We start from the raw sequence: 56,128 nt of genomic DNA, 5'->3' as shown, positions 1-56,128 counted from the left end.
GGTGGGCAATGCCATCAGGGAGAGAACAAAGACAAGGATCACGCGCACTGAGATGACAACCGTTCCAGAATGGCTTCGCCGATAGCAGTGCGGGCATCAATCTGCACCTCGCGCTGCTCGTTTGCATAACTCAGGGTGATCTCGAGATCCGGGGCTGGCAGCCAGCCCTCGCCCTTCTCTGGCCACTCCACCAGGCAAAGGGTATCGGCGGCGAAATAGTCGCGAATGCCCATGAACTCCAGCTCTTCCGGGTCGGCCAGTCGATAGAGATCGAAGTGATAGACCTGCCACTGGGCAAGCTCATAGGGCTCCACCAGGGTATAGGTCGGACTCTTGACCTTGCCCTCATGACCCAGTCCCTGCACCCAGCCTCGGGTCAGGGTGGTTTTGCCGGCCCCGAGGGCACCGTGCAGAAATACCGTGGTGGCCTGCTGGCACGCCTTTGCCAGACGGCCACCCAGCGCCACTGTTGCTGCCTCGTCCGGCAGTGTCATCATCAAGGTTTTTGCCATGTTCTTCTTGTTACTTGTTACTGTGTCGGATTGACCAGACGACGGATCCAGGGCAGCAGATCCGATGCCAGCATGCCCCTCTCACCCTCGGCGGCGGCCAGATCGGCGGCCTCTGCGTGGATCACGGCCCCGAGTCGGGTGGCCATGCCCGCGGACCAGCCCTGAGCCAGGAGGGCGGCGATTATACCAGACAAGAGGTCACCCATGCCGCCACTGGCCATGCCGGGGTTGCCCTCGTCGCACAGGGAAATACGCCTGCCGTCGCAGATGAGCGACCCCGCCCCCTTGAGCAGCACCACGCCACCGTAGCGCTGTTGCAGCCGCGAGACGGCCGCAAACCTGTCCCCCTCGACCTCGGCGATGGTGCAGCCCAGCAGGCGAGCCGCCTCCCCGGGGTGGGGTGTGAGCACCCAATTATCCTGATGACGGGGGGCCTGCGCCAGCCAATTCAATCCATCGGCGTCCAATACCAGTGGCACGGCGGCTCCGATGCCCTGTTCGAACCGGTCCCGGCCCCACTCATCCTGACCGAGCCCGGGGCCCAGTACCTGCACCGATGCCCACCCTTCATCCATGTCCGCCGGGCATCCCATCAGCTCGGGTTGAACCAGGCTGGCCGCAGGGCAATCCGGGTGCTGGCGCAGGCGTACCAATCCCGCCCCCGCCCGCAGACAGGCCTGACCCGCCAGCAGGATGGCCCCCTGCATCCCGAGGTTCCCCCCCGTCAGCAGTACCTTGCCGCTGTGTCCCTTGTGAGCCGAGCGCCTGCGCGGGGTCAGCAACCCCTTGAGGCTGGGATAATCGATCCGCTCGGCAGCGGGAACCCGTTCCTCCCCCGGCGTCACTCCCAGGGGATCCCGGTCGAGGTGGCCGACTCCGTCTACCCCGTCGGCGGTGAGCATGCCCTGCTTGATGCCGATGAAAGTGAGGGTGCGGGTGGCGCGCACCAGTGCGCCCATGGCGCGGCCGGTGTCGGCATTGAGACCGGAGGGGAGATCCACCGCCAGCACGGGCGCGTTCAAGCCATTGATTGTTGCGACGATCTTTGTCATTGACGAGGAGAGGGGAAGCTGGACACCGGTACCGAGCAGTGCGTCTATGACCAGATCCGGCGGCGGCAGCGTGGCGGGCAGCAGATCCTCGGCCATGGTCACGCTCCCCCCCGATGCGAGCCACTCTTCGGCAGCCCGCCTGGCATCTCCCCTCAGCAGGCCGGGAGCCCGGGCGGCAATCACCAAAGGCTCGAGGCCGATGCGCCGGGCAAGGCGGGCCAGCACGTAGCCATCCCCACCGTTGTTGCCAGGGCCGACGAAGATCCACCACTGGCGGCTGTCGGGCCAGTGGTGACAGGCATAGTTGCACAGCGCACTCCCAGCCCGCTCCATCAGCACATAGAGGGGCAACCCCTCGTGCTCGGCCCAGCGCCGTTCCATGCTGCGGATCTGCTCGGCCCGCCACAGGGGTTGTGCTAGACTCTCCCACTCATTTTTGCGGATAGCGTCCCCGAACACCTCTACCATGACGGCCCCCACGTTTCATCATCCCATGACCCGGCAACTGGCACGCCATATTGACGCCCTGCGCCTGCCATACTCCTGCAGGCAGAGGGGGGATGCTGCATGACGGCTGCCGAACTTGCGCAACTGGCCCACGATATCAAGCTCTGGGCAAGGGAGCTAGGATTTGACCAGGTCGGCATCACCGACACCGACCTCACCCTGGAAGAGCCAAGGTTGCAGGCCTGGCTGGATGCCGGTTATCACGGCACCATGGACTACATGGCGCGCCACGGCATGATGAGGGCCCGCCCCCACGAGCTGTTGCCGGGTACCTTGCGGGTCATCTCGGTGCGGATGAACTACCTCCCGTTCGAGGCGGGCTTTGCCGCCACCCTGCGCGATCCCACCCTCGGCTACATCAGCCGCTATGCCCTCGGCCGCGACTACCACAAGGTGCTGCGCAACCGGCTCAAACAGTTGGGGGAGCGCATCGAGCTGCGGTGCGACACCCTATTGCAGGCAGCGGGACAAACCCTGGGCGAGTGGCGCCCCTTTGTCGACTCGGCCCCTATTCTGGAAAGGCCGCTGGCGGCCAAGGCCGGCCTTGGCTGGGTGGGAAAGCACTCGCTGCTGATCAACGAGTCCGCCGGCTCCTTCTTCTTTCTGGGAGAATTGCTCATCGCCCTGCCGCTGCCCGTGGATACCCCGGTGGAGAAGGAGCTGTGTGGCAAGTGCGTGGCCTGCATCAATATCTGCCCCACCGGTGCCATCATCGCCCCCTATGTGGTAGACGGGCGGCGCTGCATCTCCTATCTCACCATCGAGAATGACGGCCCCATTCCCGAGGAGTTCAGGCCGCTCATGGGCAATCGCATCTATGGCTGTGACGACTGCCAGCTCATCTGCCCCTGGAACCGCTATGCCGATGCCAGCCCGGAGCCCGACTTCAGCCCGCGCCCCAATCTGCACCGCCCGCCCCTCTTGACCTTGTGGGGCTGGAGCGAGGCCGAATTTCTCAAGCACACGGAAGGCAGCCCCATCCGCCGCATCGGCTATCAGCGCTGGCGCCGCAACCTGGCGGTGGCCCTTGGCAACGGACCGGCCAGCAGCGAGGTCCTGGCCGCCCTGGAACAGGCGCTGCCTGAGGCGGCGCCCATGGTGGCCGAGCATATCGAGTGGGCGCTGGCGACCCTGGCCAGGCGTCAGCAGGAAGAGAATAAAAAGACGCGATTGCTGATCCGCTGCATCGAAAAAGGTCTGCCGGATCACGCATAAGTGATCTGGCACTTGCCGGATCGCAGCCATTTTTTCATGCTCTGCCGACCATTGAACATCGGCACAATAAAAGGAAGATTCTGATGCAGATGCTGGGAGTAGATATTGGGGGGTCCGGGATCAAGGGCTGCCTGGTCGACACCGAAACCGGGGAGCTGATTGGCGAACGCCACCGCATCGCCACACCGCAACCGGCAACCCCGGCCGCCGTGGCACACACCCTCAAGGCGCTGGTCGAACACTTCCAATGGAAGGGTCCCGTGGGGTGCGGTTTTCCCGCCACCATCCACAACGGCATCGCCAAGAATGCCTCCAACATCGACAAGAGCTGGATTGAGACCGATGCAGCCCACCTGTTTGCCGATGTGACCGGCCTGCCCTGCCATGTCCTGAACGACGCCGATGCGGCCGGTCTGGCGGAGATGCGCTTTGGCACCGGGCAGGATCGCCAGGGCGTTATCATTCTCATCACCGTCGGCACCGGCATCGGTACCGCCGTCTTCGTCAATGGCCAGTTGCTGCCCAATACCGAACTGGGTCACCTGATGCTGGAAGGCATGGTGGCCGAACACTATTGCTCCGATGCGGTGCGCAAGCGCGAGGATCTTTCCTGGGGCCGCTGGGGCAAACGTTTCAACAAATACCTGGCTCGCCTGGAGTTTCTGTTCTCCCCCGACCTCTTCATCCTGGGGGGCGGCAGCGCCGCCAAGCTCGACAAGTTCATCGACAAGATTGAGACCCGGGCTCCCCTGGTGGCGGCCGCGAACCTCAACCAGGCCGGCATCATAGGCGCCGCCCTCTATGGCGCGTCCCGGCAAGGGGGCTGACCGCCAGCAACATCAGAAGACCCGGCCCGTGCCGGGTCTCTCTCATCCGGGCTCAGAGATCGTCGAGGCGATGAGCACCGTGTACCAGACGGGTCAGGCGGGATTGGGCCATGGAGGCCAGGGCTTTCAGCAGCGCCGCCGTGTCGGGCGTGGGGCACTCCCGGGCCAGACGTTCCAGCTCGCCGATGAGCCTCTCCTCCTGGCGTGACACCAGGGCCACTATCTCCGCGGGCTGGGTTGTGGCGGGCAGCGCCAGACGATCCCCCTCGGCCAGCAGATCCTCGCCAAACCCCTGATCCAGCCAGGTCTCCTTCACCGCGCTGCCCATCTGCTCGCGATAATCGTGCAGATGGGCCGCCGCGGCATCCTCCCGCCCTTGCAGATAGGCCAGCAACATCCTGCTGCGCTCAGCATCCACCCGGGGGATCTGGCGCCCGTAAATGTGCCCTTGCCGATGATGAAGCTCCTCGAGATAGAGCATCAGGTCCTTGATCTGTTGGAATCGCATCTCGCCTCCCTCCTGGCATCTACCTGCAGCCAGTATAGGGAGCTGGCATGTCGACACGGCCACGAACTGGTCATTTATTGTTCTGCATCAAGGAGATGGAAAAGAAAACAGAAAAAGAGACGGCAGGAGGAAGGGGAAACCGGCAGCGATGCTGCCCGGACAACCGGGCACCTTGTCCGAAGGGGAGGCATCAAATCGACGACATAAAAGATATTTACCAGCTTATATTCGGATCAATGTCATCAAATCGGAATCTAATATTGATGCTGGTGGTGATACCTCCACACCATAGTCAAATGGCGGGAATCCTTATCCATTTTTTAGACGTCTAGACGTAAAAACATGCGTTGACACAGCCATCCGGACATCTTAGCATCATCCTCCATGATGACAGAGCTACCCAGTGAAACCTCTGCCCAATTTACCCGCCTGTAGCGCCCTGTGCTTTAAGGCTGTTAGCACGGAAGAATCCATGATTAAGTTGATCGGTCTCAACAAAGTCTACGGTAAAGGCAGTGATGCCGTGCACGCCCTGCGTGACGTGAGCCTGCATGTGCCCCAAGGCAAGATCTTCGGGGTGATCGGTGCCTCCGGTGCCGGCAAGAGTACCCTCATCCGCTGCGTCAACCTGCTGGAGCGCCCCACCGAGGGGCAGGTCATCGTCGATGGCCAGGACCTGGTCGCCCTCAGCGAGCGGGATCTGACTCAGGCTCGCCGCCAGATCGGCATGATCTTCCAGCACTTCAACCTGCTGGCCTCTCGCACCGTCTCCGCCAACATCGCCTTCCCGCTGGAACTGGCGGGCTGGAGCAAGGACAAGATCCAGAGCCGGGTCAGCGAACTGCTGGCCCTGGTCGGGCTGGAAGCCCGTGCCCACGCCTATCCGTCCGAGCTCTCCGGCGGGCAGAAGCAGCGCGTCGCCATCGCCCGTGCCCTGGCACCGGCTCCCAAGGTCCTGCTGTGCGACGAGGCCACCTCGGCCCTCGACCCCCAGACCACCCGCTCGATCCTGACCCTGCTCAAGGAGATCAACGTCAAGCTGGGGCTCACCATACTGCTCATCACCCACGAAATGGACGTGGTGAAGGGGATCTGCGACGAAGTGGCCATCATCAGCGACGGCCGTCTCATCGAGCAGGGGGAAGTGGCCTGGTTCTTCAGCAATGCCAAGACCCAGCTGGCCCGGGATTTCATCCACTCCACCATCCACCTGGAAGTGCCCCAGGAGTATCAGGATCGGATGAGTAGCGACCGGGTGCCCGGCAGCTATCCCCTGGTGAAGCTCGGCTTTACCGGGACCACGGTGGATTCGCCGCTGATTTCCGAGGCGAGCCGCCGTTTCAACATCGACATCAGCATCCTGAGCGCAGACATCGAATACGCCGGTGGCGTCAAGTTCGGCTTCCTGCTGGCGGAACTGTTCGGGGACGAGGCCCAGTGCGAGGCCACCCAGCAGTTCCTCATCGACAACCACATTCAGCTGGAGGTAATGGGTTATGTCCGAAGCAATGATTAATCTGCTGATTTCGGCTCTGGGCGACACCCTCATCATGGTGTTTGCCTCCGCCCTGTTCGGCTGCCTGCTCGGCCTGCCGCTCGGCGTGGCGCTGCACGTGACCAAGGCGGGGCAGATCCTGGCCAATCCGCTGCTCAACAAGGTCCTGGGCGTCATCGTCAACGTCGGTCGCTCGGTGCCCTTCATCATTCTGCTGGTCGCCATCATTCCGTTGACCCGCTTCATCGTCGGCACCAGCATCGGCACCATCGCCGCCATCGTGCCGCTGACCGTGGGCTGCATCCCCTTCATCGCCCGCCTGGTGGAAGGGGCCCTGATGGAGGTGCCTGACGGCCTGCTGGAAGCGGCCAAGGCCATGGGGGCCAAGCCCCTGCAAATCATCGCCAAGGTGCTGCTGCCCGAGGCCCTGCCGGGGATCCTCAACAGCGTCATCATCACCCTCGTCACCCTGGTGAACTACTCCGCCATGGCTGGTGCCATCGGAGGCGGTGGTCTCGGTGATGTGGGTATTCGCTACGGCTACCAGCGTTTCGATCCCACCGTCATGCTGGTCACCGTGGTCATTCTGGTGGTGCTGGTTCAACTCATCCAGAGCGCGGGTGAGCGCCTGGTCAAACAATGTGATCATCGTTAATCGTCGATTTCTGACAGGAGGTTTTTATGAAATTGGGCATCAAATCCGCAGCAGCTGCGCTGCTGGCAACCCTGGTACTGGTCGGTTGCGGCCAGAAGGAAGAGAACAAGACCCTGAAGGTGGGCGCCATCGCCGGTCCCGAGACCGAGCTGGTTGAGACCGCGGCCAAGGTTGCCAAGGAAAAATACGGCCTGACCGTCGAAGTGGTCACCTTCTCCGACTACGTCACCCCGAACGTGGCCCTGAACGACGGCAGCGTCGACGTCAACGCCTTCCAGCACAAGCCCTACCTGGATGCCCAGATCCGTGATCGCGGCTTCAAGCTGGTGCCGGTCGGCAACACCTTCGTCTACCCGATCGCCGGTTACTCCAAGAAGGTCAAGGCCCTGTCCGAGCTGAAAGACGGTGCCCAGATCGCGGTGCCGAACGATCCGACCAACCTGGGTCGTTCCCTGATCCTGCTGGAGAAGCAGGGCCTGCTGAAGCTGAAAGAGGGTGCCGGTCTGGAAGCGACCGTGCTGGACATCGCCAGCAACCCGCGCAACTTCAAGATCGTCGAGCTGGAAGCCGCACAACTGCCGCGCTCCCTGGAAGACGTGGATCTGGCCATCATCAACAACACCTTCGCCGGTCAGATTGGTCTGACCCCGACCGAGAACGGCCTTTTTGTCGAAGACAAGGAGTCCCCCTACGTCAACCTGATCGTTGCTCGCGAGAACAACAAGGACGACGAGAAGGTCAAGGAGTTCGTCCAGTCCTTCCAGACCGACGAGGTCTTCAAGAAGGGGACCGAACTGTTCAAGGGCGGTCTGGTGAAAGGTTGGTAATCACTCACTCTGGAAAAAAGGCCACGTCAAGCGTGGCCTTTTTTTTTACCCCCGTTATGATAGCCGCAAGCACGGCAACACGAAAAACAGAACAACAATGAAGAAATGGTATCTGGCCTACTGCAAACCCAAGGAAGAGGCCCGCGCCCGCGCCCATCTGGCAGCCCAGGGCGTTGAATCCTATTACCCCATGGTCGAGATTGAAAAACTGCGGCGAGGCAAGCGCGTACCCCAGCGCGAGCCCATGTTCCCCAACTATCTCTTCATCTACGTGGATCTGGAAGAGGTCACCCCGGTCACCCTGAAATCGACCCGGGGCATCAGTCGCATCATCCACTTCGGCAAGGAGTGGACCCCCGTCAGCAGCCAGCTGATCTACCGGCTCATGAGCCGGGACGACAGCGACGAGGCGCGCGCCAGCTATGCCCGTCTGCCGACCCAGGGAGACAAGGTACTTATCGAATCCGGCCCCCTCGCCGGGTTTGAAGCCATCTATCTGGAGCCGGATGGCGAAAAGCGGGCCATCCTGCTGGTCAACCTGCTCAACCAGGAGACCTGCAGCAGCTTCGAAAACCAGGCCTTCCGCCGCTTGGAGTGACCCGTCCTGTCGGCAGAAAGAGCCACAGGGCAGTACACAAGACACCATCCCCCTGCTTCCGAACGGTCAGGACCGCACCTGCGTCGTGCATCCTTCCACCACCAGGTTGTCGGGCCAAAAAAAACGGGGCAGACCCAGAGGTCTGCCCCGTTTTTCTCTCCCTTGCGTCAGGCATCCAGTTCGAAGCGGCTGATGGCCGATGTCAGTCTCCCGGTCTCCCGGGTCAGGCGGGCGGCGATCTGCTCCCCCTGCTGGCCATGCTCGCTGGACTGATGGCTGAGCCCGGCAATCTCCTCCACCGTGCCCGCCACCTCCTGCGCCGCCCTTGACTGCTGCTCGGTGGCGGTGGCGATGGCGGCAAGCTGGCCGCTGAGATCCTGCACCAGCGTCGCCATCGACTCCAGGGTCTCGGTCACCGAGGCCACGGCGCCGCGCCCCTGCTCCACCAGCAGGGTGCCGCTGCCCACGGTATCCGCGGTCTCCCGGGTCTGCTGCTGGATGCTGGCAATGGTCTGGTTGATCTCCATGGTCGATGCACTGGTGCGGCTGGCCAACTGCCTCACTTCATCGGCCACCACGGCAAATCCCCGTCCCTGCTCACCGGCCCGCGCCGCCTCGATGGCCGCATTGAGTGCCAGCAGATTGGTCTGCTCGGCGATGGTAGCGATCACTTCGGTGACCCTCCCCACTTGCTCGCTCTGGCTGCTGAGCTGCGTCATCGCCTGGTTTGCCTGGGCAATCATGGCACCAATCTGCGCCATGGTGGTCCCCATGCGGGCGAGGGCCTGCTCCCCCTCCCTTGCCTGTTGCTCGGTCTGGCGAGCCGCTCCCGCCGCGTCCGCAATGTTGCCCGCCACATCCCGGGTACTGACCGACATCTGCTCGATGGCGGCTGCCACCGCATCGAGCCGCTGATTCTGGCTCGCCAGATCATCCACGATGGCATTGGTGGTCTGGCCCACCTCGCGGCCAGCCCCTTCCACCTGACCGACCGCCCCCTGGATCTCCCCCACCAGCTCGCGCAACTGTGCCGACATTCGGTTGATGGAGCCCGTGAGCCCTCCCAGCTCATCCTGACGAAGCACGGGCAAGGGGGTGACGGGGAGGCGGCCATCGGCCACCAGGCCCGCCCGTTTCACCAGGCTGGCGATGTCCCGGGTCAGGCGCCGGCTGAACAGCAGGGCCACCAGGGTGCCCAGCAGGATGACGCTGGTGGTGGCCAGCAGCAGGGTGCGGTGAATGGTCTGACTGGCGGCCGCCATCTCCCCCGCCATCTTGTCCACCTCGGCACGGGTATGGGTCACCTGGGTCGCCAGCTGATCCGCCAGCCGGGTCAGGGCGGGCTCTATCTCGGTGGCCATCAGGTGGTTGGCCCTGTCCCAGTCCGGGGCCTGGCGCTTCTCGATCACCTGGCCGACCAGCTCGGCAAAGGGGGCTGACATCTCTTCAAAGAGCGTCCAGAGCCCCTTTTGTGCCTCGGTGAAGTTGGCCTCTTGCTGTTTCAGCTCGGCCACCCGCTGCTGGTGAAACTGGTAGTAGTCCCGGTACTTGTCCAGGTACTCCTTCTCCCCCGAGATGAGGAAATCCCGCAGGGCGGAGAGCGCATTGCCCAGGCTGTTGTAGGCATCCCCCACCTGCTTGAGCAGCAGGCGCCTGTCACCGGGCAACGTCGCCTGGGGCGTCGCCACCTCTTCATTGGCAAAAGACTGCAACTGATCGAGGGCCGACTCCGCCAGAGGGCCGGCCTCCAGCAGCATCAGGGTGTGGGCGGGCAGGTTCTCTTCGGTGTGAGCCAGGGCCCACACCTGTGACTGTGCCCCCTTGAAATCCTTGAGTGCCCGGGTCAGGTCGGGGGTGAAACGCTGGCGCTCGATGGCGTGCCAGGCCTCTTCCCACTCCTGCTTGATGCGATCACCCTGTGCCGGATCCTTGCCGAGGATGAGATAGGCCCGCAGGGATGAAACGGTGGCAATCAGGGCTTTCTGGCTCGCCTCGTCCCGCTGCAGGGCGGGCAGGGCCTGGGCCAGCAAGGCATCTTGCGAGCCTTCGATCCGGCCGAGCTGATGATAGACAAGGGCGGAGGAGAGAATGATGAGCAGGTTGATAAAACAGAAGCTCAACAACAACTTGCTTGATATTTTCATGGCCATCCTTGGAATTCGTCGGGCATCCTGCCCGGGATTAGCATCTGATGAGCGCGGGCAAACGAGCCTGCCAACCCTGATGCCATCCCAGCAGCTCCTCACGGGGCATGGGACGGGCGGAGAAGAAGCCCTGGCATTGATCGCACCCCAGCTTCGCCAGCAATTGCCAGGTCGCCTCATCTTCGACCCCCTCGGCCACCGATTTCAAGCCCAACTTGCGAGCCAGCTCGATGCTGGACTCGATGATGGCTAGGCGAGAGGGATCTTCATAGCAGCGATCCACGAAGGATCTGTCCAGTTTCAACTCGGTAAAGGGGAGCAGGGCGAGCTGCTGCATGGAGGAGTAGCCGGTCCCGAAATCATCGATGGAGAGACCAAAACCGTGCATCCGCAAGCGGGTCAGCACCTCCAGCGACTTGCCGAGATCCTTGACGAAGGCGCTCTCGGTCACTTCGAGGGTGATGAGCTCGGGGTTGATGCTCCAGCGCTGGCAGTGGCTGAGCAGGGTGTTGCACAGATCCCCCTCGATGAGGGAGGTGGTAGAAAGGTTCATCGACAGGTTCAGGGAGAGCCCGGTCTTCTCCCACAGGTGGCCGTCCCGCAGCGCCTTGCCGATGATCACCTCGGTGAGCGGGTCGATGAGCCCGTTGTGCTCCGCCAGCGGGATGAAACGGGCTGGCGAGATGAGGCCATATTCGGGGTGCTGCCAGCGGGCAAGCGCCTCCATGCCGAGCCACTCCCCGTTGTGAAATCCCACCTTGGGTTGATACCAGGGCAGCAACTGGTCCTGATCCAGCGCCCGGCGCAGCTCATCCAGGGTCAGGTGATAACCATCCTCTTCCTGGCTGCGCACCTGCTGGGGCCGCCAGGCACCGATGAGCTGCGCGATCTGCTGGGGAGACGCGGGTTTCTCGATGCGCCCCAGCACCTGCAGGCCATAGGCCCGGCTCATGCGCAGCACGGCATCGACCACGTCATCCTCCAGGGCGCTGCACAGCACGATGCCGCCGCGGAACCCGCCAAGGGAGAGGCGGCGCAGCAGCGCCATGCCATCCATGCCCGGCATACGCAGATCGCAGAACAGGATGTCGACCCTGTGGTGCTGGCACTGTGCCAGCGCCTCCTCCCCGTCCTGCGCCTCCAGCAGGTTGCCGTAGCCCAGTCCGCGGATCTGGTGCATCAGGGCCTTGCGCTGGAAGTTGTGATCCTCCACCACCATGATCGCCAACTCATGCCGTGCGCTATTCATCGAGCCATAACCCCGTTTCACCTCTGATAGAGTCCATCAATGCCTGTACCGCCCTGGCCAGGTCATCGAGCTTGTCCAGTTGTTTCAATCTGGCCGCCGCCTCCAGCCGGGCTGCCTCCTCTGCCAATGCCTGCTGTCCTACCATGCGCGCGGCCCCCTTGATGCGATGTGCCGTCTCCACCAGCGCCTGGGTATCCTGGCTGGCCAGCGCCAGCCTCATGTCCTCGCCATCCTGCTCGTTGGCTTCCAGGTATTCGCTGGCCATGCTGCGTGCCACCGCCTCATCCCCGAACAGGGTCAACCAGCTTATGCCTGGCAGTTGAACCCTGGCTTGCCGGGGCGCCTCCGAGGCGAGCTGTTCTTCCTGAGTCGGCAACCAGCGTCCCAGGGTCTGGCTCAGGGCATCCAGGCTGTAGGGCTTGAACAGCATGTCGTTCATGCCGGCATCACGCATCTGCTGGCTCGCCTCCTCAGAGGTATCGGCCGTCACCCCGATAATGGGAGCACTGTCCCCGGCATCCCGCAAGGCTCGCGTGAGGGCATAGCCATCCATCACCGGCATGTGGCAGTCGGTCAGCAGCAGGGCGAAGTCCTGCCCCTGCCAGGCGCGCAGCGCCTCCTCGCCATCTTCCACCACCTCGGACTCGAGCCCCAGGATAGCGAGCTGCCTCGTCAGCAATGCCCGGTTGACGGGGTGATCATCCGCCACCAGCACCCGCCCCCTGAGCTTCTCCCCCTCCATCCCCATCGACTGGCTCGCCTGCTGGTTGAACAGTGACTGGCAGGTTTCCAGCAACAGATCGGGGTAGAGGGGCGATTGTCCCAGTCGCCACCAGGCGTTGCCCCCCATGCGCCCCCGCAGGGCCTCATGGGGAGAGAGTACTATGCCCTTGAGGTTCGAACGCTGCAAACAGGCCAGCCAGTCACTGCCAAGGGCCTGCTCCAGGTGATTCTCCTGCGCCAGCAGATGCCCCTCGAGGGGCTGCTGCCAATGGTGTGCCTCCATGCGTACCAGTCTGGCGCCCAGCCTGGCCATCACCGATTCCAGCCCCTCATCCTCCCCAAACCACCACCATACCTGACCGGTCAGGGGGGGCGCTTCCCACTGGCACTCGGCCAGAGGCAGCGTGAAGGTCACGCAGGTGCCCATTCCGGGGGTACTTTCCAGGGTCAGGCTCCCCCCCATTTTCTGGGTGAGTTGATGACAGATGGCAAGCCCGAGCCCGGTGCCGCCAAACCGGCGATTGGTGTCGGACTCCACCTGCTTGAACGGGATGAAGAGGGTGCGCTGCTGCTCCAGGGCGATGCCGATCCCGGTATCCCGGACCCGGAAGGCCAGCCGGTCGTCTTCATAATCCACCTGAATGGCGATCGCCCCCGCCTCGGTGAACTTCACCGCGTTGTTCAACAGATTGGAGATCACCTGCCCCACCCTGATCCCGTCGATGCAGGCCAGATCCGGCACCGTCTTCCCCCACCGCAGCGTCACAATGAGTCCCTTGCCATAGGCCAGGGCCGCATGTCCCCGGATGACATCGCAAATCACCGAGGTCAGGCGGCAGTGATGGGGATGCAGTTGCAACTGCCCGGCTTCCATCTTGGAGAAGTCCAGGATGTCGTTCACCAGATAGAGCAGATGGCTGGTGGAGGTCGAGATATTGCGCAACATGTAGCGCTGATCGTCGTCCAGCGCACTCATTTGCAGCAGCTCCAGCATGCCGTGCATGCCGGAGATGGGAGTGCGAAGCTCATGACTCATGGTGGCGAGGAAGCGGCTGCGCGCCTGGGTCGCCTCCTCCGCCACCCGCCTGGCCTGGCGCAGCTCCAGCTCCTGGCGCTTGAGCTTGGTGATGTCCTGCACCACGCCGTTCAATATGACCCCTTCAAGCCCCTCCTGGTGAACGAAGTGACCACGGATCTGCAAATAGCCCGCCTCCCCCTGGCGCCGGATCTCCACCTCGAGATCCAGCGGCTGCATGCTCAGGGCATGACGATCCACCGTGGCCACGAAGTCCTCGTGCGCCTTGCCTGTCAGCCCCAGGATGGAGGCACCGGTGACCGCCATGCCGACCAGGTCCTCTTCGACCCCCACCATCTCCCTGACCCCTTGCGAGGTGTAGAGGAAGTGCCCCTTGCCCGGCCCAAGCCAGTGATACTGATAGACCAGACCCGGCATGCTGTCGGTGATCTGGGTCAGCCGGGTCTGCGCCTCCTGGGCCGCAAACCGCGCCTGCTCCAGCTCGGTCACGTCGGTCAGCACGGTCAGGATCCCGAGCCGCTTGTCATCGGGCCCCGCAAAGAGCCGCTTGGTGTAGATCATCTGGTGCAGGCGATCGTCATCAAACCGGATCTCGCCCCGGCCATGAAGCTCCTCTCCGCTCTCCCAGACGCTGGCATCCTCCTCCATTACCCTGGCACGGATCGACTCGGGCAATCGATCCTGGAGCAACCGCTCATAGGAGCCCGTCAGGTTCTCCCCGCCGAGGAACATCTGCCGGTACGCCCGGTTCGTCATTGCCACTTCATAGCGCTCGTTGGTCAGCACCACCTGGTTGGGCAGGGCATCCAGCATCATCTGGACAAACACCAGCTGCTCCTCGAGCCGCCGCTCGGCCTCCCGCCGCTGGCTGATCTGGCGGCGCAACGTCCGGTTCCAGCCCATGAACAGCAAGAGGCAGAGCAGGAAAATGCCGCCGCCGAGGGAGGACCAGAGCAGCACCGTCTTCGGATCCAGTCCCGTCTGTATGGTCAGGGAGAGCCACTTTTTCTCCAGGGCGGAGAGCTCGTCGGGGGGGATGGCGATCAGCACCTTGGTGAGGATCTGCTGCAGCATGGGGTCCTGCAACTGGGTCGCCATGGCGATGGGTACCCGCAGGTCGCTGCCGGAGAAGACCACCTGGTAGCGGTCGCTGAATCCCTTTTGCAGCGACTGCTCCAGGGTGGTGGTGCTCATCAGCACATAGTCGACCTTCTGCTGGTCCAGCAGGGGCAGCAATTCGGCATCGCTGGCCACCGGCACGGCGATGGCCCCCACCTCGCTCAGCAAGACCTGCTCCACCGAGCCCCCTACCATGCCCACCCTGTGCCCTTTCAGTGCCCTGGCGGCGGTGAGCTCGGCCATCCCCTGCCTCGCCACGACCACCCGGTTGATCGACGCGTAGTTGGGGGTAAACCGGGCAAACTGCTGACGCTCCGCGGTGGGAGTCATGGCCGGGATGAGATCCAGCTTGCGATCCTGGAAGAGCGCCATGCTCTGGGCCCAGCTCCGGGTCGGCACCAGGGTGAACTGGAGCCCGGCACGCTGGCTCATCAGTGTCAGCAGATCGGCAATGAGCCCCTTGAGCCGCCCCCTGTCGTCCACCTCGCTCATCCCGGGCCAATCCGGAGCAACCCCGTAGCGGATGACCGGATGTGCTTGCAACCACGCCTGCTCCTGCGGATTGAAGACGATCTCCCTGCTCCTTTTCACCAGGGCATAGTCGAGGATGTCCCCCGCCTCCAGAATGGCGCGACGCTCGAGGGGAGAGATATCCTCGAGGGCCCGCTCCAGCAATCCCTGCAAGACATCATTCCTGGGCGCCACGGCCATGGCGAGGGAGGTATCCCTCATCCAGTCGATCCTGGCCAGCGCCATGCCCGCCATGGCTTGCAGCCTGTTCAGCATGGGCAGCTCGGCCAGGTAGGCATCCGCCTTGCCCTCCTTGAGCATGAAGATCGCCTCGTCCCGGCTGTCGGCCGTGATCAGGTTCGAGATCCCCAGGCGCAGCAGCTCATCGCAGGCGCTGACACCGAAGACGCAGACCCAGCGCACCCCATAGGCCTCTTCCAGAGAGAGGCTCTCCCGCCCCCCCGTCAACAGCACGGCCCGGGGCAGTGCCATCAGCTCGGAGGTAAATTGCATCTGCAGGGTGCGGGTCGGGCTCGGTGCCACCCCGATCAACATGTCGACCTTGCCATCCAGCAAGGCCTGCTGGACCGCCGCATTGTTGGCATAGGCACGGTAGCGAAGGCTCACCCCCAGCCTGGCTGCAATCTGGGAGGCGAATTCATCCAGGGGGCCGGTGAAGTTGCCGCGCCCATCGGTATAGACATAGGGTGGCCAGGCCGCCGAAGGCATGCCGACGACCAGTTCATCATGGGTGGCAAGCCAGTGCAGTTCGTCCAGGGTGAAGTTGCTCTGGTCCAGTTGCGCCGGCGCAGCCGCAACCATCAGGCTCCAGAAAGCCAGACCACATAGCAGGATGAGACGACAGCAGCGGCGGAACATTATCAACTCCCATACGAAACGGAGGGGGGTCATAGAGTGTTTGGCGCAATGTGCGACAACTAAATTGAGACAATGCTCATCAGGAAAGAAAAATGGCAGGCCCAGGCCTGCCATCCACCAGGTCGGGGGCCAGGCCCCCTCCCATCAGGTTATTCGGTTCCCGAGCCGGAAACCGGTTTGAAACTCCCGCTCACGGATGTGGGCGATCTGCACATTTTGCCCTTCCAGACCGATGTCTTTGAGCAGGGCAGGTGAAAGATGCAGGTAACTGACGCGACGCTCCAGCCGGGTGATCCTTTTTTGAACCAGGGTCTCTACGTGGCGCAGCAGGGCGAGTTCGATAGACATAATATTCTCCAGTTGAACGTGCGGTTCCCCCGGAGAGAGGTGATCACCCTGCGGGACAACCGCGGGTGATGAGAAAAGCAGGTGTTACCTGTCCCCTCCACGCGGCAAATAAAGAGCACGAGTCTTCGCGCTGCCAGAGCAGCGATCGAACGCAACGTTGAACATGGAATGTTGCATGGTCGTCTCCTTACCGTGTGAAAGTTGAACAAGTTGCCGCAGTGTAAAAAAACACCGAATTTTACGCAATATCTCTCCCACCCATATGGGTGGAATGCGGCCAAGAAGAGGTTCATTCAAATCCCTGACAACAGCCGGAACTCCTCCAGCGCATAGGTATCCGTCATGCCGCTCACATAATCGAGCAGCAGCCGCACCCGGTAGTACCACTCCTGCTCGCTCTCCTTTTCGAAACGGGGATCCCGGCTCGCCACCGCCAGTCGGTACGCCTTGAGGTGGCGGGCAGAGAGGCGGTGGAACAGCCGCCGGGCGAAGAAGAGCTCGCTCCCGCCGTTGCCTGCGAGCAGCCGCTCGAACTGGCTGGCAGGCAGGGCCAGCAGGCAGGCGTAGGTGGAGAGCACCCCGCGCAGGGCGGCATAGCCTTCCAGCTCCAGCGCCTCCACCTCCGGGCGCATGAACACCAGCTCGCGAGCCACCCGCTTGAGGGTATCGAGTACCCGGGCTGCCGGAGCCTGACCGTGCAGCAGCGCCTGGGGATAGGCCCCGCTCAGGATCTGATCGTGCTCGGCCACATAGGTATGGGCGGCCAGCGCCACCAGATCCCGGGTCAGATGCTGGCGAAAATGGGGGAAGAACCCCCGACCGGAGGCAAGCGCCTCATCGAGCAGGTCGGCCATGTAACCGCCCTCGTCCGCCTCGCGCAGGGCTGCCAGCAGCTCGCTCTGGGTGAGGATGTGCCTGTCCACCGCATCCTCGAGATCGGCGATGCAGTAGGAGATGTCGTCCGCCGCCTCCATGATGTAGACCAGCGGATGACGGCACCCCTCGGCCAGCCCCAGGCTCTGGCCGAGGGCACGATAGAGGGGTTGTTCGCTGAAGAAGATGCCGCGCTTGCTGGTCCAGCCGTGGTGCTGACCATAGCCCTGTGGATGGTGCAGACCCGGCAGGGGCTGCTGCGGGTATTTGCACAGCGCCGCCAGCTGCCCCAGGGTGAGGTTCAGCTCATGGAGGCTGTGCACCAGTCGCAGGCTCTGGGCATTGCCGTCAAACACCAGCAGATCCTGGCGAAGGGTTGCCCACTGGGGGCTCGGCAACTGGTCGTGGGCACGGGCGAAGAGGCCGTCCAGCTCCTGGGCAAGCCACTGACTCATCACCTGCTCGCCGAAATGGCCAAACGGCGGGTTGCCGACATCGTGCAACAGGCAGGACATCTCCACCAGATTGATGAAGGCCCCCTCGCACACCACTCCGGCCGGCAGCGCCGCCAGGATGCGGCGACTGATCTGGCGACCAGTCTCCTGCACCTCCAACGAATGGGTGAGACGGCTGCGCACCGAGGCTTTCACATCGAGCGGGAAGACCTGGGTCTTCTGCTGCAACCGACGCACCGGCGCCGCCTGCACGATGCGGGTGCGGTCCTGCTCCGTCGCCTCCAGCAGGTCTTCGTCTCCCCAGGGGTGAATGCGCTCGGGGGGGATCAAACGGTCATACATGTCGTGGCTCCTTGCCTGAGGCGTCGTGTCTACGAGAGCAGCCAGCGCCGCAGGCGGGCGATGTCACCCGGGTATTCCCGGCGCAGGGTTTCAATCCAGTCTTCCACGTTCTCCCACCAGGCGGGGTGATCCGGGCTCTGGATAAGCTGGGCCGTCTGCTGCAACCGGCGCAGGCCGATGGAGCCCGCCGCCCCCTTGATCTTGTGGGCCTCCTCCACCACACCGGCCTGATCCCTGGCAATCATGTTGGAGTCGAGCACTGCCATGTAGTCCGGCATCATCTTCTCGAACAGCTCGACGCTGGAGAGCAGCACCGGCTTGCCGACCGTGCTGGCGTAATCGGTGAGGAAGGGCAGATCCAGCAGGGCATCCTGATGGTGGACATCGTCCTGCTCGTCCGCCTCGTCCCCGGCAAGATCCGCAAACAGGTGGCCTATCACCTCCCGCACCGCCTTGGAGCCCAGCGGCTTGTTGATCACATCCTGCATGCCGTGATCCCGGTAGTACTGGCGATCGCCGGTGGCATTGGCGGTGAGCGCCACCATGGGGGGCAGGCTGTCGCCGTAGCGCGCGAGCAGTTGCTCCGCCACATCGAACCCCGTCATGTCCGGCAACTGGATGTCGAGCAGGATCAAGTCGAAATCATCCGGGTTGGCCATGGCCAGCGCCTCTGCACCATCCCGCGCCACCTTGACCTGATGGCCGAGCTTGTTCAGCAGGGCGCAGGCCACGGTCACGTTGAGCTCCACATCCTCCACCAGCAGGATGTCGAGGGAGGGCATCTCGGGCTCCGGGGCCGCGGCCTTGGGCTCGACGCAGTCCACCTCCAGCTCGGCGGTGAAGCAGGCGCCTTCGCCCGGGTCGCTGTCCACATAGAGTTGACCGCCCATGGCCTGCACCAGCTGGCGGGAGACCGCAAGACCGATGCCGGTGCCGGTGGCGTGCTTCTTGCCCTGCACCTGATAGTACATGGCGAAGATCTTCTCCTGCTGGGCACGGGGAATGCCCACCCCGGTGTCTTCCACCTCGAAGTGCAGCGCCAGCTTGCCCGGTTCATCAGCGGCGTGGGCGAGACAGCGTATGGTGACGCCCCCTTCATCGGTGAACTTGACCGCATTGCCCACCAGGTTCCACAGCACCTGACGCAGCCGGGTGCCGTCCGCCATCACGAACTGAGGCATATCGCCGTCCCGGTCGAAGTGCAGGTAGAGCCCCTTCTGCTCCGCCTGGATGCGCGACAGCGTCTCCAGCTCGTCGAGGAAGGCGGGCAGATCCAGCGGAGCCGGCGCAATCTCCAGCCGGCGACGGTCGAGCTTGTCCAGATCGATGATGTCGTTGAAGATGTTGCCGAGCGTCACCGCGCTCAGGTGGATGGTCTTGAGCTGCTGCTGCTGTCTGGCATCGAGGGGCGTATCCATCAGCATCCGGCTCAGTCCGACGATGCCATTGAGCGGGGTGCGCAGCTCGTGGCTGATGGTGGAGATGAAGGTGGTCTTGTCCCGACTCGCCTTCTCCAGCTTGTCCTGGTACTGCTTGCGCTCGGTGATGTCGCGACCAAAGCCGAGCAGGCCGAGCCGCTTGCCGAAGCGGTCGAAGAAGGGCACCTTGCGCAGCTCGAAGTAGGCCTTGCGGCCATCGGGATACTCCAGCCACTGCTCATAGGTGAGCGGCTCGTTCTGGGCGAAGACCTGCTTGTCGGTCTCCACCACCTTGCTGGCGATGTCGTGCTTGTAGACATCGAACGGGGTCAGGCCGATGAGTTCCGCCTCCACCTTGCCGGTGAGCTCCTCCATGGCGCGGTTGCAACCGGAGAACTGCTCGTCCTCGTTGCGGTAATAGACCAGATCGGGGGAGCAGTCGATGAAGGAGCGCAAGAGGGCGGTACGCTCCCCCAGATGCAACTGGGCCTTCTCCCGCTGGAACACTTCGTTTTCGAGATCCTCGATGGCTTGCTGGCGCAGGGCCTCGGCCCGGTTGGTCTCGGCGATCTGGGCGTTGAGCCGGCTGATGTTCTCCTGCAACTGGCTGTTGAGCTCGAGATCCCGCTCGCGCATGTCTTGCAACTTGCGCACCATCCGGGTCAGCCGTTGGCGGGAGTCCTCCAGCTGATCCACCACGATGGAGAGAAAATAGACGGCCCAGGGGGTCACCAGCAGGCCGAAGAAGACAGAGCGCACCAGGTCGACGATGTCCACGGTGCCGCGCAAAAACAGGGTCACCCCCATCTGGATCGAAACGGCCAGCACTATGATGGCGGTGGCCAGGAACATGCTGAAGCGCACCAGTCCCAGCTTGGTCATCAGGTCGACGTAATATTGCGCCCAGGATTTGATCTGCTTCATCTCGTTGTTTTCTCCCCTTTTCTTGCGCAAACAGGATACCAGTACGGCGCCATGAACTCTTGTCCGTCGCGTATTCAATTATTGATTAACGTCACACTCCGGCTGGGGTAGCATGCCTGCCATGCCTCAGTCAGCACCGGTCCCACCGGGATACCGGGGCGCACTGTCACCCTTCTCATTCGTTATGTCAGGAGCATACCCGATGCGAAATCATGTTCTGTTGAGCCTTGGCCTGCTGGTCGCCACCACCGCCCACGCCGATCTGGGGGAGATCCCCCGCCAGACCGGCTGGTCCGGTTTTCTGCTGGGCGGAGTCAATGCCGGCAGCCACAAGTCCAACTTCTATGCCGGTGACGACAGCAACAGCCGTATCGATGATCTGGGCTCCCCCGGCCGCGAAAGCGGTCTGAGCCCGCTGCTCAATGCCGATATCCGCTACACCTTCGCCGATACCCGCACCCAGGTCTTCCTCGGCAACCTCATCCAGGACGCGGTGCGCTTCGACTTGACCCAGCAACTCGGTCTGCGCCAGGAGATGGGTGACAAGGGTATCGTCGCCACCTCCCTGGTGTTCAACCTCATGCCGGTGGAAGTGTGGAGCGATCCCTTCGCCACCGGCGTGGACCGCAGCGCCACCGATCTCACCTCGAAAGGGGTGCGCTTTGCCTGGGACAGGATCTGGGGCAGCAACGTCTACGCCACCCTGACCAGCCGGGAAGTGGAGCTCGACGAGGAGCGCAGCGGCCAGCAATATGACCTGACCCACGGCACCCACTACGCCTCCATGCTGAGCCGCAACGGCAAGGTCCACGACCTGGCTGTCTCCTACCAGTACCACTTCGGCGGCGACCAGCTGCTGGAGCCCGCCTTCCTCTACAAGGAGGCCCGCCTGGACGGGAGTGCGGAGAGCTTCAAGAACACCGGTCTGCAGCTGACCTATGCCAAGCGTGCCTCCCAGTGGTCCATCGTGAGCAACCTCTACGCCGGCAAGCGCAAGTATGACGAGGCGAATCCCCTGTTCGGCCAGCGCGCCGATGCCAGCGAGTTCGCCCTCAATGGCACCTTCTTCTGGCACAACCTGTTCGGCATCAAACCCCTTGCCGCCACCTTCACCGCGGCCTACTCCAGCGCCGACTCCGACATCGACTTCTACGATGCCGAGGCGCTTCGCTTCAGTACCGGGCTGCTTTACAACTTCTGACCCGCCCCAAGCAAGGAGGCCACCCCCGGGGTGGCCTCTTCATTTGCACAACCCTCGACCATCAGATGCCGAGGGAATCCAGCAGATCGTCGTGCTCGTTGCTCGCCGGCGCGGCCGCCGGTGCCGGTTTGGCTGACTGCTTGGCCTGGGCGATCAGCTCGTCGGGATCCACCTCCTCCTGCACGCCGCCATCATGGATCCGGATAAACTCCGTCTTGTCCATGGCCAGCTCCAGATAGAAGATGTTGTTGCTGGCGGTGAAGAAGGTCACCCGGCGGGTCTCGGGATTGTCGAGGTTGGTGTCGACGCTCAGCATCACCTGCTTGTTGAGCGCCAGCATCTTGGGCTGGTTCTGGGTGATGTGGGTCTGCAGCTCGCGCCCCACCTTGGTGGTGAAGCTGCCGACAATCTGGTTCATCAGCTCGCCCATGACGTTGCTCACCTCGTCCGAGGTGTGGGAGATGGCGAGATCCTCCTTGGAGAGCCCCATGCTCAGCATGTAGCTCTGGTAGAGCTCCATGGCCGCGGCGGCGGAGAAGTTGATCACCACCAGCCCGGAGAAGCCGCCGTCAAACAGCACGAAACAGCCGATGTCAGGCTTGAGGCAGGTCTTGCTGATCCGCTGCACCATGCCGGAGAAGCGCACCTGGGTCTGGGTCGCCGCACTCAATACGCTCGTCACCGAATTGCACAGGCTCAGCAGCACGTCCTCTGTGGTCAATACGGCATCATCCTCGGATCTTGTCACTATCATGGAACCTTCCTGCTGATCGAAATAATGGGGCTGTCACTCGTGTCGCCCATGTCACCATGCACCGACGCGATACGCTAACAGATTGCGTGATCCCGGTGCCCAAAGCGCGAGCCACCTCTCACTTGACTGGATTATCAGTCAGAAATGGCTGAAATCCATCCAGGGTAGCCAGACGGGCTTGCCAACTGGCAGCCGCCCCTTGCAAGGCCTGCTCCTCATAGGGAATGGCGGGACAGGCACCCCAGATGGGGCCGGGCCAGGCCGCATCCGAGCTGAAGCGGGCCACGTGGTGCAGGTGCAGCTGAGGCACCAGATTGCCGAGGGCCGCCACGTTGATCTTGTCCGGGCCGAGTGCCCGCTCCATCAGGGTGGCGACGGCGCAGGACTCCTGCATCAACTGCTGTTGCTGCTCGGGGGCCAGATGATGGATCTCCCGCAGGTTGGCGACCCGGGGCACCAGAATCAGCCAGGGATACTGGCTGTCTTTGGCCAGCAGGACGCGGCACAGGGGCAGATCCCCGAGTATCCGGGTATCCGCCTGAAGGCGGGGGTGCAATTCAAACATGGGGGCCTCGCTGATCAACATGGGCACATCGGGAATCAAAGATGTGCCCACGTTACTGCAACGGGGAGCAAACTTAAAGGCGCGGCACGGCCCAACCGATGAAGCGCTTGCGAAGCGCGGGGTCCGCCTGCAGGAAAAGCTGTTGCAACTGCCCTTCCAGGGCGCTGGCCGGCACGGAGGAGGCCCGGGGCGTCGCCACGGCGGCCGCAGTCACATCCGCCGCACCGGCGAGCACGGCAAGCCCCTCGCTGCGGTTGTACTCCATCAGCCTGGCATGCCAGTCCATGCCGATCTGCATCCCCTGCACCATCAGCGTATCCTGGCGCACCTCGAGGGGCTGCCCCCCCGCCACCAGGCCCAGGACAGGGGCCCTGGCGTAGCGTTCCATCCCGGCCTCGTCCGCAGGCACGGGAGCCTGCAGGCGCACCGACTGCCCGCGTGCCTCATAGCGAAGCACCTGAGGCTCGGAGCGAACCTGGCGATCGTTGTCGCTGCTGTTGCGACTCGGGATCACCCCCTCGTAGCGCACCAGCAGTTGCTGCTCCCCGTCGGCCAGCACGGCATGCTGCTCGTCCTGCACCTTGCCGGCGCTCACCGCCAGGATCTGGAAATCCCGGGGCACCTCGACCCTGACCTCGGCCTGCACACCGCCGCAGCACAGCAGCGCAACCCCTGCCCAACCCTGATGACGCTTCATTCCCTGACTCTCCTTTCGCGATGAAGGGCGCAGGGTAGCAGCCCCAGATGACAGAAAAATAACGGGATGCAGGCTCACCCCAGCAGATAATGGGGCCGCTCGGCAAACCACTGGGCCAGCACCTGCTTGAACAGCCGGATCTTGCGCGGCCCCCGGCGCTGCTGGGCGTGCAGCACATGGATCGGGTGCAGGCCGGTCTGCCACTCCGTCAGCACGGCCACCAGCTCCCCTCGGGCCAGGCTGGCCTCCACCAGCATCAGTGGACACTTGGCAAACCCCATGCCCGCCCGGGCCAGTTGCAGCAGGGTGCTGTAGTGGTTGGCCCGCACTCGCCCCTGCACCAGGATGTGCGCCTCCTCCTCCCCCTGGCGAAAGTGCCACTGCTCCCAGTCCGGGTTGTGGCCCTGCAGCAGGCAGGAGCGCCCCCCCAGCTCATAGGGAGTGGCGGGGATCCCCTCTCGCGCCAGCAGGGCGGGGCTTGCCACCACCACATCCTTGAGCCTGCCGAGCGGCAGGGCCACCAGGTTGTCGGGGATCAGCTCCATGGCCCGCAGAGCGATGTCATTCTCCCCCTGGCTCATGTCGATCATGGCATTGGTGAAGTTGAGCTCGACCTGGACGCCGGGGCAGAGCTCGGCAAAACGGGCGAGCAGCTCGCTCACCATGCGGTCCCCCGTGCTGACCGGGCAGGTGAAGCGCAGGCGGCCGCTGTCCTCCTCGGTCAGGGCGCGGATCCCCTCCTCCGCCTCCCGGGCCAGGGCGAAGATCTCGCCGGCCTGCTGGTGAAGCACCCGCCCCGCCTCGGTCAGGCTGAGTCTGCGGGTCGTGCGCTGGAGCAGTTGGGCATTGAGGGCGGACTCCAGGGCGCTGACATGGCGACTCAGCATCCCCTTGCTCACCCCCAGGGCATCGGCAGCGGCGGAGAAACTGCCTCGTTGCACCACTTCATAGAAACTGGCCAGGTGGGTGATATCCATCATTAGCACCAATATGGAAACAATGGGTTCATCATAAGCGCTTTTTCTCCCTTTTTATCCCGCTATCATCAACTCATCTCAACCAGGAGCGATAGATATGAAGATTGTGATTGTGGGTGCCTCCGGCACCATTGGCGCCGCCGTCAGCGAACTGCTTGCCCAGGATCACCAGGTGATCCGGGTAGGTCACAGCCAGGGGGATGCCAGAGTGGACATGCGCGACCCCGACTCCATCCGGGCGCTCTTCGAGCAGGTCGGATCCTTCGATGCCCTGGTGGTCGCCAGCGGCAGCGTCGCCTTCAATGCCCTGACCGAGATGACGGACGAGCAGTGGCAGGTGGGGCTTCAGAGCAAGCTGATGGGCCAGATCAACCTGACCCGGGCCGCCATTGCCCACCTGAGTGACCGTGGCTCCATCACCCTCATCAGCGGCATTCTGAGCGAGGAGCCCATCCACTGGGGGGTGAGCGCCACCACCATCAACGGTGCCATCGAGCACTTCGTGAAAGGTGCCGCCTGCGAGCTGCCAAGGGGCATTCGCATCAACGTGGTCAGCCCCACCGTGCTGGAAGAGTCCATGAGCAAGTATGCCGACTTCTTCCCGGGCTTCGTGCCGGTACCCGCCGCCCGGGTGGCCCAGGCCTACAAGAAATCGGTACTGGGGGTACAGACCGGCCAGATCTTCCGGGTCAATGGCTGAGCGCTCCGGACAACCCAATGAAAACGGGCCCCGTCATGGGGCCCGTTTTGTCATCTGCGTTGCAAGCGCCTCCCCTGCCACCAGCAAACGTTTGTTCGCCTGCGGCAAAAAAAGCGGTCGGCCTCAGTCGATCAGGCCGTACTGCTCCCGCAGTACCTCGATGATCTCCTGCTTCGGATTGGCACTGCGTACCAGCGGCTGACCGATGATCTTCTCGGCGATCCCCACATAGGTGCGGGAGATATCCATCATCACCTCGGTGGGCAGCTTGTTGTCCCGGGCTAGGGCGAAGCGCTCGGGCATGCGGTTCTTGTTGAGCAGGATGTCCGGATCCGGGAAGTGGTTCAGCAGCCACTGGCGGAAGCCCTCTTTGGACTTCTCGATGATCTCGCCGCCGCGAAGGGCTGCGCCGTCCCAGATGCGGGAGCTGTCGGGGGTGCCCACTTCATCCATGTAGATGAGCTTCTCGCGACCGGCGGCATCGGTCACGTAACCGAACTCGAACTTGGTGTCGACGAAGACCTGATCCAGGGCAGCCAGCGCCTCGCTGATGACGTTGAAGCCCTCTTTGAGCAGCGCCTCGTAGCGGTCGATGTCCGCCGGGGAGCGGAAGCCGAAGGCCTGATGGTGGCGCTCGATGTCGCCGCGGGAGACGTTGACGTCGTCCGCTTCCGGCACGCCATCCAGCCCCTTGAGGATCCCCTTGGTGGACGGGGTGATGAGGATCTCGGGCAGCTTCTGATCCTTCTTGAGCCCTTCCGGCAGGGTGATGCCGCAGAATTCCCGCTCACCATCCTTGTAGGCACGCCACATGGAGCCGGTGATGTACTGGCGGGCAATGGCCTCGATCATCACGGGACGGGCTTTTTGCACGATCCAGACGAAGGGGTGCGGGATGTCCAGGATGTGGCTGTCCGCCAGCCCCTGCTCCTTGAACAGCTTGAACCAGTGGCTGGAGATGGCATTGAGCGCCGCACCCTTGCCCGGCACGCCGTTCAGACCGTCCACCCCTTGCCAGATGCAGTCGAAAGCCGAGATGCGATCACTGATCACCATGAGGGCCAGGGGCGTATCGGCCGGCACATCATAGCCTTTCTCCCGAATGAGCCGGGCACTGTCTGCCGGGGTCAACCAGTAGACGCTGCGCACTTTGCCGGAATGGACAGGTTTATCGGTACGGATCGGCAAATCGTCGTTCACCGCCAATACTTGATCTGCAAGACTCATGGCTAATAACACTTCCTGTTGTGGGACTAGTTAGGCAGGGGCACCAGACCCCTGTCTGTGGGGGATTCACATCATCAGGTACTCAGGCCCGGGGCAACCGGCTCGGCACGCTGGCCCTGCGGCAACCCGGACATAACAAAACAGGGGCGCGAGGCCCCTGTTTTCATGCTTACTTCGCCCCCTGATCGGCCAAGCCCTTGGCAAAGGCCTCGGACAGGCTGATGTACATCTGGGAGATGACACCGGATGCGACAGGCTTCTTGTCCTTGTCGAACAGGGTGATGGAGGTCTTGCCGCCCGTCATCTCGCCGAGCTGGAAGCGATACTTGTCTTCCTCGAGCTTGAAGGGCTCCGCTCCCTTGGCCTTCCAGAACTCGCTGTCCGGCTCGTCGTACTCCACGTCGATCCAGCCCAGGGACTGCTGGGTGTCCTTGATGGTGAAACCATAGGCAGGCAGCACCTGATTGAGGCGGCGCCACACCTGGTCAAACGACCCTTCGGCAATCCAGGCGCTCAGCTCGTTGTTGTCCAGACCCAGCTCCAGCCCCATGCCATCGCTGGACTTGTGCTGTTCACGGGCCTTGAGCTGCTTGTCGTAATAGAGGGAAAACTGGTTCAGGGCGCGGGTGGCATAACGCTGGGCGTCCGCCGGCGTCAGCACAGTGCTGGTCTCGCCGTCGATGGTCTCTTCGTGATCCAGCACCCGTACCGACATCTTGATGGCGTGGCGCTGCACATCGTTGCGCAGGGTGAACTGGTAACGCTGACGGATCTTGAAGTCATCGTCATCTTCCGCCCAGCCATCGAGCACCGCTGAGTTGTCAAACCAGCCGGTCTGCAAGACGCCGTCCTGCTGGTCCAGCTTCTCGGTGGTGACCTTGTGTTCGGCCAGGAAGTTCATCAGGAAGGCCCAGGTATCGCGCTCCACGCTCTGGGAGGTGCTGAGGGCATAGAAGGCGACGGTTGGCTCGCTGGCATTGGCCACCACCTGGCTGCCGGGCACCACGGTGAGCAACTGGGCGGGCGGACGCACGTCCACCTTGGCCCCGAGGGCGCCCTCACGGCTGCTCTCGGGCAGGGCCGGAATGTCGAAATTGCTGTTAAAGGCGGGGGTACTCAACCCGGCGGGCACAAGGAAGGCGCGGCCTTCGAGGCGGCTCTCTTCATACTCGAAGCCACGGTTGGCCATTTTGCGTTCCTGGGGTGAGCTGCAGGCAGCCAGCACGGCCACCGTCGCGACACTCAGTACCAGGCGCACTGCATTTCCCTTTCCATTTGCTTTAAACACTCGCCATCAACTCCGCAGTCGTCAGTGCTCGCGCCATCGCCGCTTCCCCCTCGGGGGTGAGATCGGTCAGGGGCAGACGCAAGGTCGCCGTCGCCATCAATCCCAGCCGGGCACAGGCCCATTTCACCGGGATGGGACTCGGTTCACAGAACAGAGTCTGATGCAACGGCATCAATCGATTGTTGATGTCATGAGCCTGCCCGGCATCACCGGCCAGGGCAGCACGACACATGTCGGCCATCTGGGGCGCCGCAATATTGGTGGTGACCGAAATGACACCATCGCCCCCTTGCAGCATAAAATCACATCCGCTGGCGTCATCGCCACTATAAAGCGCAAAATCCGGCCCGCACAGTTCGCGCAGCAGCGGGGTACGGCCAAGATCGCCAGTCGCTTCTTTCAAACCTATGATGCCGGGCACCTTGGCCAGACGGGCCACCGTCTCGGGTTTGAGGTCACAGCAGGTGCGACCGGGCACATTATAGAGAATTTGAGGCAGACCACTAGCCTCGGCGATCGCACAATAGTGACGATAGAGGCCTTCCTGGGTGGGTTTGTTGTAATAGGGGGTAACCGAGAGACCCGCCACCACGCCCATGGTGGCGAAACGCCGGGAGAGGGCGATGGCATGAGCAGTATTGTTGGAGCCGCAGCCCGCGATGACGGGAATGCGTCCGGCGGCGTATTCCACCGTCTTCTCAACCACGGCGATATGTTCCTGCTCGCTCAGGGTGACCGACTCTCCCGTGGTTCCCACGGCGACGATGGCGCTGGTCCCGGCATCCACATGATATTCCACCAGCGCTGCCAGACTGACCCAATCGATGTCGCCCGAGGGCAGCATGGGGGTAACGAGCGCAACAATACTACCGCGTAACATGGATAATTCTCCCGATTTTCAGGGGCGTAATGGTAAAGCTGCCCCTTTTGAAAAACAAGGGAGGCACGGGACAAGCCGTGTTACCATCCGGCACAAAACGTATGAATGCACGAGCGCACAAGAGGCCTCACGGCAGAGTGCCGGCACCCGCGGTCAACGCATTCTCAATAATGGACGAGAGACGATTTATGACTCACTACCTGGTCGTAACGGCCATCGGCACGGACAGGCCTGGCATCGTCAATGAGGTGACCCGTCACGTCAGTGGCTGCGGTTGCAACATTGTCGACAGCCGTCTTGGCATCTTCGGCAACGAATTCACCTTCATCATGCTGCTGTCCGGTGACTGGAACAGCATGATGCAACTGGAAATCAGCCTCCCACTGCGCAGCCAGGAGTGGGATCTCATCACCATGATGAAACGCACCGAGCGCCACCACTCCCTGCAATATGACATCAGCGCCAGCGCAGAGGTGCTGATCCGGGATCAGCCGGGCATCGTAAGTCAGTGCACCCAGTTCTTCAGCGATCACGGCTGGGACATCCAGGCAATGCAGACCATCACCCTGGAACAGCAGCCCTTCAACCTGCTCAAGGCGAACTTTCAGTTGAATCTCTCCAAGCAGGGAGAAGAGCCCGGCTCGAAGACAGCCTTCGCCGATTTCTGTCGTGGACTGGGCGCCGAGTCGTTCGAATTCATCGTCAATCACAAGTACGCCTGACGGCGTTTATCCGAGGAGACCCCATGTCACCACTAGAAGCTGGTACCCAGGCCCCCGATTTCTCCCTCTCCGATCAGGACGGCAATCAGGTTCGCCTCGCCGACCTGCGCGGCAAGAAGGTGCTGATCTATTTCTACCCCAAGGCGATGACCCCGGGTTGCACCACCCAGGCCTGCGGTCTGCGCGACGTCAATAGCGAGCTGGCTGCCCTCAATGTGGTGGTGCTCGGCATCAGCCCGGACAGCGCCAAGCGCCTGAAAAAGTTCGAGGAGCGCGACAACCTCAACTTCCGCCTGCTGGCCGATGAGGATCACGCGGTGGCCGATGCCTTTGGCGTCTGGGGCCCGAAGAAGTTCATGGGCAAGGAGTATGACGGCATCCATCGCCTGAGCTTCCTCATCGACGAAGAGGGCAAGGTTGCCCATCGCTTCGACAAGTTCAAGACCGGCGATCACCATCAGGTGGTGCTCGACCTCGTCAAGGGGTAAGCCACCAGCGGCATTGTTGCAGGGCTCGCCATGGCGGGCCCTGCTCGTTTCACCACGGCATCAGCCCCCACTCTCTGGCGGCTCACCAGAGCGCCTCCTCCCGCCTTTTCTCGCCAACCTCCCCTCTCAGATCAAAAAATTCATCCTGGATATGGGTTAACGTGACCCCAGATTCATTTTCCAGCGAGACAGCCCATGAACATGAGCCACACCGAACGCCTGATCCTGAGCAACCAGTACGAGATCCTGGCCAAACTCAATCCGGAAAAGGCGGCGTTTTACCAGCGTGCCAGCACCATCGTCGAGCGCGGCTACTGCCTGCAGATCCTCGAGCTGGAGAAGAGCTTCGGCCATCTGGATCTTGCCACCTGCCAGGAGGTGCTGGACACCCTGGAGCTGCACCATGCACTGGCCATCTCCTGGGGCAACCTGGATGCCAGCGCCCGGGCCGATGTCAACGAGAGCCGCCTTGCCTTCAACGGCTACAGCCGCAGCCAGGAGCGGGAACTGGCGGATTACGTCTGCTTCCTGTTGGAAGTGGACAAGCGCTTCCCCGAACTGCCCTGCCCCTGCGACGAGCTCTCCAGCGACATCGCCATGCGGGACAAGTACCAGCGCATGCTGGCGGTCTGGCGTCAGTGCCCCCGTCAGTACAAGCTCTCCATCCAGGAGATCAGCAAGGTGCTGGCCGCCTGAATGTGAAAAAGGCGCCTGAGGGCGCCTTTGTCGTCAGTCTGACTTCGGAAAGTCATTCGTAGAGGAAGGATTTGTCCAGCTGCTTGAAGGCGGCGTTGAGGGTATCGGCCAGCTCTTCGTAGCGGGGACGGGCCACCAGCTGACGTTGACCGCCCTGCTCGTTCATCTTGCCGTTTATCTCCCGATACCAGGTGGCGAGGGAGGGGGGCAGCCGGGTATCGGCGCGCTGGCCGAGCCAATAGTACCCTTGCAGCGGCAGGCTGAGCAGGAAGAGCACGGACGCCATCACAGAGGGCCAGTAATGAAGCTCGCCAAACTGGAACTGCACCATGACGCTGAGCACCGCCAGTGCCGGGATCACCTTGAGGGCGAATTCGGTGGCCCTGATCACCCGATTCTCCGGGAACATGGAATTAAGCTCGGGACGGCGCGGCCAAAGAGTCATATAATGACGGCCTTGCTGTAATTTAGTTCCAAAAATGTTCATGCTCATGCTACCTCCGAGCTCTTTTCGAACGCATTAACGGCAAAACCTCGACAATATTTGAGAGGCAATAACAAAGGTTGAGGATGACTTTGTTATTTTTCAACAATCAGGTTATCCTTTGTACGCCCATTTTTACGCTGGGGCACGGCCACTGACCAGTCAGGGACGTCTGAATTTCGGGTCTTGTATCACTATACAAGGGGCAAGCAACAGATTGCCAACCCTCATAAGGATAAGTTGATAGTTTTTGGACGCACCGCGTCCGGCGCATCCTCCAACCCAACCCAATCTGCGATAGGATTTATTCATGAGTAAGCTGGTTCTTGTTCTTAACTGTGGCAGCTCGTCCCTGAAGTTTGCTGTCATTGACGCAACCACCGGTGATGACCTGCTGTCCGGCCTGGCCGAATGCTTCAACCTCGACGACGCCCGCATCAAGTGGAAGCTGAACGGCGAGAAAGGCAACGCTGATCTGGGTGCCGGTGCCGCTCACCAGGAAGCGCTGGACTTCATCGTTCACAAGATCCTGCCGCTCAACCCGGAACTGTCCAAGAACCTGATCGCCATCGGCCACCGCGTGGTACACGGCGGCGAGCGTTTCACCTCCTCCGTTCGCATCTGTGATGACGTCATTGCCGGCATCGAAGCCGCCATTCCTTACGCACCGCTGCACAACCCGGCTCACCTGATCGGTATCCGTGCCGCCCTTAAGGTCTTCCCGGAACTGGCCGAGAAGAACGTCGCCGTGTTCGACACCGCCTTCCACCAGACCATGCCGGAAGAAGCCTTCCTGTACGCCCTGCCGTACAAGCTCTACAAAGAGAACGGCATCCGTCGCTACGGCGCCCACGGCACCAGCCACTACTACATCAGCCAGGAAGCGGCCAAGCAGCTGAACAAGCCGGTGGAAGAGCTCAACATCATCAACTGCCACCTGGGCAACGGCGGCTCCGTCTGCGCCATCAAGAACGGCCAGTCCGTCGACACTTCCATGGGCCTGACCCCGCTGGAAGGCCTGGTGATGGGTACCCGTTCCGGTGACATCGATCCGGCCATCATCTTCTTCCTGCACGACAAGATGGGCATGAGCGTTGCCGAAATCAACACCATGCTGACCAAGGAATCCGGCCTGCAGGGTCTGACCGAAGTCACCTCCGACTGCCGTTTCGTTGAAGACAACTACGACAGCAAGGAAGAAGCCAAGCGCGCCATGGACGTATACTGCTACCGTCTGGCCAAGTACATCGGTGCCTACGCCGCCGCCATGGACGGTCGTCTGGATGCCGTGGTCTTCACCGGCGGCATCGGCGAGAACTCCGCCCCGATCCGTGAGATCACCCTGAACAAGCTGGGCCTGCTGGGCTTTGACGTCGACCACGACGCCAACCTGAAGGCTCGCTTCGGCAAGGGCGGCGAGATCACCAAGGCTGGTTCCACCAAGGCCCTGGTTATCCCGACCAACGAAGAGTGGGTCATCGCCCACGACGCGCTGGAACTGGTCGGCGCATAAATTAGCTGTAGAGCAAGGCCGCCCCAGGGCGGCCTTTTCCTGATCCCAAAAAATGAACAAGGGGTAATAAGTGGCACGCACTATTATGCTCATCCCGGTCGGCACTGGTGTCGGCGTAACCTCCGTGAGTCTTGGCGTCGTTCGCGCCATGGAACGTCACGGTGTCAATGTCAGCTTCTTCAAACCGGTCGCCCAGCCGCGTCCGGGTGAAACCGGTACCGAGCGCTCCACCGCAGTGATCCGCGCCGCTGCCAACATCAACCCGCCCGAGCCGTTCGCCCTCTCCTACGCCGAGAACATGATCACCTCCAGCAACACCGACATCCTGCTGGAAGAGATCGTGGCCCGCTTCGAAGAGCACGTGAAGACCAGCGGTGCCGAAGTGGTGGTGATCGAGGGCCTGGTTCCGACCGACAAGCAACCCTTTGCCAACAAGCTGAACTACGACGTCGCCAAGGCGCTGGACGCCGACATGGTGTTCGTGACCCATCCGGGCAACGACTCCAGCCAGAAGCTCAAAGAGCGCATCGAGCTGGCCTGCTCCAACTTCGGTGGCGTCAACAACCCGCGCATCGTGGGCTGCGTCATCAACAAGGTGGGTGCCCCGGTTGACGAGCACGGCGTAACCCGTCCCGACCTGACCGAGATGTTCGAAGCGCATCACCACGGCGCCGATACCGGCCACAACCTGGAAGTGCTGCAGGTCTTCGGCAAGAGCCCGCTGCGCATCCTCGGCTGCATCCCCTGGAACACCCAGCTGATCGCCCCGCGCGCCAAGGATCTCGCCAAGCACCTTGCCGCCAAGATCATCAACAAGGGTGAGCTGGAAAGCCGCCGCCTGCAGACCGTGACCTTCTGCGCCCGCTCCATCCACAACATGATCGAGCACTTCCGTCCGGGCAGCCTGCTGGTGACCTCCGGCGACCGCTCCGACGTCATCGTCTCCGCCTGCCTGTCCGCCATGAACGGCGTCAAGCTGGGTGCCCTGCTGCTGACCGGCAACTACCACCCGGAACCCCAGGTGATGGCACTGTGCCAACAGGCCATGGCCACCGGTCTGCCGATCATGATCACCGGCACCAACACCTGGCAGACCGCCGTCAGCCTGCAGAACTTCAACGTCGACATCCCGGAAGATGACCGCGAGCGTATCGAGCTGGTGCAGGACTACGTTGCTGGTCACATCGACAAGCACTGGATCGAGTCTCTCTCCGCCAAGTCCACCCGCTCCCGTCGCCTGAGCCCGCCGGCCTTCCGCTATCAGCTGACCGAGCTGGCCCGTCAGGCCAACAAGCGCGTCGTGCTGCCGGAAGGGGAAGAGCCGCGCACCATCAAGGCTGCCGCCATCTGTGCCGAGCGTGGCATCGCCCGTCCGGTCCTGCTGGGCAACCCGGAAGAGATCCGCCGCGTCGCTGAACAGCAGGGCGTGATCCTGACCGACCGCGTCGAGATCATCGATCCGGTTGCCGTGCGCGAGCGCTATGTGGCTCGTCTGGTCGAGCTGCGCAAGAACAAGGGCATGACCGAAGTGGTTGCCCGCGAGCAGCTGGAAGACAACGTGGTACTGGGTACCATGATGCTGGAGCGCAACGAGGTCGACGGTCTGGTATCCGGCGCAGTGCACACCACTGCCAACACCATCCGTCCGCCGATGCAGATCATCAAGACCGCTCCGGGCTCTTCCCTGATCTCCTCCATCTTCTTCATGCTGCTGCCGGACCAGGTACTGGTCTACGGTGACTGCGCCATCAACCCGGATCCCACTGCCGAGCAGCTGGCCGAGATCGCCATCCAGTCCGCCGACTCCGCTGCCGCCTTCGGCATCGAGCCGCGCGTGGCCATGATCTCCTACTCCACCGGCACCTCCGGCGCCGGCGCGGATGTGGAGAAGGTGCGTGAAGCGACCGAGCTGGCCAAGGCCAAGCGTCCCGACCTCATCATCGACGGCCCGCTGCAGTACGATGCGGCCATCATGGAGAACGTCGCCAAGTCCAAGGCACCGAACTCCCCGGTTGCCGGCAAGGCCACCGTGTTCGTGTTCCCGGATCTGAACACCGGCAACACCACCTACAAGGCGGTACAGCGCTCCGCAGAGCTGGTCTCCATCGGCCCCATGCTGCAAGGCATGCGCAAGCCGGTCAACGACCTCTCTCGCGGCGCCCTGGTGGACGACATCGTCTACACCATCGCCCTGACCGGTATCCAGGCAGCCCAGGCCGAGTAATCGACCCGCAGTCCGATACAATGAAAAACCCGCCGAGAGGCGGGTTTTTTTATGGCTCGCGCCCAGAAATGTTGATCCGCTAGATCAGGTCGGGATCCCGTCCGGATCCACGGACAGATCCGCGTTCCGTCCTTGGCAAGGCTCGAGGGATAAGCAAACGCTCACACCCTCGCCAGGGGATTGCACAAATGCGATCCAGCCAGGATCAAATTGAAATATCCCTTTAAGATCATGCGACTAACGCCAGACACACCGCTAATCTACAGAGTTTTCCACAGCTTTTGTGGATAGTTTACCGATCATTTGAAAGAAAATGACAGGTGAAGCCCCTCCCTTCCCCCTTCTCTTTCACCCCCTCGATAACCTCCTGATGCTGTGGCCAGCATCCCTACCGGCGCCCCCACTTGCCCGCAACGCTTCCAGACACGAAAAAGGGCTCCGAAGAGCCCTTGAACAGCTATTTTCACATCCGGCCACATCAGGGACGCAGGGATTTGTCCGCCCGGGAGATGCCACAGACACCGGAGCGCACCACTTCGATGATCTCGTTGGTCTGGGCAGCCGTCTTGATGAAGGCGTCCAGCTTTTCGCTGGTCCCGACGAGCTGCACCGTGTAGAGCTCGGGGGTGACGTCGACGATCTGGCCACGGAAGATGTCCGCCAGCCGCTTCAGTTCGTCACGGGCACCACCGGCGGCGCGCGCCTTGACCAGCGCGATCTCCCGCTCGATGTGCTCCCCTTCGCTCAGGTCACACACCTTGAGCACGTCCACCAGCTTGTGCAGCTGCTTCTGGATCTGCTCCAGCACCCGTTCATCCCCCATGGTGACGATGGTCATGCGGGACAGGGTGGGATCCTCGGTGGGGGCCACCGTCAGGGTCTCGATGTTGTAGCCGCGCTGGGAGAAGAGGCCTACCACACGGCTCAGGGCGCCGGATTCGTTCTCCAGCAGAACGGAAATTATATGTCTCATCAGGTTCTCTCCGTCTTGCTCAGCCACATCTCGTCCATGGCGCCAAATTTGATCTGCATCGGATAGACGTGCTCGTCCGGATCGACCGAGATGTCCATGAACACCAGTCTGTCCTTCATGGCAAAGGCCTTCTCCATGGCGCTCTCCAGCTCCGCCGGATCGCTCACCGCGATGCCGACGTGGCCATAGGCTTCCGCCAGCTTGACGAAGTCAGGCAGGGATTCCATGTAGGAGTGGCTGTGGCGGCCACCGTAGAACATCTTCTGCCACTGCTTTACCATGCCCAGCGCACGGTTGTTGATGGAGATGATCTTGATGGGCACCCCGTACTGCATGCAGGTGGAGAGCTCCTGGATGTTCATCTGCACCGAGCCGTCGCCGGTGACGCAGCAAACCACGGCTTCCGGGTTGGCAAACTGGGCCCCCATGGCGGCGGGAATGCCAAAGCCCATGGTGCCGAGACCGCCGGAGTTGATCCACTGGCGCGGTTTGGCAAACGGGTAGTAGAGGGCGGCAAACATCTGGTGCTGGCCGACGTCGGAGGCGACGAAGGCCTCCCCCTTGGTCACCTTGTAGAGAGTCTCGATGACCTGCTGCGGCTTGATCAGCGTGGGATGGGTCTCGTAGGCCAGGCAGTTGCGGGAGCGCCACTGGTTGATCTGCTCCCACCAGTCCGCCAGCGCCTGCTTGTCGTTGTCAAAGCCGCATTCGCGGAGCACTTCCAGCATCTGTTCCAGCACGGTTTCCACCGAGCCGACGATGGGCACGTGGGCCTGTACCGTCTTGGAGATGGAGGTGGGGTCGATGTCGATGTGGACTATGGTGGCGTTGGGGCAGAACTTGGCCACGTTGTTGGTCACGCGGTCATCGAAGCGGGCACCCACGGCGAAGATGAGATCCGCGTTGTGCATGCTCTTGTTCGCTTCGAAGGTGCCGTGCATGCCGAGCATGCCGATGAACTGCGGATGGGTACCGGAGAAGGCGCCCAGCCCCATGAGCGTGGTGGTCACCGGCAGGTTCAGCAGCTCCGCCAGCTTGGTCACCAGGTGATCCGCATTGGCGTTGATGGCGCCGCCACCCACGTACATGACCGGGCGGCTCGCCTCGGTCAGCAGCTTGGCAGCCCGCTTGATCTGGCCCTTGTGTCCCGCCTTGGTCGGATTGTAGGAGCGCAAGGAAACCGACTCGGGATACTGATAGGGGAACTTCTCTTTCGGATTCTGCACGTCTTTGGGCAGATCCACCACCACGGGCCCCGGGCGGCCACTGGCGGCAATGTAATAGGCCTTCTTGATGGCCTCGGGAATGTCGCTGGCTTTCTTGCACAGGAAGCTGTGCTTCACCACCGGGCGGGAGATGCCGATCATGTCGGTCTCCTGGAACGCATCCTCCCCGATCATGCTGGTCGGCACCTGGCCGGACAGGATCACCAGGGGAATGGAATCCATGTAGGCGGTGGCGATCCCCGTGATGCAGTTGGTGGCGCCGGGACCCGAGGTCACCAGCACAGTGCCCACCTTGCCGGTGGAGCGGGCGTAACCGTCCGCCATGTGCACTGCGGCCTGCTCGTGCCGCACCAGGACATGCTCCATCTTGCCGTTTTCGAAGAGAGCGTCATAGATGTCGAGCACTGAGCCACCAGGGTAGCCGAAAACGTGTTCCACTCCCTGATCTTCCAGCGCTCTAACCACCATCTGGGCGCCTGATAACATCTCCATGATAAAGCCCTCCAGGCTTTGCTCCGTTAAGCGAAAGCTATCGACAGTCCGCTGCTTCCCGGCAGCGCCGATCCGAGTCTTGTTGTTGTCTGCAGGCAGATCAGGCGAGTTCGGAGCCGTCGATAGTAGAAAAATAGGGGTTTTCCATCATTCACCCGAAAAGCGGGTGAAAAACCAACTTAACCCGCCCGTGAACGCTTGTCCACGGCTTTGTCTGGCCATAACAGTCATAAATTTCAAACAGCTATTAACATTCAGTGACTTGGCCACCAGACGGGCAACAAAGAGGGGCCCTGGGGGGAACAACCAGCGGATCATGCTGCCCGCGTCGGTCAGGAACAAAATAAACGGCCCACCCCGAGGGGGTGGGCCGTCAAAAACTGGCTGGTTTCACTGCTCGTCTTCGGGTTCTGCCAGCCAGATCTGCTGATCCGGATCCGTCTCTTCGCAGACCGAGATGCTGACACCCATGTCGAGCAGCTCATGCAGGGTGAGATTGTCTGCCAGAGTCATGGTGTCGCCGTTTTCATTGGTAAAGCGCATGGTATCCGTCCTCTCCGTGGTGGGATCGACTCAGTTTAGTCAAAGGCGCTGAGTTGGGATAACCAGGGACGCTCCTGGCCGGTACGGCTGGCAAGCTCCCCCAGGCTGTCACACACCTCCTCCGGAAAGAGAGTCCTGCCCCAGAGGCGGCGGGAGAGCGCCCCCACCTCCTCCCCGGCCCCGGCCAACAACCAGTCGGCCAGCTCTCCTGCCACATCGGGATAGCGTACCCTGCCAGGAGAAGGGGCCTCCAGCCAGCTTCGCACCGCATTGGCATCCAGGCTGTCCATCAACTGGGCCAGCCCCATCAGCTCCAGGGTCCTGCCGTTGGTCAACTGCTCGAACTGGCCACCCAGGGGTTTGACCAGCAGCTTCTTGCCAAGGGAGAGCGCCTCGGAGGCAAGCTCGAATCCCGCATTGCTGATGACCCCGCGACAACCGGCCAGCGCCAGCTTGAACCCCTCTCTGGCCTGAGGTTCAAAGCGGATGTTGCGCCACTCGCTACGCTTGCGCACCTCGGGATGGAAGCAGATGAACGACTGCGTGCTGAAACGCGACAACAGGGCCGCGATCGTCTCTGTCTGCTCGAATGGCAGATAGACCAGGATCTGCTGGTTGTCCGGCACCGGCTCGAGGGGATCGACGATGGGAGGCAACAGGGGCTGGCCGAAATGGAACCAGTGCAGCCCCAGAGACTGGCGTACCGGCGCAAAATGGCGCATCAGCTGGCGGTTGAAGCCGCTCTCCCCCCAGCGCGGGATCGGCCAGTCGAAGCTCGCCTGATGGCTGATGGTGAGGCTGGGTTTGCCCCAGCGGCGAGCAGCATGGGCACTGAGCGGCTCGAAGTCGCTGATGACCAGATCGTACTCGCGACAATCGAGGGCACGCAGATCTTGCCAGAAACGCAGGGGAGAGAGTCCCTTGAGGGTGCGCCAGCCCGAGATGCGCCCCTGATGGCTGGCGAAAGTGATACCGGGGAAGGTGCGATAATCCCCGAACTCCCCCATCTCGAAGTAGCCGTCGGCGGCGCGCCCGCTGAACAGATAGTCCACCGCCACGCCCCTGCTCTTCAATGCGCGCGCCAGGGTCCGGCTACGACTGATATGACCGTTTCCGGTCCCCTGAACGCCGAACAGTATCCTCATCCCTGGCTCCAACCCAGCGCCCAGAGGGCGCAACCACCGCCAAGCAGCGCCCCGGCCACAAGATCACTCAGATAATGCACCCCGAGCAGCAGGCGGGACGCCCCCACCAGCGCGGCCCAGACAAACAGCAGCGGTGCCCAGAGTGGGAAACTGGCGGCCACTACGGTCGCCATCAGAAAGGCGGCCGCAGTATGGCCAGAGGGCAGGCTGTAACGATCCGACGGGGTGATGAAGACAGGCAACCCTGCCGGGCGCTGGCGTTTGAGGGCATTCTTGAGCAGCAGGTAGAGCGGCAACTCGAGGGCAAACGCCCAGAGCGCCACCCTGACCGCCTCCTGCCCGGCGCTCCCCTGCCACCAGAGCAGGCAGGCCGCCACGGCATAGAGGGGGCCGTCACCGGTACGGGAGACAAGCCGGCTTATCCTGGCCTGCGGCTGATTGTAGGGGTGGAGCAGGCAGACACGGCACACCCGCAGGTCCCATTGCTGGATCTTGTTCATCACGGCCCTCCCTTGCATCCTGAGTGCAGACTAGGAGGGCGGCATGACACTTCGTTGACGCCCAGATAACAGATTGATGAAAAAAAGGGCCCAGGGGCCCTTTTTCATCCGTCATCCCGAAAAAGTCAGTTCAGGGCACCGCGCAGGCCGTTTTCCATCAGGCGGCAGTTGTGGGCCGCGAGGCGGCTCATGAAGTGCTCGTCCACCGTCAGACCAAACACCTGTTCGTAGAGATCCTTCATCACGAAAGGCTGCCACATCATGCTGAGGAAGGAGATCTTCAGCATCTCGGGGTCCAGGTTGTCCGCCAGCTGGCCGTTGGAGCGCATGGATTCGAGCAGGGCATCGAACTGGGGAAGTTGGCGATCCAGCAGGCGGCTCAGCACAAAATCACGCCCCGGGCTCTTTTCAGTGGACAATGCGCTGGAGATGGCGGAGGTCAGCTCGCTGTTGGGCGCCATCACCTGATAGTAGGTGTTGAGCAGATCGGTCAGGCTGCGGTTGCTGCTCTCGTCGTGCCAGGCTTGCTCGAGGGGCTCGGCCACATCCCCCAGCACCGCCTTGTAGAGGCCTTCCTTGCTGCCGAAGTAGTAGTGGATCATCGCCAGATTGGAGCCTGCCAGCTCGGCAATCTCGCGGGTCGTCACCTTGCTGTAGGGGGTGTTGAGAAAACGTTCGCGTGCGGCGGCAAGCAGCTTGTCACGAATGTCGGAACGTCCGACTGGACGGCCAGGTCTGCGTTTTTCCATGGAATACCTCAGATAATTCAGCAAGGGCTGATAAGTCGATCTGATTGTGCGGGTGATCGAGTACAGCAGGAATGACCAGATAATCAGGCATGAACCGAATATGGGACAAGAGAATTTGCACTCCTTTACAATCCGATTAAATAACCCAGTGAATTGAACCTGTCCGTTCAGGTTGACACAGCATAAAAATCTCGATATTGGTAGTAGCGTTATCGACTGGAAGGATTGAGTCATCATGCGTATTGCCGCCCCGCTACTACTGCTCTCCCTAATCGCGACTCCTCGCGCGGGATCCTTGTAGCCGGGCTAAGGCATAGCCGGAATTTACAGAAACCCGTGCACCCCGCACGGGTTTTTTTATGCCATGCAGGATGCACGCACCGAACTTAGGAAGAGGGAAGTCACATGTCAGATCGAGTCATCATATTCGATACCACCTTGCGTGATGGCGAGCAGGCGCTGTCGGCCAGCTTGACGGTCAAGGAGAAGCTGCAGATTGCCCAGGCGCTGGAACGGCTCGGTGTCGACATCATGGAAGTGGGTTTCCCCGTCTCCTCCCCCGGCGATTTTCAATCGGTGCAGACCATCGCCCGCCACATCAAGAACAGCCGGGTCTGCGCCCTGGCTCGCGCCCTGCAAAAAGACATCGACGCCGCCGGCGAGGCCTTGAAAGTGGCCGAGGCGTTTCGCATCCACACCTTTATCTCCACCTCGTCCATCCACGTGGAGAGCAAGCTGAAGAAGAGCTTCGAAGACGTGCTGGAGATGGGGGTCGGCGCCATCAAGCACGCCCTGCGCTACACCGACGACGTGGAGTTCTCCTGCGAGGATGCGGGTCGTACACCGATCGACAACCTCTGCCGCATGGTGGAGGCCGCCATCAAGGCCGGCGCCCGCACCATCAACATTCCGGACACCGTCGGCTACACGGTGCCGACCGAATTTTCCGGCATCATCCACACCCTGTTCAACCGGGTGCCGAACATCGACAAGGCCATCATCTCGGTGCACTGCCACGACGATCTGGGCCTCTCGGTGGCGAACTCCATCGGCGCCGTGCAGATGGGGGCCCGCCAGATCGAGTGCACCATCAACGGCATCGGCGAGCGGGCGGGCAACTGCTCCCTGGAAGAGGTGGCGATGATCCTGAAAACCCGCGCCGACCTGCTCGGGGTGCACACCAACATCCGCCACCACGAGATCCACCGCACCAGCACCCTCGTCAGCCAGCTCTGCAACATGCCGGTGCAGCCCAACAAGGCGATCGTCGGGGCCAACGCCTTCTCCCACAGCTCCGGCATCCATCAGGATGGGGTGCTCAAGGCAAAGAACACCTACGAAATCATCACCCCAGAGAGCATCGGCCTCACCCAGAACAACCTCAACATGACCTCCCGCTCCGGTCGCCACGTGATCAAGCACCGCATGGAGTCCATGGGCTACGCCGAGAGCAGCTACGACCTCGACGATCTCTACGCCAAGTTCCTGGTCCTGGCGGACAAGAAGGGGCAGGTATTCGACTACGACCTGGAGGCCCTCGCCTTCTTCAGCCAGATCCACGAGGAGCCGGAGCACTTCAAGCTGGAGTACCTCGGGGTGCAGAGCGGCAGCTCGGTGCTGGCCACCGCCTCGGTGAAACTGAAGGTAGGCCAGGATCTGGTGTGCGAGGCAGCCACCGGCAACGGCCCGGTGGATGCGGTCTACCAGTGCATCAACCGCATCACCGGCTACGAGATCCGCATCGACAAATACGAACTCAAGGGCAAGGGCGAGGGCAAGAACGCCCTCGGCCAGGTGGACATAGTCGCCGAGTACAAGGGGCGCAAGTTCCACGGCATGGGGCTGGCCACCGACATCATCGAATCCTCGGCCCAGGCCCTGGTCCACGTGATCAACAGCATCTGGCGCGCGGATCAGGTGGCCGAGCAGATGGAGCGCAACCACACCATCAGATCGGAAACCGTCTGAGCCCGCCGCCGGACGAGATGACAGCACAACATCGGGGGCAAGGGTCAGGGCGAAGGCCCGGACCTACCTCCCGGATAAAACGGAATAACACTATCAAGACGGAGAGAGTATGAGCAGTTATCGGATCGCGGTATTGCCGGGTGACGGCATTGGCCCGGAAGTGATGGCAGAGGCCATCAAGGTGCTGGAGAAGGTGCAGGCCAAGTTCGGCTTCAATCTCGACTATGACCGTCACGACGTGGGTGGCATCGCCATCGACAATCACGGCACACCGCTGCCCCAGAGCACGATCAAAGGCTGCGAAGCGGCCGATGCGGTGCTGTTCGGATCGGTGGGCGGCCCCAAGTGGGAACACCTGCCGCCCAACGATCAGCCGGAGCGCGGCGCCCTGCTGCCCCTGCGCGCCCACTTCAAACTGTTCTGCAACCTGCGCCCGGCCCGCATCTACACCGGTCTGGAGCAGTTCTCCCCCCTGCGTGCCGACATCTCGGATCGCGGCTTCGACATCGCCTGCGTGCGCGAGCTGACCGGCGGCATCTACTTCGGCCAGCCCAAGGGGCGCGAGGGTGAAGGCGCCACCGAGAAAGCCTTCGACACCGAGGTGTACCACCGCTTCGAGATCGAGCGCATCGCCAAGATAGCGTTCGAGTCGGCCCGGGTGCGCAAGGCCAGGGTCACCTCCATCGACAAGGCCAACGTGCTCGCCTCCTCCATCCTGTGGCGCGAGGTGGTAAACGAGGTCGCCAAGGGTTATCCCGACGTCGAACTGAACCATATGTATATCGACAACGCCACCATGCAGCTCATCAAGGATCCGTCCCAGTTCGACGTGCTGCTCTGCTCCAACCTGTTCGGTGACATCCTCTCCGACGAGTGCGCCATGATCACCGGCTCCATGGGCCTGCTCCCCTCCGCCAGCCTCAACGAATCCGGCTTCGGCCTGTTCGAGCCGGCCGGCGGCTCCGCCCCGGACATCGCCGGCAAGGGGATCGCAAACCCCATCGCCCAGATCCTCTCCGCCGCCCTGATGCTGCGCTACAGCCTCGGCCAGGAAGCCGCCGCCCAGGCCATCGAGCAGGCCGTGGCCCAGACGCTGGCAGAAGGCTATTTCACCGCCGACCTGCACCAGGCAAGCGCCAAGCACCCGGTACAGAGCACCGCCGACATGGGCAGCCAGATCGCCGCACGCATCTGACGCCACCAGATAACAAGGAAGAGAGCAATGTCCAAGACCCTCTATCAGAAAGTGTTCGACGCCCACGTGGTGCGGGAAGTGGAAGGGGAAACCCCTCTCATCTACATCGACCGTCACCTGGTGCATGAAGTGACCAGCCCCCAGGCATTCGACGGCCTGCGCGCCATGAACCGCCAGCTGCGTCGCCCGGATCTGACCTGGGCCACCATGGATCACAACGTCTCCACCACCACCAAGGACATCGCCGCCTCCGGTGAGATGGCCCGCATCCAGATGGAGACACTCGCCGCCAACTGCAAGGCGTTCGGGGTTCGTCTCTATGACTTGAACCACAAATATCAGGGCATCGTCCACGTGATGGGCCCCGAGCTCGGCATCACATTGCCCGGCACCACCATCGTCTGCGGTGACTCACACACCGCCACCCACGGCGCCTTCGGCTCGCTCGCATTCGGTATCGGCACCTCCGAGGTGGAACACGTGATGGCCACCCAGACCCTGAAACAGGGCCGCGCCAGGACCATGCGTATCTCTGTCAACGGCAAGCTGGCCGCAGGCATCAGCGCCAAAGACGTGGTGCTCGCCATCATCGGCAAGGTGGGTCACGCAGGCGGGACCGGCTACGTGGTGGAGTTCGCCGGTGAAGCCATCGAGGGGCTCACCATGGAAGGGCGCATGACGGTGTGCAACATGGCCATCGAGCTCGGCGCCAAAGCGGGCATGATTGCCCCCGACCAGACCACCATCGACTACATCCGTGGCAAGGAGTTCGCTCCCAAGGGGGAGGCGCTGGAACAGGCCATCGCCTACTGGCTGACCCTCAAGAGCGACGAAGGTGCCCACTTCGACGCCGAAGTGGTGCTCGACGCCGCCGACATCGCCCCGCAAGTGACCTGGGGCACCAACCCGGGCCAGGTGATTGCCGTCAATGAGCCCATCCCTGCACCGGAATCCTTCGCCGATCCGGTGGAGCAGCAGTCCGCCCGCAAGGCCCTCGCCTACATGGACCTGCAACCGGGCCAGAAGCTCTCCGACGTGGCCATCGACAAGGTGTTCATCGGTTCGTGCACCAACAGCCGCATCGAGGATCTGCGCGCTGCTGCCGCCATCGCCCGCGGTCGCAAGGTCGCCGCCGGGGTACAGGCCCTGGTGGTGCCGGGCTCCGAGCAGGTGAAGGCCCAGGCCGAGGCCGAGGGGCTGGACAAGATCTTCATCGAGGCAGGCTTTGAGTGGCGTTTGCCCGGCTGCTCCATGTGTCTGGCCATGAACAACGACCGGCTGCAACCGGGGGAGCGCTGCGCCTCCACCAGCAACCGCAACTTCGAGGGGCGTCAGGGTCGTGCCGGTCGCACCCACCTGGTGAGCCCGGCCATGGCCGCCGCCGCCGCCGTCACCGGCCACTTCGCCGACATTCGCGCGCTGTAACGACAAGGAGAACATGATGACAGGTTTCAAACAGCATAAAGGGATCGTCGTTCCCCTCGACAGCGCCAACGTCGACACCGACGCCATCATTCCCAAGCAGTTCCTGCAGAAGGTGAACCGCATCGGCTTTGGCAAGCACCTGTTCCACGACTGGCGCTTCCTGGACGATGCAGGGGAACAGCCCAACCCGGAGTTCGTACTGAACAAACCGCAATTCGCTGGTGCCAGCATCCTGCTGGCCCGCGAGAACTTCGGCTGCGGCTCGAGTCGTGAGCACGCCCCCTGGGCGCTGGCGGACTACGGCTTCAAGACCATGATCGCCCCGAGCTTTGCCGACATCTTCTACGGCAACGCCATCAACAACGGCATGGTGCCGGTTCGTCTGAAAGAGGAGGAGGTCGACGCCCTGTTCCAGCTGGTCGCCGCCCAGCCGGGTATCGAGATCGAAGTGGATCTGGAGGCCAACCAGGTGCGTGCAGGCAGCCTCACGTTCAGCTTCGAAATCGACGAGTTCCGTCGCTACTGTCTGCTCAACGGGCTGGATGCCATCGGTCTGACCCTGCAGCACGAGGCCGCCATCAGCGCCTTCGAGGCGAAGCAGCCAAGCTGGATTTGACGAGCCTGCGACAAGAAAACGAGTAGAATCAACAGGGAGCCGAGGCTCCCTGTTTTATTGTCGGGTCGCGGTACAAAACCCGCCACCTCTGCATGTCCGACAGGAGACACCTATGTCCGCAAGGGGCGCCCTTTCATTGCTCTGCCTGCTGCTCAGCCTCCCGGCCCTGGGCGGGCAGACCTCTTTCACCAACAGTGGCGGCCAGCTCAACGTTGGCTGGCAGGACAAGGAGGGCAAGGCGCAGCAGCTCAGCTACCGGCTGGAGGCGGGCAAGCTGCCCCCTCTCATCGCTTACCGTCCGGCCAGGATGCAGGAAGACGTACTGCAAAGCCTGCTGCAACAGGCCCCCCTGGCGTTCCCCGAGGTGCAGTTCTCCCTCGTTCGCCCCGCCATGAGCCTCAGCATCAAGAGCCGCAACGCCGACAAGGCGCGGGAAGCCTCCCAATGGGTCAAGCCCGAGCAGGCCAAACTGGAGGCCGCCTGGCTCACGCAGCACTACTTCCAGCCCTTCACTGCCCCCGACGGCGCTCCCGCCATCAAGCAGGATCATGTGCGCATCGCCCTGGAGAGCCGGGACGAACTGGCCCCGTTGATGGAGCAGCTCAAGCAGGAAGGGGCCACCGAGACCGAGGCGCGCCAAAAGACGGTGGCCCACATGCTCGACTTCATCCAGGCCATCCCTTATCAACTGCTCGACAGCCAGTCGGGCCGCTCTGGCAAGGGATTTCTGAGCCCGCGCCAGGTGCTGGAGCAGAACCGGGGGGATTGCGACAGCAAGGTGACCCTGATGGCCGCCCTGCTGGCCCAGGGGTATCCCGATCTCAAGCAGGCCATGGTGTTCGTGCCGGGACACGCCCTGCTGGGGGTGGCCCTGCCAGCCAAACCGGGGGACGCCACCTTGAGCCGGGCGGGGGAGACCTACCTCCTGATGGAGCCGACCGGCCCGGCCCAGCTGCCCATGGGCCAGCTCGCGCCCACCAGCAAGACGCTGGTCGACAGCGGCCAGTTGAGCGTGCAGCCGGTGCAGGATGAGGGGAAATGAGACAGGCCAGCCCATGGCTGGCCTGTCTCGAGGAGGACGGGCGCCCGGGTCTCAGGTGAGGGAGAGAAACTCCAGCGCCAGCAGGAGACCGTCTTCTTCCTCCAGCACCCGCACGATGCGAGCCTGGGCCTCGAAGGGAGGCAGAAGATTGCTGCTGGTCGCCAGGCTCACCCGGATGGGCTGGGCCAGATCGAACGCGTGCTTGTTCACCTCGACGCCCATGCCGTTGGCGCTGAGATCCCGGCAGACCCCCTCCAGCACCTGCTGATGCTGGAACAGGGTGACGGGGGCATTGATGACCATGCGCTGGAAGGCACGTCTTTCCTTGGTGCTGGTGATCACTGGGGACTTCCTCCTTGGTGGTGGCTCGCACGATGCGGCCCGTGAAACATAGTGCTGGCCTCCCCCCAGGAACGCCAATACAATGCGATGCGTTGCTCAAACGGGGTGCGGTTTACCGCTGAGATTATACCCGTGAACCTGATCCAGATAATGCTGGCGGAGGAATTTGAGGCATGGCGCGCGTTTTTTGTGCCCTCATCCGCCGGCGCTCACCACACGCGAGGTGCCATTGATGAGCACCCCGACATCCACAGGAGTGCCATTGATGAAGACCCTGCTGCTGATCGCCACCAGCCTGCTCTCTGCCCAGGCGTTTGCCGCCGACACCCTCACCGTCTACACCTACGGCTCCTTCGCCGCCGAATGGGGGCCGGGCCCCAAAATCAAGCAGGCCTTCGAGAAGGAGTGCGGCTGCACCCTCAATCTGGTGCCCCTCGAGGATGGCGTCGCCATCCTCAACCGGCTGCGGCTGGAAGGCCAGCACAGCAAGGCCGACATGGTGCTGGGGCTGGACGATGCCCTCATCAGCGAGGCCAAGCAGAGCGGCCTGTTCGCCCCCCATTCCACCAGGCTCGATGGTCTCAAGGTACCGGGTGGCTGGCAAGACGACACCTTTGTCCCCTATGACTACGGCTACTTCGCCTTCGTCTATGACAGCAACAAGCTCAAGCAGCCCCCCAAGAGCCTGAAGGAGCTGGTGGCACGTCCCGATATCAAGGTGATCTATCAGGATCCCCGCACCTCCACCCCTGGTCAGGGGCTGATGCTCTGGATGAAGTCGGTCTACGGGGATGAGGCACCGACCGCCTGGGCGCAACTGGCCAAAAAGACGGTCACCGTCACCAAGGGGTGGTCAGAGGCCTACGGCATGTTCCTCGACGGCGAGGCGGACATGGTGCTCTCCTACACCACCTCCCCCGCCTATCACCTGATCACCGAGAGCAAACCCCAGTACCGGGCGGCCGCGTTCGAGGAGGGTCACTACCGCCAGGTGGAAGTAGCGGCCAAGCTCAAGGGCGCCACACAGGGCAAACTGGCTGACCAGTTCCTGCAATTCATGGTGAGCCCCGCCTTCCAGAACGAGATCCCCGGCGGCAACTGGATGTATCCGGTGACAGACGTGGCGCTGCCCAAGGGGTTCGAACAAATGATCACCGTAGCGAAGCCACTCACCTTCAGCTCTGACGAGGTGGCCGCCAACCGCAAGGGGTGGATCCGCGAATGGCTGCAAGCCGTCACCCAGTGAGTTCAGGTCGTCGTTCCCTCTGGTGGCTGCCCGGCAGTGCAGCCACCCTGGTCATCCTGCTGCTCTCCATTGGGCCGCTGGTCGCCCTGTTGTGGCAGGCGGGGGCCCTCTCCCCCCGCGCCCTGCTAGGCGATCCCTACCTGCGCCACGTGCTGGGTTTCAGCCTCTGGCAGGCACTGCTCTCCACCCTGCTGAGCCTGGGGCTTGCCATCCCGGTGGCCAGAGCCCTGGCGCGACGCCGTTTCACCGGACGCCGCCTGCTGCTCAAGCTGTTCGGCCTCTCCCTGGTGCTGCCAGTCATCATCGCCATCTTCGGCATGGTGGCGGTGCACGGTCGCCAGGGCTGGCTGCCGCAACTGCTGCACGGCCTGGGCCTGGATCCCGGCAACTACCTCTATGGCCTGTTCGGCATCCTGCTGGCCCATGTCTTCTTCAACATGCCGCTGGCCGCCCGCCTCATTCTGCAGAGCATAGAGAGCATCCCCGAGTCCTCCTGGCGCCTCGCCAGCCAGCTCGGCATGCGCTCCTCCCACATCTTCCGGCTGCTGGAGTGGCCGCTCATCCGCGGCATCTTGCCGGGGCTCGCCAGCCTCATTTTCATGCTCTGCTTCACCAGCTTCACCACAGTGCTGGCGCTCGGGGGCGGCCCCAAGTCCACCACACTGGAGGTGGCCGTCTACCAGGCGCTGCGCTTTGACTTCGATCTCGCCACCGCTGGCGGGCTCGCCCTGGTGCAACTGCTGCTGACCCTGGCCCTGCTCCTGCTGCAACACAAGCTGCAGACCACCCCGGCCAGTCGCCTCACCAGCCGTCGCCCCTGCCTGCGTCCCGACAGACACCAGAAGGGCAGCGCTCTGGTGGATGGGCTGGCCCTGACCATGGGGCTCGCCATCTTCCTGCCGCCCCTGCTGGCCATCGTGGTCGCCGGGTTCAACCCCGGTCTGCTGGCGGCGCTCGGCTCACCCCGGCTGTGGCAGGCAGGGGGGCAGTCTCTGGGCATAGCCCTGGCGGCGGGCTCTCTGGCCACTTTGCTCGGCGCCGGGCTGCTGCTCACCAGCCGGCATCTGAGGGTGCGGGATCGCAAACGGCGGGCCGCCGCCCTGTGGGAGGCCAGCGGCTCCATGATCCTGATGATCCCGGCGGTGGTGCTCTCCACCGGCCTCTTCATCCTGTTCATGCCTTTCACCGACGTCTTTGCCCTGGGCCCCTGGCTGGTGGTGCTGGTCAACGCCCTGATGGCGCTGCCCTATGTGCTGCGCACCCTCTCGGCCCCCATGCAACTGGTGGTGCGCCAGTACGATCGGCTGGCGGACAGCCTGGGGGTGCGCGGCCTGCATCGCCTGCGCCTGGTGGAGTGGCCCCTGCTGCGCCGTCCGCTGGCCCTGGCCATGGCGCTCTCGATGATATTGTCCCTCGGGGATCTCGGGGCCATCGCCATGTTCGGCAGCCAGACCCTCACTACCCTGCCCTGGCTGCTCTATCAACAGCTCGGCAGCTACCGGCTGACCGAGGCGGCCGCCACCGCCCTGCTGCTGCTCACCCTCTGCTTCTCCCTGTTCTGGCTGGTGGAGCGGGGACTGGGAGGCAGACATGTGGATCACTGATCCCCGGCGGCATTGCCGCCTCCCTGCCCCCAGGATCCGCCCGGGCACGCCCCTTGGGCGCCACTTGGAGCAGTCACTCACGCTGCTTTTCATCAATTTTTCTTACTTGTTGTTCTATAAAACGACATTCAGGAGCCAAACATGCTGGTAATTGAGGAACTGGTCACCAGTTATCCCGACTGGCAGGTGACCTTCAGTGCGACCTTGCCCAAGGGGGAGATCACCGCCCTCATCGGTCCGAGCGGCGCCGGCAAGTCCACCCTGCTCGGCATGATCGCGGGCTTCGTGCCGGTGGAGTCGGGCACCCTCACCTTCGACGGCCAGGATCTGCTGTCACTGGGCCCCGCCGAGCGCCCGGTCACCACCCTGTTCCAGGATCACAACCTCTTCCTGCACCTGTCGGTGTTCGACAACATCGCCATCGGCCTGCATCCCGGCCTGCGCTTGAATCCGGCCCAGAAAAGGCAGGTGCAGGAGGCCGCTGACAAGGTGGGCCTGGGGGAGATGCTGACGCGCCTGCCGGAGCAGCTCTCCGGCGGCCAGCAGCAGCGGGTGGGGCTGGCCCGCGCCCTGGTGCGGGGCAGGCCGCTGCTGCTGCTGGACGAGCCCTTCTCGGCCCTCGATCCGGCCCTGCGCCGGGAGATGCTGGCGGAGGTCGCCCGCCTCGCCTGCGAGCAGGGCATCACCGTGCTGATGGTCTCTCACAACCCCGAGGATGCCCAGCTCATCGCCGATCAGGTGCTCTTCATCGACGCGGGACGCATCGCCTTGCAGGGCAAGCCGGATATCCTGCACAGCAGCGATCACCCCGGGCTGCTGCGCTACCTGGGCCGCGCTCTGGCGCCACAGTGAAGGGCTGACAAGCAGATGGTCTCTCCCTGTCGTTCCCAGGACGATGCCCAGCTCATCGCCGATCAGGTGCTCTTCATCGACGCGGGACGCATCGCCTTGCAGGGCAAGCCGGATATCCTGCACAGCAGCGATCACCCGGGGCTGCTGCGCTACCTGGGCCGACCGAGAGAGGCATGAGATAGGCGGGATCAAAAAAGGGGAAGCCGTCCGGCTTCCCCTTTCTCATGCAGAGATCCCGTCAAATCAGAGATTTTCCTCGGCGAACGAAGCCAGCCGGCTGCGCACCACCCCGTTCAGGAAGATGTTGGCACTGCCGTCGAAGTCCTTGAACCGCTCGACGATGTAGGTCAGACCCGAGGTCACCGGGCTCAGGTAGTTGGAGTCTATTTGAGCCAGGTTGCCGGAGCAGACGATCTTGGTCCCCTCCCCGCAGCGGGTGATGATGGTCTTGATCTGGGACGCGGTCAGGTTCTGGCACTCATCCAGCAGCACGAAGGTGTTCTGGATGCTGCGCCCGCGCATGAAGTTGACCGATTTGAACTGGATGTTGGCCTTCTCCATGATGTAGCTGAGGGACCCGCTCATGTTCTCGTCCTGCTTGTGCAGCACCTCCAGAGTATCGGTGACCGCCGCCAGCCAGGGCATCATCTTCTCTTCTTCGGTGCCGGGCAGGAAGCCGATGCTCTCGGCGATTTCCGGGGTATTGCGGGTGACGATCACCTTCTCGTAGATCCCCTTCTCGATCACCAGCTCCAGCGCCGCCGCCATGGCGAGCAGGGTCTTGCCGCAGCCCGCCGGGCCGGTCAGGATCACCAGGTCGATGTGCGGATCCAGCAGGGCATCCAGCGCCATGCCTTGATAGACGTTCTTGGGATGCACCCCCCAGGCCTTGCGGGACATCAGCCGCTCGCGGCCGAGATCTTTCAGGCGGATCTTGTTGCCATCGTGGCTCAGCACCCGCGCGGCAAAGAAGTTCTCCTCGTCCAGCAGGTACTGGTTGACGTGGACTCCCTCCAGCAGGTTGGCATCGATAACGTGGACCGTATCGCGGCCATGGGTTTCGCTGTCGCACTCGCCGACCCGCTCCCAGAAGCTGCCGGGCACCACCTGGAAGCCCTTGGCGAGCAGGCGGATGTCGTCGATGAGCTGGTCGCTGCGGTAATCCTCCACATGGGCAAGACCTGCTCCCTTGGCCTTGAGGCGCATGTTGATGTCTTTGGTGACCAGCACCACCTGACGCTTCATCTCGTGCTTTTGCAGGTAGAGGGCGGCGTTGATGATGCGGTTGTCCGCCTCCTTGTCGGTGAACACCTCGGCATCCTGGGGCAGATGGTGATCGCTGAAGATGGAGATACGGCCGCTCGCCTCGCCGGCCAGCGCCACTCCTTGCACTATCTGCTCCGGAGTCGCATCGCGGAACACATCTTCCAGGGCACGGATGGCGATGCGGGCATCACGGCTGACGTCCTTCTGGCGATCCTTGATGTTGTCGAGCTCTTCGAGCACCGTCATGGGGATGAGCACGTCGTGCTCTTTGAAGGAGTAGATGGCGAGGGGTTCGTGAAGCAGAACGTTGGTATCCAGGATAAACAGCTTTCGGTCCGTGTTGTCCATAAGCATCCTCCTTGGCACTGAAGGTGCCACGTGTGTGAATCTCAGATGTCATTGAAACCACACGGCCGTGACAGTTTTATTACCCCCAACGCTACGCCCGAATTTACCGGTGCGCAACAAATCGCTGCCATCATGGGCGTCGTTCGAACATAAAATCAGCAACAAAAAGGCCAGCATGTCGCCGGCCTTTGGTGGCAATCAGCACCTCAACCGCACTTGGAATCCCCGCAGTTGAGACAGGTCATGCAGCCATCTTTTTGCACCAGCGCCTTGGTGTGGCACTTGTAGCAGAGCGCGGCACTGGGTGGGAAACCGCTGCCCGCCGGCTGCTCTTCTGCCTGTTGCTGTGCCTGCAATTGCGCCTGCTTCTCGGCCAGGAACGCCTGCTGGTGCTCGTCCAGCCCGGGCACCTTGAGCATGCCGATCTCGGTGAGATGGGTTTCGATCACGTTGCCAATTTCGGCGATGAGAGAGGGCACGTACTTGCCCTTGTTCCAGTACCCCCCCTTGGGATCGAACACGGAGCGCAACTCCTCCACCAGAAAGGTGACGTCCCCTCCCTTGCGAAACACCGCCGAGATGATGCGGGTCAGCGCCACTATCCACTGATAGTGCTCCAGGCTCTTGGAGTTGATGAAGATCTCGAACGGGCGCCGGGTCTCGTGCACCGTGCCCTCGTTGAGAATGATGTCGTTGATGGTGATGAACAGCGAGTGCTCGGAGACATGCTCCGGCGTTTTCAGCTTGTAGGTGGTGCCCATCAACCGCTCCGGGCGCAACACGGTTTCATGCATGTGCACCACGTCATCCTGGGGCGTCGGCGCATCTTGCGGCTCATCCCGGGTTTTTACCTTGTAGGCGACGATTTTTCTGTCGATTTTCTTGACCATGTCTCGTCCTCAGAACTTGCCGTAATAGCCTTCTTTCAAGGCGTCATAGAGGTTGGCGGCGGTGTGCAGCTCGCCATCGTATTCGATCTCCTCGTTCCCCTTCGCCGTGATGACGGTGCCATCTTCCAGGGTGAACTCGTAACTGGTGTTCTCCAGATCCTTCTCCTTCACCAGCACGCCCTGGAAGGCGGCCGGGTTGAAGCGGAAGGTGGTACAGCCCTTGAGGCCGGAGTCCGAGGCATAGAGGTAGATATCCTTGAACTGCTCGAACGGAAAATCGGTCGGCACGTTGGCGGTCTTGGAGATGGAGGAGTCGATCCAGCGCTGGGCCGCCGCCTGGATATCCACGTGCCCGGTCGGCGTGACGTCGTCCGCGGTGATGAAGTAATCCGGCAGGCGGCTACCCTCCTCCTCGGCATAGGGCATGGCGGCCGGGTTCACCAGCTCGCGATAGGCCAGCAGCTCGAAGGAGTAGACATCCACGCTCTCCTTGCTCTTCTTGCCCGGCTTGATGACATTGCGGCTGTAGTGGTGGGCAAAGCTCGGCTCGATGCCGTTACTGGCGTTGTTGGCGAGCGACAGGGAGATGGTACCGGTCGGCGCTATGCTGCTGTGATGGGTGAAGCGTCCACCCACCTCAGCCAGCTCGGCTACCAGAGCGGGATCCACCTCGGCCACCTGCTGCATGTAGCGGCTGTAGCGGGCATGCAACACCTTGCCCTTCACCTTGTCGCCGAGCTTGATGCCATCTGCCGCCATTTCGGGGCGCAGACGCAGCATCTTGCCGGTGACTTCGAACTCCTGCTCCATGATGGGGGCCGGCCCCTTCTCCTTCGCCAGACGCAGAGACTCCTGCCAGCCGGTCATCGCCAGCTCCTGGGAGACCAGTTCGGTGAAGGCGACGGAGGCCGCAGAGCCGTACTTGATGCGCAGCATGGTGAGGGTCGAGCCCAGCCCCAGGAAGCCCATGCCGTGGCGACGCTTGGCGGTGATCTCCTCGCGCTGCTTGGCCAGCGGCAGCTGGTTTATCTCCACCACGTTGTCGAGCATGCGGGTGAAGATGGCCACCACCTTGCGAAACGCGGGCCAGTCGAAGGCGGCCTGCTCGGTGAAGGGATCGCGCACGAAGGTGGTCAGGTTGACCGAGCCCAGCAGACAGGCCCCATAGGGCGGCAGAGGCTGTTCACCGCAGGGGTTGGTGGCACGGATCTCTTCGCAGAACCAGTTGTTGTTCATCTGGTTCACCTTGTCGATCAGGATAAAACCGGGCTCCGCATAGTCGTAGGTAGAGGTCATGATGACGTTCCACAGCTTGCGCGCGGGCAGGGTCTTGTAGACCTTGCAGGCCACCTGGCCCAGCTCGTTGATCACCACACCCTCCTTGTTGGGCCAGTCCGCCCAGACCACCCTCGCTGGGTCATCCAGCGCGATGCCATCCTGCTCCACCTCCTTGGCGGTGTAGGGGAAGATCAGTTGCCAGGGAGCATCCTCTTTCACCGCACTGACGAACTCTTCGGTGATGAGCAGGGAGAGGTTGAATTGACGCAGGCGACCATCCTCCCGCTTGGCCTGGATGAACTCGACGACATCGGGGTGACGGATATCCATGGTGCCCATCTGGGCGCCACGACGGCCACCGGCAGAGGAGACGGTAAAGCACATCTTGTCGTAGATATCCATGAAGGAGAGCGGCCCGGAGGTATAGGCCCCCGCTCCCGAGACGAAGGCTCCACGCGGTCGCAGGGTTGAAAAATCATAGCCGATGCCACAACCCGCCTTCAGGGTCAGCCCCGCCTCGTGCACCTTGCCGAGGATATCGTCCATCGAATCCTCAATGGTGCCGGAGACGGTGCAGTTGATCGTGGAGGTCGCCGGCTTGTGCTCAAACGCCCCGGCGTTGGAGGTGATACGGCCCGCTGGAATGGCACCATTGCGCAGGGCCCACAGGAAGGGTTCATACCAGGTGTCGGGTTCGCGCTCCTGCGCAGCCAGCGCGCGAGCGACACGCTGGTAGGTCTCGTCGATGGAACCGTCGATGGGGGCGCCATCCTTGCTCTTGAGACGATACTTGCTGTCCCAGATCTCGAGAGACGTCTCCTGCAGAGGGATCTGGCGGCTGGCGGTGACGCCCTCCAGTACCGGAATGGATTTAGCCATGGTCAATCAACCTCCTGTGAATGGGGCAATATCGTGACAAAAATACTACCAGTAGTAAGTTTAAGAACTTAAAACACAATATGTTGTGATTTATCTGTCGTAAGGGCGCCGATTCTATCCTAAAAAAATGCCCCGGCCAGCAGATTTCTGGGCCAGGGCATTTAACCGGTTCAATTTCCGAGAGATTTAAAGCGAGAGACTATCTCAGGGTTTCTTGACGTATACGCTCGGTGTCTCACCCGCCATATTCAGATAGAACTCATAGACGCCATCCGCCTCGGGCGAGAACTTCATGTCCTCATACTTGGAGCACGGATTGACCGGTACAGGCTCCCCGCCGAGCACGGCAACGCCATCGCTCGGGCTCTTGTAGCCGAAGTTGGTGCCACAACTCCAGCCGGAGTCGGCAAACTTGAACTTGTAAGGAGCCCACTCTTTCTTGAGCGTCCCTTTGGCCATGTAAAGCTTGTCGGCAACCTTGACGACCTTGCTTTCGTCGGTGGCCATCCAGTCGTTCATCTCACCACGCAGGTAGATGGACTTGCCGCCGAAGTCGCTGTTGTCCGCCGCCGCCTGCTCTGCACCACCATTGGATGCGCAACCGCCTAATACCAGGGTTCCCGCCGCCAGCATCATCGTTACTGTTCTTTTGAACATGTGTCCATTCCTCAAATTATTGTGATTCCTTGGTCCATCGATGTGGACCCGGGAATTAAACCAGAGCAGGCATGACAAGAAAGGTAGAAGCATCACATTCTGTGCTTTTTATATCCAGAACGCAGGCTTTCGAATAGATATTGAACAGAGACGGGCCACAAACACGTCGATATTGGCTGGGATGATGAATGCGAGTATCAGAAAACACGGCGGGAAACAGCACCATAGTGCCCGCTTGCACTCCAGTGAGTGCTGAATCA

At 62.3% G+C, this 56,128-nt stretch carries 52 protein-coding genes and 1 riboswitch (1 of these 53 cut by a window edge); of the genes, 22 read left to right on the top strand and 30 right to left on the bottom strand.

Features of this window, described 5'->3' with window-relative positions; all coding sequences use genetic code 11:
- The 3 genes in view from MUW49_RS20485 to MUW49_RS20475 are tightly spaced (at most 17 nt apart) and all read right to left on the bottom strand, a layout consistent with a single transcriptional unit that may run on beyond the window.
- Nucleotides 1-48: the 5' end (the start) of an N-acetylmuramoyl-L-alanine amidase gene (locus MUW49_RS20485; RefSeq protein ID WP_103261494.1), read on the bottom strand. The gene continues 1,503 nt to the left of window position 1, outside the view; the window shows 48 of its 1,551 coding nt (coding positions 1-48); it begins with the start codon at nt 46-48; its stop codon lies off the left edge, out of view.
- Complete coding sequence (gene tsaE / locus MUW49_RS20480; protein ID WP_045523780.1) at nt 39-512, bottom strand: tRNA (adenosine(37)-N6)-threonylcarbamoyltransferase complex ATPase subunit type 1 TsaE; 474 nt, start codon at nt 510-512, stop codon at nt 39-41. Before tsaE ends, MUW49_RS20485 begins: the two co-directional genes overlap by 10 nt.
- A 17-nt stretch (nt 513-529) precedes the next feature.
- Nucleotides 530-2,032: an NAD(P)H-hydrate dehydratase gene (locus MUW49_RS20475; RefSeq protein ID WP_134997940.1), complete on the bottom strand. Its 1,503-nt coding sequence runs from the start codon at nt 2,030-2,032 to the stop codon at nt 530-532.
- Between the two features lie 99 nt (nt 2,033-2,131).
- Between MUW49_RS20475 and queG the strand changes: the two genes are divergently transcribed.
- Together queG and ppgK are read left to right on the top strand one after the other, a co-directional pair.
- Nucleotides 2,132-3,286: a tRNA epoxyqueuosine(34) reductase QueG gene (queG, locus tag MUW49_RS20470; RefSeq protein WP_134997941.1), complete on the top strand. Its 1,155-nt coding sequence runs from the start codon at nt 2,132-2,134 to the stop codon at nt 3,284-3,286.
- Nucleotides 3,287-3,369: 83 nt separating this feature from the next.
- A complete protein-coding gene (ppgK, locus tag MUW49_RS20465; RefSeq protein ID WP_041214591.1) occupies nt 3,370-4,113 on the top strand; it encodes a polyphosphate--glucose phosphotransferase in 744 nt (247 codons plus the stop codon).
- A gap of 52 nt (nt 4,114-4,165) precedes the next feature.
- Here ppgK and MUW49_RS20460 read toward each other — a convergent pair whose 3' ends face one another.
- A complete protein-coding gene (locus MUW49_RS20460; protein WP_010673186.1) occupies nt 4,166-4,621 on the bottom strand; it encodes a hypothetical protein in 456 nt (151 codons plus the stop codon).
- A 472-nt stretch (nt 4,622-5,093) separates the two neighbouring features.
- On the opposite strand from MUW49_RS20460, the gene metN reads away from it, so the two are divergent.
- The 4 genes from metN to rfaH all read left to right on the top strand — a co-directional run bounded on the left by metN (nt 5,094) and on the right by rfaH (nt 8,196).
- Complete coding sequence (gene metN, locus MUW49_RS20455; RefSeq protein ID WP_039040957.1) at nt 5,094-6,137, top strand: methionine ABC transporter ATP-binding protein MetN; 1,044 nt, start codon at nt 5,094-5,096, stop codon at nt 6,135-6,137.
- Entirely contained in the window at nt 6,118-6,771 is a 654-nt protein-coding gene (locus MUW49_RS20450; protein ID WP_029313844.1) for a methionine ABC transporter permease, read from the top strand. The genes metN and MUW49_RS20450 overlap by 20 nt, the downstream gene beginning before the upstream one ends.
- Before the next feature lie 26 nt (nt 6,772-6,797).
- A complete protein-coding gene (gene metQ, locus MUW49_RS20445) occupies nt 6,798-7,598 on the top strand; it encodes a methionine ABC transporter substrate-binding lipoprotein MetQ (RefSeq protein WP_010673183.1) in 801 nt (266 codons plus the stop codon).
- Nucleotides 7,599-7,695: 97 nt separating this feature from the next.
- Nucleotides 7,696-8,196, top strand: coding sequence for a transcription/translation regulatory transformer protein RfaH (gene rfaH, locus MUW49_RS20440; RefSeq protein WP_010673182.1), 501 nt, complete (start codon nt 7,696-7,698; stop codon nt 8,194-8,196).
- A 167-nt stretch (nt 8,197-8,363) separates the two neighbouring features.
- On the opposite strand, the gene MUW49_RS20435 is transcribed toward rfaH, so the two are convergent.
- From MUW49_RS20435 to arcB, 6 genes are all read right to left on the bottom strand, one after another.
- The gene (locus MUW49_RS20435; RefSeq protein WP_043152548.1) at nt 8,364-10,340 is read right to left on the bottom strand and encodes a methyl-accepting chemotaxis protein; all 1,977 of its coding nucleotides are present in this window, start codon (nt 10,338-10,340) and stop codon (nt 8,364-8,366) included.
- Nucleotides 10,341-10,377: 37 nt separating this feature from the next.
- Entirely contained in the window at nt 10,378-11,589 is a 1,212-nt protein-coding gene (locus tag MUW49_RS20430; RefSeq protein ID WP_201872391.1) for an EAL domain-containing response regulator, read from the bottom strand.
- A complete protein-coding gene (locus MUW49_RS20425) occupies nt 11,582-15,856 on the bottom strand; it encodes a transporter substrate-binding domain-containing protein (RefSeq protein WP_244813136.1) in 4,275 nt (1,424 codons plus the stop codon). The genes MUW49_RS20430 and MUW49_RS20425 overlap by 8 nt, the downstream gene beginning before the upstream one ends.
- Before the next feature lie 144 nt (nt 15,857-16,000).
- Nucleotides 16,001-16,204 (bottom strand): hypothetical protein, encoded by a 204-nt coding sequence (locus MUW49_RS20420; RefSeq protein ID WP_080768051.1) that lies wholly within the window; start codon nt 16,202-16,204, stop codon nt 16,001-16,003.
- Between the two features lie 293 nt (nt 16,205-16,497).
- Entirely contained in the window at nt 16,498-17,874 is a 1,377-nt protein-coding gene (dgt, locus tag MUW49_RS20415; RefSeq protein WP_128312853.1) for a dGTPase, read from the bottom strand.
- Between the two features lie 29 nt (nt 17,875-17,903).
- Nucleotides 17,904-20,216, bottom strand: a complete 2,313-nt coding sequence (gene arcB / locus MUW49_RS20410) for an aerobic respiration two-component sensor histidine kinase ArcB (RefSeq protein ID WP_244813134.1) — start codon at nt 20,214-20,216, stop codon at nt 17,904-17,906.
- 202 nt (nt 20,217-20,418) lie between these two features.
- Between arcB and MUW49_RS20405 the strand changes: the two genes are divergently transcribed.
- Nucleotides 20,419-21,417, top strand: a complete 999-nt coding sequence (locus tag MUW49_RS20405; protein ID WP_201872395.1) for a DUF2860 family protein — start codon at nt 20,419-20,421, stop codon at nt 21,415-21,417.
- Nucleotides 21,418-21,478: 61 nt separating this feature from the next.
- Here MUW49_RS20405 and MUW49_RS20400 read toward each other — a convergent pair whose 3' ends face one another.
- From MUW49_RS20400 to MUW49_RS20385, 4 genes are all read right to left on the bottom strand, one after another.
- Entirely contained in the window at nt 21,479-22,171 is a 693-nt protein-coding gene (locus tag MUW49_RS20400) for a DUF3334 family protein (RefSeq protein ID WP_029313837.1), read from the bottom strand.
- Between the two features lie 118 nt (nt 22,172-22,289).
- Nucleotides 22,290-22,736: an HIT domain-containing protein gene (locus MUW49_RS20395; RefSeq protein ID WP_201872396.1), complete on the bottom strand. Its 447-nt coding sequence runs from the start codon at nt 22,734-22,736 to the stop codon at nt 22,290-22,292.
- Nucleotides 22,737-22,809: 73 nt separating this feature from the next.
- A complete protein-coding gene (locus tag MUW49_RS20390; RefSeq protein ID WP_244813132.1) occupies nt 22,810-23,433 on the bottom strand; it encodes a DUF2057 domain-containing protein in 624 nt (207 codons plus the stop codon).
- A 74-nt stretch (nt 23,434-23,507) separates the two neighbouring features.
- Nucleotides 23,508-24,410, bottom strand: a complete 903-nt coding sequence (locus MUW49_RS20385) for a LysR family transcriptional regulator (RefSeq protein ID WP_200164563.1) — start codon at nt 24,408-24,410, stop codon at nt 23,508-23,510.
- 97 nt (nt 24,411-24,507) lie between these two features.
- Here MUW49_RS20385 and MUW49_RS20380 point away from each other — a divergent pair, with 97 nt between their 5' ends.
- Nucleotides 24,508-25,110 (top strand): short chain dehydrogenase, encoded by a 603-nt coding sequence (locus MUW49_RS20380; protein ID WP_128312855.1) that lies wholly within the window; start codon nt 24,508-24,510, stop codon nt 25,108-25,110.
- Nucleotides 25,111-25,233: 123 nt separating this feature from the next.
- On the opposite strand, the gene MUW49_RS20375 is transcribed toward MUW49_RS20380, so the two are convergent.
- The 3 genes from MUW49_RS20375 to dapA all read right to left on the bottom strand — a co-directional run bounded on the left by MUW49_RS20375 (nt 25,234) and on the right by dapA (nt 28,505).
- The gene (locus tag MUW49_RS20375) at nt 25,234-26,337 is read right to left on the bottom strand and encodes a phosphoribosylaminoimidazolesuccinocarboxamide synthase (protein ID WP_039040947.1); all 1,104 of its coding nucleotides are present in this window, start codon (nt 26,335-26,337) and stop codon (nt 25,234-25,236) included.
- Nucleotides 26,338-26,506: 169 nt separating this feature from the next.
- Entirely contained in the window at nt 26,507-27,625 is a 1,119-nt protein-coding gene (bamC, locus tag MUW49_RS20370) for an outer membrane protein assembly factor BamC (protein ID WP_029313833.1), read from the bottom strand.
- The gene (gene dapA, locus MUW49_RS20365) at nt 27,618-28,505 is read right to left on the bottom strand and encodes a 4-hydroxy-tetrahydrodipicolinate synthase (RefSeq protein ID WP_029313831.1); all 888 of its coding nucleotides are present in this window, start codon (nt 28,503-28,505) and stop codon (nt 27,618-27,620) included. Before dapA ends, bamC begins: the two co-directional genes overlap by 8 nt.
- A 188-nt stretch (nt 28,506-28,693) precedes the next feature.
- Between dapA and MUW49_RS20360 the strand changes: the two genes are divergently transcribed.
- From MUW49_RS20360 to MUW49_RS20350, 3 genes are all read left to right on the top strand, one after another.
- Nucleotides 28,694-29,227 carry an ACT domain-containing protein gene (locus tag MUW49_RS20360; protein ID WP_201872398.1) on the top strand — a complete coding sequence of 178 codons (534 nt, stop codon included), beginning with the start codon at nt 28,694-28,696 and terminating at the stop codon, nt 29,225-29,227.
- 23 nt (nt 29,228-29,250) lie between these two features.
- Nucleotides 29,251-29,715, top strand: coding sequence for a thioredoxin-dependent thiol peroxidase (bcp, locus tag MUW49_RS20355; protein ID WP_223915126.1), 465 nt, complete (start codon nt 29,251-29,253; stop codon nt 29,713-29,715).
- 195 nt (nt 29,716-29,910) lie between these two features.
- On the top strand, nt 29,911-30,411 hold the full coding sequence (locus MUW49_RS20350; protein WP_039040945.1) for a YfbU family protein: 501 nt from the start codon (nt 29,911-29,913) through the stop codon (nt 30,409-30,411).
- A gap of 52 nt (nt 30,412-30,463) precedes the next feature.
- Here the strand turns inward: MUW49_RS20350 and yfbV are convergent, their stop codons facing one another.
- On the bottom strand, nt 30,464-30,904 hold the full coding sequence (yfbV, locus tag MUW49_RS20345; RefSeq protein WP_039040944.1) for a terminus macrodomain insulation protein YfbV: 441 nt from the start codon (nt 30,902-30,904) through the stop codon (nt 30,464-30,466).
- Nucleotides 30,905-31,205: 301 nt separating this feature from the next.
- Between yfbV and MUW49_RS20340 the strand changes: the two genes are divergently transcribed.
- Together MUW49_RS20340 and pta are read left to right on the top strand one after the other, a co-directional pair.
- Nucleotides 31,206-32,408, top strand: a complete 1,203-nt coding sequence (locus tag MUW49_RS20340; RefSeq protein ID WP_109421833.1) for an acetate kinase — start codon at nt 31,206-31,208, stop codon at nt 32,406-32,408.
- A gap of 70 nt (nt 32,409-32,478) precedes the next feature.
- Nucleotides 32,479-34,632 carry a phosphate acetyltransferase gene (pta, locus tag MUW49_RS20335; RefSeq protein ID WP_049637125.1) on the top strand — a complete coding sequence of 718 codons (2,154 nt, stop codon included), beginning with the start codon at nt 32,479-32,481 and terminating at the stop codon, nt 34,630-34,632.
- Nucleotides 34,633-35,110: 478 nt separating this feature from the next.
- Here pta and ilvN read toward each other — a convergent pair whose 3' ends face one another.
- The 6 genes from ilvN to MUW49_RS20305 form a co-directional block, all read right to left on the bottom strand.
- Nucleotides 35,111-35,605 (bottom strand): acetolactate synthase small subunit, encoded by a 495-nt coding sequence (gene ilvN / locus MUW49_RS20330; protein ID WP_010673160.1) that lies wholly within the window; start codon nt 35,603-35,605, stop codon nt 35,111-35,113.
- Complete coding sequence (locus tag MUW49_RS20325) at nt 35,605-37,323, bottom strand: acetolactate synthase 3 large subunit (RefSeq protein WP_069651846.1); 1,719 nt, start codon at nt 37,321-37,323, stop codon at nt 35,605-35,607. The genes ilvN and MUW49_RS20325 overlap by 1 nt, the downstream gene beginning before the upstream one ends.
- A gap of 390 nt (nt 37,324-37,713) precedes the next feature.
- Nucleotides 37,714-37,866 (bottom strand): hypothetical protein, encoded by a 153-nt coding sequence (locus tag MUW49_RS20320; RefSeq protein WP_010673158.1) that lies wholly within the window; start codon nt 37,864-37,866, stop codon nt 37,714-37,716.
- A 35-nt stretch (nt 37,867-37,901) separates the two neighbouring features.
- Entirely contained in the window at nt 37,902-39,011 is a 1,110-nt protein-coding gene (locus MUW49_RS20315) for an MJ1255/VC2487 family glycosyltransferase (RefSeq protein ID WP_029313827.1), read from the bottom strand.
- The gene (locus MUW49_RS20310) at nt 39,008-39,511 is read right to left on the bottom strand and encodes a phosphatase PAP2 family protein (RefSeq protein WP_010673156.1); all 504 of its coding nucleotides are present in this window, start codon (nt 39,509-39,511) and stop codon (nt 39,008-39,010) included. The genes MUW49_RS20315 and MUW49_RS20310 overlap by 4 nt, the downstream gene beginning before the upstream one ends.
- Before the next feature lie 125 nt (nt 39,512-39,636).
- Nucleotides 39,637-40,260 carry a TetR/AcrR family transcriptional regulator gene (locus tag MUW49_RS20305; RefSeq protein WP_010673155.1) on the bottom strand — a complete coding sequence of 208 codons (624 nt, stop codon included), beginning with the start codon at nt 40,258-40,260 and terminating at the stop codon, nt 39,637-39,639.
- 405 nt (nt 40,261-40,665) lie between these two features.
- On the opposite strand from MUW49_RS20305, the gene leuA reads away from it, so the two are divergent.
- The 5 genes from leuA (at nt 40,666) to MUW49_RS20280 (ending at nt 46,506) form a co-directional block, all read left to right on the top strand.
- On the top strand, nt 40,666-42,228 hold the full coding sequence (gene leuA / locus MUW49_RS20300; RefSeq protein WP_042078278.1) for a 2-isopropylmalate synthase: 1,563 nt from the start codon (nt 40,666-40,668) through the stop codon (nt 42,226-42,228).
- 109 nt (nt 42,229-42,337) lie between these two features.
- Nucleotides 42,338-43,423, top strand: coding sequence for a 3-isopropylmalate dehydrogenase (leuB, locus tag MUW49_RS20295; protein ID WP_042078277.1), 1,086 nt, complete (start codon nt 42,338-42,340; stop codon nt 43,421-43,423).
- A gap of 27 nt (nt 43,424-43,450) precedes the next feature.
- Nucleotides 43,451-44,848, top strand: coding sequence for a 3-isopropylmalate dehydratase large subunit (leuC, locus tag MUW49_RS20290; RefSeq protein ID WP_043156165.1), 1,398 nt, complete (start codon nt 43,451-43,453; stop codon nt 44,846-44,848).
- 16 nt (nt 44,849-44,864) lie between these two features.
- Nucleotides 44,865-45,464: a 3-isopropylmalate dehydratase small subunit gene (leuD, locus tag MUW49_RS20285; RefSeq protein ID WP_010673151.1), complete on the top strand. Its 600-nt coding sequence runs from the start codon at nt 44,865-44,867 to the stop codon at nt 45,462-45,464.
- 112 nt (nt 45,465-45,576) lie between these two features.
- The gene (locus MUW49_RS20280; protein ID WP_043156162.1) at nt 45,577-46,506 is read left to right on the top strand and encodes a hypothetical protein; all 930 of its coding nucleotides are present in this window, start codon (nt 45,577-45,579) and stop codon (nt 46,504-46,506) included.
- A 51-nt stretch (nt 46,507-46,557) separates the two neighbouring features.
- Here the strand turns inward: MUW49_RS20280 and MUW49_RS20275 are convergent, their stop codons facing one another.
- Nucleotides 46,558-46,848 (bottom strand): PilZ domain-containing protein, encoded by a 291-nt coding sequence (locus MUW49_RS20275; RefSeq protein WP_039041182.1) that lies wholly within the window; start codon nt 46,846-46,848, stop codon nt 46,558-46,560.
- 91 nt (nt 46,849-46,939) lie between these two features.
- A riboswitch (TPP riboswitch) is annotated at nt 46,940-47,030 on the top strand.
- Nucleotides 47,031-47,113: 83 nt separating this feature from the next.
- Between MUW49_RS20275 and thiB the strand changes: the two genes are divergently transcribed.
- The 4 genes from thiB to MUW49_RS20255 all read left to right on the top strand — a co-directional run bounded on the left by thiB (nt 47,114) and on the right by MUW49_RS20255 (nt 50,727).
- Nucleotides 47,114-48,094 (top strand): thiamine ABC transporter substrate binding subunit, encoded by a 981-nt coding sequence (gene thiB / locus MUW49_RS20270; protein WP_043156160.1) that lies wholly within the window; start codon nt 47,114-47,116, stop codon nt 48,092-48,094.
- Nucleotides 48,070-49,698 carry a thiamine/thiamine pyrophosphate ABC transporter permease gene (thiP, locus tag MUW49_RS20265; protein WP_050485252.1) on the top strand — a complete coding sequence of 543 codons (1,629 nt, stop codon included), beginning with the start codon at nt 48,070-48,072 and terminating at the stop codon, nt 49,696-49,698. The genes thiB and thiP overlap by 25 nt, the downstream gene beginning before the upstream one ends.
- 141 nt (nt 49,699-49,839) lie before the next feature.
- Complete coding sequence (thiQ, locus tag MUW49_RS20260; protein ID WP_049637131.1) at nt 49,840-50,550, top strand: thiamine ABC transporter ATP-binding protein; 711 nt, start codon at nt 49,840-49,842, stop codon at nt 50,548-50,550.
- Nucleotides 50,551-50,565: 15 nt separating this feature from the next.
- Entirely contained in the window at nt 50,566-50,727 is a 162-nt protein-coding gene (locus tag MUW49_RS20255) for a hypothetical protein (protein WP_164882965.1), read from the top strand.
- 66 nt (nt 50,728-50,793) lie between these two features.
- Here the strand turns inward: MUW49_RS20255 and MUW49_RS20250 are convergent, their stop codons facing one another.
- The 5 genes from MUW49_RS20250 to MUW49_RS20230 all read right to left on the bottom strand — a co-directional run.
- Nucleotides 50,794-52,164, bottom strand: coding sequence for a PhoH family protein (locus tag MUW49_RS20250; RefSeq protein ID WP_010673145.1), 1,371 nt, complete (start codon nt 52,162-52,164; stop codon nt 50,794-50,796).
- Between the two features lie 206 nt (nt 52,165-52,370).
- Nucleotides 52,371-53,054: a hypothetical protein gene (locus MUW49_RS20245; protein WP_010673144.1), complete on the bottom strand. Its 684-nt coding sequence runs from the start codon at nt 53,052-53,054 to the stop codon at nt 52,371-52,373.
- 9 nt (nt 53,055-53,063) lie between these two features.
- Nucleotides 53,064-55,211 (bottom strand): adenosylcobalamin-dependent ribonucleoside-diphosphate reductase, encoded by a 2,148-nt coding sequence (locus tag MUW49_RS20240; protein WP_103244729.1) that lies wholly within the window; start codon nt 55,209-55,211, stop codon nt 53,064-53,066.
- Between the two features lie 204 nt (nt 55,212-55,415).
- Nucleotides 55,416-55,868 carry a pullulanase gene (locus tag MUW49_RS20235; RefSeq protein WP_029313820.1) on the bottom strand — a complete coding sequence of 151 codons (453 nt, stop codon included), beginning with the start codon at nt 55,866-55,868 and terminating at the stop codon, nt 55,416-55,418.
- 55 nt (nt 55,869-55,923) lie between these two features.
- On the bottom strand, nt 55,924-56,128 hold a 205-nt coding region (locus tag MUW49_RS20230), incomplete at its 5' end, for a hypothetical protein (RefSeq protein WP_244813130.1).

The sequence above is a fragment of the Aeromonas sp. LsrichE-8G genome (assembly GCF_022869435.1).
GTDB classification, from domain to species: Bacteria; Pseudomonadota; Gammaproteobacteria; order Enterobacterales; family Aeromonadaceae; genus Aeromonas; species Aeromonas caviae.
The sequence above is the reverse complement of the archived record's forward strand: the minus strand, read 5'-3'. Positions and strand labels throughout refer to the sequence as shown.

What these genes read in the sequence shown, in the direction of transcription:
- tsaE (WP_045523780.1), bottom strand. Translation starts at nt 512, where the DNA reads ATGGCAAAAACCTTGATGATGACACTGCCGGACGAGGCAGCAACAGTG.
- MUW49_RS20475 (WP_134997940.1), bottom strand. Translation starts at nt 2,032, where the DNA reads ATGGTAGAGGTGTTCGGGGACGCTATCCGCAAAAATGAGTGGGAGAGT.
- queG (WP_134997941.1), top strand. Translation starts at nt 2,132, where the DNA reads ATGACGGCTGCCGAACTTGCGCAACTGGCCCACGATATCAAGCTCTGG.
- ppgK (WP_041214591.1), top strand. Translation starts at nt 3,370, where the DNA reads ATGCAGATGCTGGGAGTAGATATTGGGGGGTCCGGGATCAAGGGCTGC.
- MUW49_RS20460 (WP_010673186.1), bottom strand. Translation starts at nt 4,621, where the DNA reads ATGCGATTCCAACAGATCAAGGACCTGATGCTCTATCTCGAGGAGCTT.
- metN (WP_039040957.1), top strand. Translation starts at nt 5,094, where the DNA reads ATGATTAAGTTGATCGGTCTCAACAAAGTCTACGGTAAAGGCAGTGAT.
- MUW49_RS20450 (WP_029313844.1), top strand. Translation starts at nt 6,118, where the DNA reads ATGTCCGAAGCAATGATTAATCTGCTGATTTCGGCTCTGGGCGACACC.
- metQ (WP_010673183.1), top strand. Translation starts at nt 6,798, where the DNA reads ATGAAATTGGGCATCAAATCCGCAGCAGCTGCGCTGCTGGCAACCCTG.
- rfaH (WP_010673182.1), top strand. Translation starts at nt 7,696, where the DNA reads ATGAAGAAATGGTATCTGGCCTACTGCAAACCCAAGGAAGAGGCCCGC.
- MUW49_RS20435 (WP_043152548.1), bottom strand. Translation starts at nt 10,340, where the DNA reads ATGAAAATATCAAGCAAGTTGTTGTTGAGCTTCTGTTTTATCAACCTG.
- MUW49_RS20430 (WP_201872391.1), bottom strand. Translation starts at nt 11,589, where the DNA reads ATGAATAGCGCACGGCATGAGTTGGCGATCATGGTGGTGGAGGATCAC.
- MUW49_RS20425 (WP_244813136.1), bottom strand. Translation starts at nt 15,856, where the DNA reads ATGTTCCGCCGCTGCTGTCGTCTCATCCTGCTATGTGGTCTGGCTTTC.
- MUW49_RS20420 (WP_080768051.1), bottom strand. Translation starts at nt 16,204, where the DNA reads ATGTCTATCGAACTCGCCCTGCTGCGCCACGTAGAGACCCTGGTTCAA.
- dgt (WP_128312853.1), bottom strand. Translation starts at nt 17,874, where the DNA reads ATGTATGACCGTTTGATCCCCCCCGAGCGCATTCACCCCTGGGGAGAC.
- arcB (WP_244813134.1), bottom strand. Translation starts at nt 20,216, where the DNA reads ATGAAGCAGATCAAATCCTGGGCGCAATATTACGTCGACCTGATGACC.
- MUW49_RS20405 (WP_201872395.1), top strand. Translation starts at nt 20,419, where the DNA reads ATGCGAAATCATGTTCTGTTGAGCCTTGGCCTGCTGGTCGCCACCACC.
- MUW49_RS20400 (WP_029313837.1), bottom strand. Translation starts at nt 22,171, where the DNA reads ATGATAGTGACAAGATCCGAGGATGATGCCGTATTGACCACAGAGGAC.
- MUW49_RS20395 (WP_201872396.1), bottom strand. Translation starts at nt 22,736, where the DNA reads ATGTTTGAATTGCACCCCCGCCTTCAGGCGGATACCCGGATACTCGGG.
- MUW49_RS20390 (WP_244813132.1), bottom strand. Translation starts at nt 23,433, where the DNA reads ATGAAGCGTCATCAGGGTTGGGCAGGGGTTGCGCTGCTGTGCTGCGGC.
- MUW49_RS20385 (WP_200164563.1), bottom strand. Translation starts at nt 24,410, where the DNA reads ATGGATATCACCCACCTGGCCAGTTTCTATGAAGTGGTGCAACGAGGC.
- MUW49_RS20380 (WP_128312855.1), top strand. Translation starts at nt 24,508, where the DNA reads ATGAAGATTGTGATTGTGGGTGCCTCCGGCACCATTGGCGCCGCCGTC.
- MUW49_RS20375 (WP_039040947.1), bottom strand. Translation starts at nt 26,337, where the DNA reads ATGAGTCTTGCAGATCAAGTATTGGCGGTGAACGACGATTTGCCGATC.
- dapA (WP_029313831.1), bottom strand. Translation starts at nt 28,505, where the DNA reads ATGTTACGCGGTAGTATTGTTGCGCTCGTTACCCCCATGCTGCCCTCG.
- MUW49_RS20360 (WP_201872398.1), top strand. Translation starts at nt 28,694, where the DNA reads ATGACTCACTACCTGGTCGTAACGGCCATCGGCACGGACAGGCCTGGC.
- bcp (WP_223915126.1), top strand. Translation starts at nt 29,251, where the DNA reads ATGTCACCACTAGAAGCTGGTACCCAGGCCCCCGATTTCTCCCTCTCC.
- MUW49_RS20350 (WP_039040945.1), top strand. Translation starts at nt 29,911, where the DNA reads ATGAACATGAGCCACACCGAACGCCTGATCCTGAGCAACCAGTACGAG.
- yfbV (WP_039040944.1), bottom strand. Translation starts at nt 30,904, where the DNA reads ATGAGCATGAACATTTTTGGAACTAAATTACAGCAAGGCCGTCATTAT.
- MUW49_RS20340 (WP_109421833.1), top strand. Translation starts at nt 31,206, where the DNA reads ATGAGTAAGCTGGTTCTTGTTCTTAACTGTGGCAGCTCGTCCCTGAAG.
- ilvN (WP_010673160.1), bottom strand. Translation starts at nt 35,605, where the DNA reads ATGAGACATATAATTTCCGTTCTGCTGGAGAACGAATCCGGCGCCCTG.
- MUW49_RS20325 (WP_069651846.1), bottom strand. Translation starts at nt 37,323, where the DNA reads ATGGAGATGTTATCAGGCGCCCAGATGGTGGTTAGAGCGCTGGAAGAT.
- MUW49_RS20320 (WP_010673158.1), bottom strand. Translation starts at nt 37,866, where the DNA reads ATGCGCTTTACCAATGAAAACGGCGACACCATGACTCTGGCAGACAAT.
- MUW49_RS20315 (WP_029313827.1), bottom strand. Translation starts at nt 39,011, where the DNA reads ATGAGGATACTGTTCGGCGTTCAGGGGACCGGAAACGGTCATATCAGT.
- MUW49_RS20310 (WP_010673156.1), bottom strand. Translation starts at nt 39,511, where the DNA reads ATGAACAAGATCCAGCAATGGGACCTGCGGGTGTGCCGTGTCTGCCTG.
- MUW49_RS20305 (WP_010673155.1), bottom strand. Translation starts at nt 40,260, where the DNA reads ATGGAAAAACGCAGACCTGGCCGTCCAGTCGGACGTTCCGACATTCGT.
- leuA (WP_042078278.1), top strand. Translation starts at nt 40,666, where the DNA reads ATGTCAGATCGAGTCATCATATTCGATACCACCTTGCGTGATGGCGAG.
- leuB (WP_042078277.1), top strand. Translation starts at nt 42,338, where the DNA reads ATGAGCAGTTATCGGATCGCGGTATTGCCGGGTGACGGCATTGGCCCG.
- leuC (WP_043156165.1), top strand. Translation starts at nt 43,451, where the DNA reads ATGTCCAAGACCCTCTATCAGAAAGTGTTCGACGCCCACGTGGTGCGG.
- leuD (WP_010673151.1), top strand. Translation starts at nt 44,865, where the DNA reads ATGACAGGTTTCAAACAGCATAAAGGGATCGTCGTTCCCCTCGACAGC.
- MUW49_RS20280 (WP_043156162.1), top strand. Translation starts at nt 45,577, where the DNA reads ATGTCCGCAAGGGGCGCCCTTTCATTGCTCTGCCTGCTGCTCAGCCTC.
- thiB (WP_043156160.1), top strand. Translation starts at nt 47,114, where the DNA reads ATGAAGACCCTGCTGCTGATCGCCACCAGCCTGCTCTCTGCCCAGGCG.
- thiP (WP_050485252.1), top strand. Translation starts at nt 48,070, where the DNA reads ATGGCTGCAAGCCGTCACCCAGTGAGTTCAGGTCGTCGTTCCCTCTGG.
- thiQ (WP_049637131.1), top strand. Translation starts at nt 49,840, where the DNA reads ATGCTGGTAATTGAGGAACTGGTCACCAGTTATCCCGACTGGCAGGTG.
- MUW49_RS20255 (WP_164882965.1), top strand. Translation starts at nt 50,566, where the DNA reads ATGGTCTCTCCCTGTCGTTCCCAGGACGATGCCCAGCTCATCGCCGAT.
- MUW49_RS20250 (WP_010673145.1), bottom strand. Translation starts at nt 52,164, where the DNA reads ATGGACAACACGGACCGAAAGCTGTTTATCCTGGATACCAACGTTCTG.
- MUW49_RS20245 (WP_010673144.1), bottom strand. Translation starts at nt 53,054, where the DNA reads ATGGTCAAGAAAATCGACAGAAAAATCGTCGCCTACAAGGTAAAAACC.
- MUW49_RS20240 (WP_103244729.1), bottom strand. Translation starts at nt 55,211, where the DNA reads ATGGCTAAATCCATTCCGGTACTGGAGGGCGTCACCGCCAGCCGCCAG.
- MUW49_RS20235 (WP_029313820.1), bottom strand. Translation starts at nt 55,868, where the DNA reads ATGTTCAAAAGAACAGTAACGATGATGCTGGCGGCGGGAACCCTGGTA.